54 protein-coding genes (1 of these 54 running past the window's edge) are annotated in these 56789 nt (G+C 67.9%); 35 read left to right on the forward strand and 19 right to left on the reverse strand.

Annotated elements, in window-relative coordinates:
- Positions 1-441: 441 nt before the first annotated feature.
- The gene (locus tag ACFWPH_RS25850) at positions 442-840 is read left to right on the forward strand and encodes a YciI family protein (protein WP_378754695.1); all 399 of its coding nucleotides are present in this window, start codon (positions 442-444) and stop codon (positions 838-840) included.
- Positions 837-2048 (forward strand): RNA polymerase sigma factor, encoded by a 1212-nt coding sequence (locus ACFWPH_RS25855; RefSeq protein ID WP_378754696.1) that lies wholly within the window; start codon positions 837-839, stop codon positions 2046-2048. The genes ACFWPH_RS25850 and ACFWPH_RS25855 overlap by 4 nt, the downstream gene beginning before the upstream one ends.
- Positions 2049-2102: 54 nt before the next feature.
- Here ACFWPH_RS25855 and ACFWPH_RS25860 read toward each other — a convergent pair whose 3' ends face one another.
- A complete protein-coding gene (locus ACFWPH_RS25860) occupies positions 2103-3368 on the reverse strand; it encodes a DUF2252 domain-containing protein (RefSeq protein ID WP_378754805.1) in 1266 nt (421 codons plus the stop codon).
- A 490-nt stretch (positions 3369-3858) separates the two neighbouring features.
- Between ACFWPH_RS25860 and ACFWPH_RS25865 the strand changes: the two genes are divergently transcribed.
- Positions 3859-4755 carry a LysR family transcriptional regulator gene (locus ACFWPH_RS25865; protein WP_378754697.1) on the forward strand — a complete coding sequence of 299 codons (897 nt, stop codon included), beginning with the start codon at positions 3859-3861 and terminating at the stop codon, positions 4753-4755.
- A gap of 41 nt (positions 4756-4796) precedes the next feature.
- On the opposite strand, the gene ACFWPH_RS25870 is transcribed toward ACFWPH_RS25865, so the two are convergent.
- From ACFWPH_RS25870 to ACFWPH_RS25900, 7 genes are all read right to left on the reverse strand, one after another.
- Entirely contained in the window at positions 4797-5570 is a 774-nt protein-coding gene (locus ACFWPH_RS25870) for an oxidoreductase (protein ID WP_378754698.1), read from the reverse strand.
- A gap of 254 nt (positions 5571-5824) precedes the next feature.
- Positions 5825-6682, reverse strand: coding sequence for a hypothetical protein (locus tag ACFWPH_RS25875; protein ID WP_378754699.1), 858 nt, complete (start codon positions 6680-6682; stop codon positions 5825-5827).
- 29 nt (positions 6683-6711) lie between these two features.
- Positions 6712-8856, reverse strand: a complete 2145-nt coding sequence (locus tag ACFWPH_RS25880; RefSeq protein WP_378754700.1) for a CapA family protein — start codon at positions 8854-8856, stop codon at positions 6712-6714.
- A gap of 26 nt (positions 8857-8882) precedes the next feature.
- Complete coding sequence (gene pgsB / locus ACFWPH_RS25885) at positions 8883-11231, reverse strand: poly-gamma-glutamate synthase PgsB (RefSeq protein ID WP_378754701.1); 2349 nt, start codon at positions 11229-11231, stop codon at positions 8883-8885.
- The gene (locus ACFWPH_RS25890) at positions 11228-12115 is read right to left on the reverse strand and encodes a hypothetical protein (RefSeq protein ID WP_378754702.1); all 888 of its coding nucleotides are present in this window, start codon (positions 12113-12115) and stop codon (positions 11228-11230) included. The genes pgsB and ACFWPH_RS25890 overlap by 4 nt, the downstream gene beginning before the upstream one ends.
- Positions 12116-12216: 101 nt before the next feature.
- Complete coding sequence (locus tag ACFWPH_RS25895; protein WP_378754703.1) at positions 12217-13344, reverse strand: GAF domain-containing protein; 1128 nt, start codon at positions 13342-13344, stop codon at positions 12217-12219.
- Between the two features lie 499 nt (positions 13345-13843).
- The gene (locus ACFWPH_RS25900; protein WP_378754704.1) at positions 13844-14458 is read right to left on the reverse strand and encodes a TetR/AcrR family transcriptional regulator; all 615 of its coding nucleotides are present in this window, start codon (positions 14456-14458) and stop codon (positions 13844-13846) included.
- A 327-nt stretch (positions 14459-14785) separates the two neighbouring features.
- Between ACFWPH_RS25900 and ACFWPH_RS25905 the strand changes: the two genes are divergently transcribed.
- The 7 genes from ACFWPH_RS25905 to ACFWPH_RS25935 all read left to right on the forward strand — a co-directional run bounded on the left by ACFWPH_RS25905 (position 14786) and on the right by ACFWPH_RS25935 (position 22045).
- Complete coding sequence (locus tag ACFWPH_RS25905; protein ID WP_378754705.1) at positions 14786-15778, forward strand: phosphotriesterase; 993 nt, start codon at positions 14786-14788, stop codon at positions 15776-15778.
- Positions 15779-15819: 41 nt separating this feature from the next.
- Positions 15820-16770, forward strand: a complete 951-nt coding sequence (locus ACFWPH_RS25910) for a phosphotriesterase (RefSeq protein WP_378754706.1) — start codon at positions 15820-15822, stop codon at positions 16768-16770.
- Positions 16771-16859: 89 nt separating this feature from the next.
- Positions 16860-17972 (forward strand): FAD-dependent oxidoreductase, encoded by a 1113-nt coding sequence (locus ACFWPH_RS25915; protein WP_378754707.1) that lies wholly within the window; start codon positions 16860-16862, stop codon positions 17970-17972.
- Positions 17973-17985: 13 nt separating this feature from the next.
- Positions 17986-18933: an alpha/beta hydrolase gene (locus ACFWPH_RS25920; protein WP_378754708.1), complete on the forward strand. Its 948-nt coding sequence runs from the start codon at positions 17986-17988 to the stop codon at positions 18931-18933.
- Positions 18930-19871 carry an MBL fold metallo-hydrolase gene (locus ACFWPH_RS25925; protein WP_378754709.1) on the forward strand — a complete coding sequence of 314 codons (942 nt, stop codon included), beginning with the start codon at positions 18930-18932 and terminating at the stop codon, positions 19869-19871. Before ACFWPH_RS25920 ends, ACFWPH_RS25925 begins: the two co-directional genes overlap by 4 nt.
- Before the next feature lie 23 nt (positions 19872-19894).
- Positions 19895-21616 (forward strand): CocE/NonD family hydrolase, encoded by a 1722-nt coding sequence (locus tag ACFWPH_RS25930; protein ID WP_378754710.1) that lies wholly within the window; start codon positions 19895-19897, stop codon positions 21614-21616.
- Between the two features lie 267 nt (positions 21617-21883).
- Positions 21884-22045: a hypothetical protein gene (locus ACFWPH_RS25935; RefSeq protein WP_280418343.1), complete on the forward strand. Its 162-nt coding sequence runs from the start codon at positions 21884-21886 to the stop codon at positions 22043-22045.
- Here the strand turns inward: ACFWPH_RS25935 and ACFWPH_RS25940 are convergent.
- Positions 22007-22282: a helix-turn-helix transcriptional regulator gene (locus ACFWPH_RS25940; RefSeq protein ID WP_280418344.1), complete on the reverse strand. Its 276-nt coding sequence runs from the start codon at positions 22280-22282 to the stop codon at positions 22007-22009. The genes ACFWPH_RS25935 and ACFWPH_RS25940 overlap by 39 nt on opposite strands.
- A gap of 258 nt (positions 22283-22540) precedes the next feature.
- Here ACFWPH_RS25940 and ACFWPH_RS25945 point away from each other — a divergent pair, with 258 nt between their 5' ends.
- Together ACFWPH_RS25945 and ACFWPH_RS25950 are read left to right on the forward strand one after the other, a co-directional pair.
- Complete coding sequence (locus ACFWPH_RS25945) at positions 22541-23344, forward strand: N-acetylmuramoyl-L-alanine amidase (RefSeq protein WP_378754711.1); 804 nt, start codon at positions 22541-22543, stop codon at positions 23342-23344.
- 35 nt (positions 23345-23379) lie between these two features.
- Positions 23380-23742: a hypothetical protein gene (locus ACFWPH_RS25950; protein ID WP_378754712.1), complete on the forward strand. Its 363-nt coding sequence runs from the start codon at positions 23380-23382 to the stop codon at positions 23740-23742.
- Positions 23743-23845: 103 nt separating this feature from the next.
- Here ACFWPH_RS25950 and ACFWPH_RS25955 read toward each other — a convergent pair whose 3' ends face one another.
- Positions 23846-24928: a fatty acid desaturase family protein gene (locus ACFWPH_RS25955; protein WP_378754713.1), complete on the reverse strand. Its 1083-nt coding sequence runs from the start codon at positions 24926-24928 to the stop codon at positions 23846-23848.
- Positions 24929-25164: 236 nt separating this feature from the next.
- Between ACFWPH_RS25955 and ACFWPH_RS25960 the strand changes: the two genes are divergently transcribed.
- The gene (locus ACFWPH_RS25960) at positions 25165-25905 is read left to right on the forward strand and encodes a hypothetical protein (RefSeq protein ID WP_378754714.1); all 741 of its coding nucleotides are present in this window, start codon (positions 25165-25167) and stop codon (positions 25903-25905) included.
- A 100-nt stretch (positions 25906-26005) separates the two neighbouring features.
- Here ACFWPH_RS25960 and ACFWPH_RS25965 read toward each other — a convergent pair whose 3' ends face one another.
- Positions 26006-27349 carry an NAD(P)/FAD-dependent oxidoreductase gene (locus ACFWPH_RS25965; RefSeq protein WP_378754715.1) on the reverse strand — a complete coding sequence of 448 codons (1344 nt, stop codon included), beginning with the start codon at positions 27347-27349 and terminating at the stop codon, positions 26006-26008.
- Between the two features lie 110 nt (positions 27350-27459).
- Positions 27460-28071 carry a TetR/AcrR family transcriptional regulator gene (locus tag ACFWPH_RS25970; protein WP_378754716.1) on the reverse strand — a complete coding sequence of 204 codons (612 nt, stop codon included), beginning with the start codon at positions 28069-28071 and terminating at the stop codon, positions 27460-27462.
- 100 nt (positions 28072-28171) lie between these two features.
- Between ACFWPH_RS25970 and ACFWPH_RS25975 the strand changes: the two genes are divergently transcribed.
- From ACFWPH_RS25975 to ACFWPH_RS26020, 10 genes are all read left to right on the forward strand, one after another.
- Positions 28172-29578 carry a cytochrome P450 gene (locus tag ACFWPH_RS25975; RefSeq protein WP_378754717.1) on the forward strand — a complete coding sequence of 469 codons (1407 nt, stop codon included), beginning with the start codon at positions 28172-28174 and terminating at the stop codon, positions 29576-29578.
- A gap of 111 nt (positions 29579-29689) precedes the next feature.
- Complete coding sequence (locus ACFWPH_RS25980) at positions 29690-30097, forward strand: Fur family transcriptional regulator (RefSeq protein WP_378754806.1); 408 nt, start codon at positions 29690-29692, stop codon at positions 30095-30097.
- Positions 30098-30128: 31 nt separating this feature from the next.
- Positions 30129-32360, forward strand: a complete 2232-nt coding sequence (gene katG, locus ACFWPH_RS25985) for a catalase/peroxidase HPI (RefSeq protein ID WP_378754718.1) — start codon at positions 30129-30131, stop codon at positions 32358-32360.
- A 225-nt stretch (positions 32361-32585) separates the two neighbouring features.
- On the forward strand, positions 32586-33452 hold the full coding sequence (locus tag ACFWPH_RS25990; protein WP_378754719.1) for a universal stress protein: 867 nt from the start codon (positions 32586-32588) through the stop codon (positions 33450-33452).
- A 294-nt stretch (positions 33453-33746) separates the two neighbouring features.
- Positions 33747-34772 carry an ABC transporter ATP-binding protein gene (locus ACFWPH_RS25995; protein WP_378754720.1) on the forward strand — a complete coding sequence of 342 codons (1026 nt, stop codon included), beginning with the start codon at positions 33747-33749 and terminating at the stop codon, positions 34770-34772.
- Positions 34769-35584 carry an ABC transporter permease gene (locus tag ACFWPH_RS26000; RefSeq protein WP_378754721.1) on the forward strand — a complete coding sequence of 272 codons (816 nt, stop codon included), beginning with the start codon at positions 34769-34771 and terminating at the stop codon, positions 35582-35584. The genes ACFWPH_RS25995 and ACFWPH_RS26000 overlap by 4 nt, the downstream gene beginning before the upstream one ends.
- 5 nt (positions 35585-35589) lie before the next feature.
- Positions 35590-36741: a sensor histidine kinase gene (locus ACFWPH_RS26005; protein WP_378754722.1), complete on the forward strand. Its 1152-nt coding sequence runs from the start codon at positions 35590-35592 to the stop codon at positions 36739-36741.
- Positions 36741-37361 (forward strand): DNA-binding response regulator, encoded by a 621-nt coding sequence (locus ACFWPH_RS26010; protein ID WP_378754723.1) that lies wholly within the window; start codon positions 36741-36743, stop codon positions 37359-37361. The genes ACFWPH_RS26005 and ACFWPH_RS26010 overlap by 1 nt, the downstream gene beginning before the upstream one ends.
- Before the next feature lie 101 nt (positions 37362-37462).
- The gene (locus ACFWPH_RS26015; RefSeq protein ID WP_378754724.1) at positions 37463-38407 is read left to right on the forward strand and encodes a zinc-binding dehydrogenase; all 945 of its coding nucleotides are present in this window, start codon (positions 37463-37465) and stop codon (positions 38405-38407) included.
- Positions 38400-39176 carry an SDR family NAD(P)-dependent oxidoreductase gene (locus ACFWPH_RS26020; protein ID WP_378754725.1) on the forward strand — a complete coding sequence of 259 codons (777 nt, stop codon included), beginning with the start codon at positions 38400-38402 and terminating at the stop codon, positions 39174-39176. Before ACFWPH_RS26015 ends, ACFWPH_RS26020 begins: the two co-directional genes overlap by 8 nt.
- Before the next feature lie 7 nt (positions 39177-39183).
- Here ACFWPH_RS26020 and ACFWPH_RS26025 read toward each other — a convergent pair whose 3' ends face one another.
- The 3 genes from ACFWPH_RS26025 to ACFWPH_RS26035 are packed head-to-tail and all read right to left on the reverse strand — an operon-like array spanning position 39184 to position 41532.
- Entirely contained in the window at positions 39184-40371 is a 1188-nt protein-coding gene (locus tag ACFWPH_RS26025) for a hypothetical protein (protein ID WP_378754726.1), read from the reverse strand.
- Positions 40372-40376: 5 nt separating this feature from the next.
- Positions 40377-40799, reverse strand: a complete 423-nt coding sequence (locus ACFWPH_RS26030; RefSeq protein WP_378754727.1) for a Zn-ribbon domain-containing OB-fold protein — start codon at positions 40797-40799, stop codon at positions 40377-40379.
- A 1-nt stretch (position 40800) separates the two neighbouring features.
- Positions 40801-41532 carry a FadR/GntR family transcriptional regulator gene (locus ACFWPH_RS26035; protein ID WP_378754728.1) on the reverse strand — a complete coding sequence of 244 codons (732 nt, stop codon included), beginning with the start codon at positions 41530-41532 and terminating at the stop codon, positions 40801-40803.
- A gap of 130 nt (positions 41533-41662) precedes the next feature.
- Here ACFWPH_RS26035 and ACFWPH_RS26040 point away from each other — a divergent pair, with 130 nt between their 5' ends.
- From ACFWPH_RS26040 to ACFWPH_RS26055, 4 genes are all read left to right on the forward strand, one after another.
- Positions 41663-42133: a nuclear transport factor 2 family protein gene (locus tag ACFWPH_RS26040; RefSeq protein ID WP_378754729.1), complete on the forward strand. Its 471-nt coding sequence runs from the start codon at positions 41663-41665 to the stop codon at positions 42131-42133.
- 240 nt (positions 42134-42373) lie between these two features.
- Positions 42374-43405, forward strand: coding sequence for an LLM class flavin-dependent oxidoreductase (locus ACFWPH_RS26045; protein WP_378754730.1), 1032 nt, complete (start codon positions 42374-42376; stop codon positions 43403-43405).
- Positions 43405-44841, forward strand: coding sequence for an MFS transporter (locus ACFWPH_RS26050; protein ID WP_378754731.1), 1437 nt, complete (start codon positions 43405-43407; stop codon positions 44839-44841). The genes ACFWPH_RS26045 and ACFWPH_RS26050 overlap by 1 nt, the downstream gene beginning before the upstream one ends.
- 126 nt (positions 44842-44967) lie before the next feature.
- Positions 44968-45168 (forward strand): ferredoxin, encoded by a 201-nt coding sequence (locus tag ACFWPH_RS26055; protein ID WP_378754732.1) that lies wholly within the window; start codon positions 44968-44970, stop codon positions 45166-45168.
- 67 nt (positions 45169-45235) lie between these two features.
- Here ACFWPH_RS26055 and ACFWPH_RS26060 read toward each other — a convergent pair whose 3' ends face one another.
- The gene (locus ACFWPH_RS26060; RefSeq protein WP_378754733.1) at positions 45236-46468 is read right to left on the reverse strand and encodes a cytochrome P450; all 1233 of its coding nucleotides are present in this window, start codon (positions 46466-46468) and stop codon (positions 45236-45238) included.
- A gap of 138 nt (positions 46469-46606) precedes the next feature.
- Between ACFWPH_RS26060 and ACFWPH_RS26065 the strand changes: the two genes are divergently transcribed.
- The 5 genes from ACFWPH_RS26065 (at position 46607) to ACFWPH_RS26085 (ending at position 50741) form a co-directional block, all read left to right on the forward strand.
- On the forward strand, positions 46607-47380 hold the full coding sequence (locus tag ACFWPH_RS26065; protein WP_378754734.1) for an SDR family NAD(P)-dependent oxidoreductase: 774 nt from the start codon (positions 46607-46609) through the stop codon (positions 47378-47380).
- Positions 47377-48258, forward strand: coding sequence for a DUF6282 family protein (locus tag ACFWPH_RS26070; protein ID WP_378754735.1), 882 nt, complete (start codon positions 47377-47379; stop codon positions 48256-48258). The genes ACFWPH_RS26065 and ACFWPH_RS26070 overlap by 4 nt, the downstream gene beginning before the upstream one ends.
- Before the next feature lie 19 nt (positions 48259-48277).
- A complete protein-coding gene (locus tag ACFWPH_RS26075) occupies positions 48278-49108 on the forward strand; it encodes a mycofactocin-coupled SDR family oxidoreductase (protein ID WP_378754736.1) in 831 nt (276 codons plus the stop codon).
- Between the two features lie 6 nt (positions 49109-49114).
- On the forward strand, positions 49115-49873 hold the full coding sequence (locus tag ACFWPH_RS26080) for an SDR family NAD(P)-dependent oxidoreductase (protein WP_378754737.1): 759 nt from the start codon (positions 49115-49117) through the stop codon (positions 49871-49873).
- Between the two features lie 103 nt (positions 49874-49976).
- Complete coding sequence (locus ACFWPH_RS26085) at positions 49977-50741, forward strand: crotonase/enoyl-CoA hydratase family protein (RefSeq protein ID WP_378754738.1); 765 nt, start codon at positions 49977-49979, stop codon at positions 50739-50741.
- 392 nt (positions 50742-51133) lie between these two features.
- Here ACFWPH_RS26085 and ACFWPH_RS26090 read toward each other — a convergent pair whose 3' ends face one another.
- The 3 genes from ACFWPH_RS26090 to ACFWPH_RS26100 form a co-directional block, all read right to left on the reverse strand.
- Complete coding sequence (locus ACFWPH_RS26090) at positions 51134-52090, reverse strand: ADP-ribosylglycohydrolase family protein (RefSeq protein WP_378754739.1); 957 nt, start codon at positions 52088-52090, stop codon at positions 51134-51136.
- Positions 52091-52259: 169 nt separating this feature from the next.
- Complete coding sequence (locus ACFWPH_RS26095) at positions 52260-52967, reverse strand: SDR family oxidoreductase (RefSeq protein WP_378754740.1); 708 nt, start codon at positions 52965-52967, stop codon at positions 52260-52262.
- Between the two features lie 238 nt (positions 52968-53205).
- Positions 53206-53826 carry a TetR/AcrR family transcriptional regulator gene (locus tag ACFWPH_RS26100; protein ID WP_378754741.1) on the reverse strand — a complete coding sequence of 207 codons (621 nt, stop codon included), beginning with the start codon at positions 53824-53826 and terminating at the stop codon, positions 53206-53208.
- A 49-nt stretch (positions 53827-53875) separates the two neighbouring features.
- On the opposite strand from ACFWPH_RS26100, the gene ACFWPH_RS26105 reads away from it, so the two are divergent.
- From ACFWPH_RS26105 to ACFWPH_RS26115, 3 genes are all read left to right on the forward strand, one after another.
- Positions 53876-55261: an oxygenase MpaB family protein gene (locus ACFWPH_RS26105; RefSeq protein ID WP_378754742.1), complete on the forward strand. Its 1386-nt coding sequence runs from the start codon at positions 53876-53878 to the stop codon at positions 55259-55261.
- A 41-nt stretch (positions 55262-55302) separates the two neighbouring features.
- Positions 55303-55554: a 2Fe-2S iron-sulfur cluster-binding protein gene (locus ACFWPH_RS26110; protein ID WP_378754807.1), complete on the forward strand. Its 252-nt coding sequence runs from the start codon at positions 55303-55305 to the stop codon at positions 55552-55554.
- A gap of 227 nt (positions 55555-55781) precedes the next feature.
- Positions 55782-56789, forward strand: partial view of a flavin-containing monooxygenase gene (locus ACFWPH_RS26115; protein ID WP_378754743.1) — the 5' portion only. Its footprint extends 510 nt past the window's final position; only the first 1008 of its 1518 coding nucleotides appear in the window; its start codon is at positions 55782-55784; its stop codon lies off the right edge, out of view.

Raw genomic sequence — 56789 nt, forward strand, 5'->3', positions numbered from 1 at the left:
GTCCCGAGCCGGCGTCGGGGGTGCGGATGCTCGGATAGCGCGGACTGCTCGAGCTGGGCGATGCTCGGTCGGTGGCCTGGCCGGCTTCTCCCGGATCATCGGGCCGAATCGAGCCGAACCCTATCGGGTTGGGCCGACCCGAACAGGGTGTGCCGGGGCGCCGGAAGCTCCGGCGGCACGGACGGTGTGAGCTGGTCGCGATGACCGGGGACGGAGCCGCGCCACCCGGGTCATTACGCGGATGAGGCTCCAGGCCGGTTCGGGTCGGGCCCGGGCCGGTCGCGGTTTGGGCCGGGTGCGGTTCGAGCGGTCGCGGGCGCGGATTACGGTCCGGCCGTCTTTTCCGCGCGGAAGTGTCGATTTGCCCGGCACTGGATCGTCATCTCTGCGCAAGGGTGAACGCACGGATACTGGATCCGGCCCCTGATGAAGGAGGAACCGATGCGATACGCGTTTCTGATCCACAACGAGGAGCCGGCCGAGGGCGAGATTCCCGCGGCGGCGATCGAGGAAATGCAGCGGGCATTCGATGCCTACGGGCGAGCATTGCAGGAGGCCGGGGTGCTCGTCGGCGGAGATATCCTGTTTCCGCAGGCGGCGACGACCACCGTGACCAGGCGCACGGGCACATTGCAGGTGCAGGACGGCCCGTTCGCCGCGACGAAGGAGGCGCTGGCCGGGGTGTTCGTCCTCGAAGTCCCCGATCTGGATGCCGCGCTCGGCTGGGCCGAGAAATGCCCGGCCGCGACCTACGGGACGCTGGAGGTGCGGCCCGTGGCCACTGCGTGTATCGCCGGAGAATGGACGGCGTCGTGTGTCGCCGGAGATTCGACGGCGTGAGTCGTACAGAGGCGATGGTGCGGGCCGCCGACGCGCCCCCCACCTCCTACGGCCGGTTGCTGGCGTTGCTCGCCGCCCGCTGCGGCGATGTGTCCATGGCGGAGGACGCTCTGGCCGATGCCTTCGAACGGGCGGTACGGCACTGGCCGGTCGAGGGTATCCCCGCCCACCCCGACGCCTGGTTGCTCACGGTGGCCCGCAACCGCATCCGTGATGTCGTCACCGGGGCACCCGTCCGCCGCACCGTCGCACTCGACCCGGTGTTCCACGATCCGGGCCTGCTGGACCGGATCGATCCGGACGCACTGGAGGACCGCCGGCTCGAGCTCATGTTCGTCTGCGCCCACCCGGCCATCGATGGGCCGACCCGGACCCCGCTGATGCTCAACACCGTGCTGGGTTGCACCGCCGAACAGATCGGCCGGGCGTTCACCGTGCCCACCGCGACGATGGCGGCGCGCCTGACCCGCGCAAAGAAGCGAATCAGGCAGGCGCGCATACCGTTCCGCGTGCCGGAGCGTGCCGAGCTACCGGCGCGGGTGGACGCGGTGCTGGAAACCGTCTACGGCGCATTCGCCATCGACTGGCACACCACCGGCCGCGAACGGAACGAGTCGCTGACCGGGGAGGCACTCCACCTGGCCGAAGTACTCACCCAGGTCCTGCCCGACGACCCCGAGGCACATGGCCTCGCCGCCCTCATCGACCTGTGCACGGCCCGCGCGGCCGCGCGCACCGATGCCACGGGTAACTACATTCCCTTGGAACGTCAGGACCGCGGTCGCTGGGACGCCGATCTCGTCGCGCGCGGCCACGCTCATCTCCGCCGCGCGTATTCGTTCGCGACCCTCGGCCGGTATCAGCTCGAGGCCGCGATCCAGGCGGCCGAAGGCGCCGGCGCCGATCCCGTCGTTCTCCTCGACGCCCATCGCGCGCTGCACCGTTTCGCCCCGACGCTCGGCAGCGCGACCTCACTCGCCGCGGCGGCTGCCCGGGTACACGGGCCCGCCGCCGGGCTGTCGATCCTCGACTCCGAGGTCGACGACCGGCGGTTCCAGCCCGCCTGGGCGGTCCGCGCCCACCTGTGCAGTCTGCTCGGCCGCATCGACCAGGCGTACGTCGCCTACACCAAGGCGATCGACCTGTCACACGATACTGCCGAACGCCAGTTCCTCATACGGGCACGCGATGCTCTGGGCGGGCAGTAGCAGCACTTCCGCTGCTCCCCGGCCTGGGTTCGCCCCACCGGGCGAGGTGGTAGGTCAGGTGTCCCGGGTCGCTCGTTCGAGGCCGGGGATCTCGCCGTTGCGGAAGGCATCGATGAACAGCTCGTGGTCCGCGCGGGTCCGGCGGGCGTAGCTCTGACCGAAATCGACCATATCGCGGACGAACTCCGTCTCGTGGGAGCCGATGGCCGCCATGATCGCTTCTTCGCTCTGGAAATCGACCAGGGTCTGCTCGGAGTCGGCGTCGGAGACACAGTGCATCCCCGCGGTGGCCTGGCCGAGATACTCGATGACCGGCCGCATCTCGGAGGGTTCGGTGAGGTCGGACCAGTCGAGGTCGCTCACATACGGGGAGAGTTCGGAGACGATATAGCCCTCCGCGCCGATCTCGGTGTAACCGAGCCACGGATCGGCGTGGGCCTGGAGCGCGCGCTGGGAGACGGCGGTGCGGTGCCCGTGGTGACGGAAATATTTCCGGATCCGCTCGTCGCGCACGATCCGGCTGGGTGCGGCCACATTTCCCTGTTTCATGGAAAGGATCACATCGTTCTCCAGGGCCTCGGTCTGCCCCTCCACGAGGATGTTGTAGGCGGGCAGTCCTGCCGACCCGATCCCGAAACCCTTGCGGCCCACAATATCTTTGACTTCGTAGGTGATGCTGCGGAAGCGTTTGTGCTCCGGGATGGTGTCGAGGTACCGGGTGAACGCGTCGAGTACCAGTGCGCGTTCGTCGTCGTCCAGAGTCCGGACCCCCTTGCCCGGCCGGAACCGGCGCTCGTAGTTCTCGACGACCGTGGTGCCGGCCAGCAGTGCGGTACGCGTATTCATCCGGGCATCCAGCAACACATCGTGCACCGGGCCCGTGGTATTCCGCAGGTGCAGTTTGAAATCCTGTTCGTCGCGGCTGCCGTCGTGGAAGGCGCGCACCATACGCACGTAGGAGCGTGCATAGGTCGCGATCAATTCCTCGATATCGGCATCGGATACCGCTTTCCGGCGGGCCAGCAGCGCCACACTGGCGCAGAACCGTTTGATATCCCAGGTGAACGCGCCGAGATAGGCCTCGTCGAAATCGTTGACATCGAAAACGAATTGGCCCGCGGAATCCATATAGGTACCGAAGTTCTCCGCATGCAGATCGGCCTGGATCCAGATCCGGCCCGTGCGTTCATCGGCCCACGGATCGTCGATGGCTGCCATATCGTGGTAGAAGAGGCACGCCGAACCGCGGTAGAACGCGAACGGGTTATCGGCCATCTTGCGGAATTTCTTGCGGAAGGCGTCCGGATCGGTGGCGATCATGTCACCGAAGGCGTCGGTGAAGACCTCGACGATCTCGGCTTTGCGATCGTGCGGGGTGTGCTCGCTCGTCCCGGAATGCGTATCCACGGTGTGGGCCGGTCCTCTCGTCGTGCCGTCGTTGCCGCCGCGGCGCCGGGCGGCGGTACCGGCTTCGATCGTGCCAGAACCGGATCTGCCACGCCCACTGCGCCGCGGACTCGAGCCGCCGCGATCTGTCGCCGTTGTCGCGGCAGGCGGCGGGTTCATCGGGCGATGCCCGGATACTGCGATCCCGTCGTGGTCGCGGTGCTGCTCCGAAAACACTGGATAGCTGATGCGTGCCGGTGTTCTCCGGCCGGGCCGCGGAATACGGCGGCCCGGAATCCGGTTCCGGTGAACTGGGGCATTGCCTGCGCAGGCGGGCAAGCCCCCGGGCGGGCGGCGGCCCGTCCCGGGTTACCGGACACACGGCGAAAACGGGTGAGCTGGGTTCACCTCGGGAGGATGACGGATGACGCTGCGCCAGTACGAGTACGCCCTCACCGTTGCCGAAGCGGGCTCGGTGACAGCGGCAGCGGAGTTGCTGCATGTAGCGCAGCCGTCGATATCGCAGCAGATCCGCGGCCTCGAACGTGACCTCGGCGTCCAGTTGTTCGCGCGTACCCCGGCCGGGCTGGTGCCGACGGTGGCCGGACGTGCGTTCCTGCGGGAGGCGGCGGTCGCCGTGAACGCGTCGCGGCGGGCGAAAGCCGCGGCCCGGGCCGATTCCGCCGAGCTGGCCGGCGAACTGGTGGTCGCGGTGCAACTGGGCTTCGGTGCGCGGCAGCTGCCGCGCGCACTGGACGCGCTGCGCCGCCGCTTTCCCCGGGTCGAGGCCACCGTCTTCGAGGAGCCGAGCGCCGCCGAACTCGACCAGCTGTGCCGCCGGGGTGCGCTCGACCTCGCCCTGATGGCGAAATGCGAGAAAACCCCCGAGAACGCGTATCCCCTCGGTGCCGAGGAATTCGTCGTGGTGCTGGGCGCCGGGCACCCGCAGCTCGCCGCGGACCGGGTCGAACTAGGCGAGCTGGGGGAGGAGTCGTGGATACGGTTCGGTAAAGACAGTGCGCTCGACGGCGTGCTGACGGCCGTGCTGGGCGATAACGCGCTCACCCCGGGCACGGTCGGCCGGGTATCGCAGACGGTGACGGCCGTGCGCTGGGCCGCCCACGGGCTGGGCGTGACGCTCGTGCCGGCCTCCGCGGTGCCCCACGGCTACGAACATCTCGCGCGGCCGGTGTTCCCGATCGTGTCGCAGCCTGTGGTCGCGGTGGTCCGGCGCGGCGCGGGCCCGGCGGAAGCGTCCCTGCTCGAGCTGTTGCGCCGGGAGAGCTGGGCCGATTCCGACCGCTTCGCGGCGGCGCCCTGACCGGGCCGGCGGGCTCGCACTGCCGGAACCGGCCGTACGTATCAGCCCCGGTGGAACTCGCCGCCGTCCACGACGAGACTGCCCCCGGTGAGCCAGCTCGCCTTGTCGGAGACCAGGAACATCACCGCGTGGGCGATATCGTCAGGCCGGCCTTCGCGTCCCAGCGGAACGGCCGGAGTGTCCACTCCGGCTGCCGCCCGGTCCAGGTCTGCCCATTGTGCCCGCGTCGTCTCGCCGCCGGGGGTCGCGGTCCGTCCGGGCGAAACGGTGTTGACCCGGATCCCGAACGGTGCCAGCTCCGTCGCCAGGCCCAGGCTGTAGTTCTCCAGTGCCGCCTTCGCCGCGGTGTAGTGCAGGAACTGTGCCACCGGGGCGGGGACGGCAGCCGAGGAGATATGGACGATCGCCCCCGAACCCCGGTCCAGCATCCCTGGTGTGAGCAGCGCGTCGAGCCGCACCGCGGCCAGCAGGTTGAGATTCAGCGCGTCCAGCCACTCAGCATCGGGAATGGCCGAACTACCCCGGTGTGGTCGTGCACCACCCGCATTGTGAACGACGATATCCACGCCACCGAGCGTTCCGTCGACGGCCGCGGCGAGTGCATCCGCCCCCGCCCTGGTCCGTACATCGGCGGCCACGAACGTGGCACCGTCCGGCACGGTATTCGGGGCCGTTCTGGCGGTTGCCAGTACCTCGGCGCCGGCGTCCAGGAATCGGCGCACGACGGCCGCCCCGATTCCACGGGAACCACCCGTCACAAGGGCCCGTTTCCCGGCGAGTTCTGCGGTTGCCGGCGCGTTTCCGACAGTGGTCATTGCCACCGTTCCTTTCGATCGAGTATCCCTACGCCCGACATGAATTAGACGAATATGCCTGAAGTGCAATTGTTTCGGGGATTCCGCTTTCGCTCCCCGTCGGGCTTTTCAACCGTAGGCCCGAAACGGGAACGGAAGCAAAGACGAAAAACCGGTGGACGCCATAGGGATTACCTATGCAGGGGGCCGATCTCATCGGTGACCGAGGGAACCGGCCGTGACACCATGGTTGTCCCGCCCGGGAACACAGTTCGCTAACCGACTCCGGCTGCCCGCAACGTTTCCCCGATGACCCGGACCAGTTCCCGGCTGTCCGACCGGCTGTCGCGGATATCGTGGTCGACCTCGATATGGATGAATTCCGCGCCTCGCGCGCGGGCCTGCACGGCCTGGACATTGGTTGTCGCGGCCAATTGCCGACAGCGTTTGCCGTTGTAGACGCAGGTGTCGAAACCGTTGTCCTCCAGATCGTCCGCCATTTGCCGCAGCAGCGGGGAGGGCTCGTCGACACTGCTGGACAGGACTACCTCGCCGTAGTCGTCGTCGTGTTTGTCCGCGGAGAAACCGTGCAACTGGACGACGACCGTATCCGCGCCGATCACCGCATCGTTGACGGCGGCGAAGGTGCTGTCGTCGCGGTGTGCGACGTCGGCGCTGTCGTCGCCGGCATTGCGGTGCGCTCCGGCGAGCATGAACAACTGCGCATCGGTTTCCGCGAAGAGCTGAGTGCCCATATCTTCGGTGTGTTTGTCCGCCACCGGGTGGGGGATCTGCACCACCACCGGTGAGCGCGTGGCGGACGGCGGCCGCGCGACGTAGAGGCCGTTGCCGGCGGTGGGCCGGCCCTGTTCGACCAGCCCCTCCAGCGTGTCGTCGTCGCCCGTGGTGATGTCCTCGAGCCGATAGGTATCGGGAACACGGTCGACGGTGCCCGATTCCAGCAGTTCGGTCACCGCGGCCGCGACGGCTGCGGCGGTCTCGGGCGACGGCGGCCGGTATTCGCCGGAATCGCGGTCGGGGCTGGTCTCCACGACCCGTGCCACCACCGACTCCAGCCGGGCGGGGGCAGATTCCTGTGGCCCGCATGCCGCGAGCCCGGTCACAACGACCATGCCCAGCAGTATGCGACGGCGAGTGGACCTCATTCGGCACTTCCTTCGACATCGGTGCGTACCGGGACGGTGATCGGGGTGGGGGCTTCGACGGTGTCGAACACCCGTCCGGCCGCGCCGGGGCCGGCCCAGGCGATCAGGCGGATATCGTCGGCCGCGAGCCGTGGCCCGCTCAGCGGATCATCGGGCGGCGCGAGCCGCAGGAAAGGGCGGGCGGCGACGACACCGGGCGGCACCACCGCATCCACCCGCACCTGCCGGCATCCGTCCGCCGGCCATTCGCCCTCGGGTATCGCGACCTCCACCGAACCCACGCTGTGCCCGGCGGGGGCGTTGTACCAGCGCAATTCCAGCTGTGAACCGGGTGAAGCCGACCGCACTTCGGCGACCAGCGACAACTGCTGCCCCGGTGCGACCGGAACCCGCTTGCCGGGCGCCACGTAGACATCGCGGGTACTCAACGGGCTGCGTACCAGATCGACGCCCTTGTCCGCGGAGTTGTCGTTCTCCCCCCATCCTGCATCGTCCGCGGATCGGCCGTCCACGGCTGGGGTTGCCGCCAGCGGGTCCACGCAGGATGCCGCGGCCGTTCTTCGCGCGGCCTGCCCGAACTCCCAGTCCGGGGCGGGCCCGCGCGGGTCCCCGGCCGGGCCGGTGTACATGTTCTCGAAGGCGCCGCGCCCCCACAGCAGGTCCGATCCGGCGCGGACGTTGCGCGCCGCACCGTCCACGTCCAGCCATCGGCCCGGGGGCAGTCGCCGGGGCGCACGGGCCGGTAGGGCGAGCTGGGCGCTGCCCGGAGCGGGTGGTGCCTGCACGCCGATCGCGACGCCGGGGTCGCGCATACGCGCGGTGCCCGGCACTGTTCCCGCCGCGACCCTGGCCACATGATCGGCGAGGGCCCCGACCACCGGTCGCGGGCGGTAGCCGTCGAGTATCAGCGGATCGATCCCGGTGTGCACCGGCACCCCGCCACGGATGTCGACGCGGGCCAGCGCCGCCAGTGCGGTACCGGAACTTTCCTGGTCGTAGAGCAGGTTACCCATCGATTCGAGCAACACCGACGGGCCCGCGGAGGTTATTCCCCCGAGCACATGGGGGTGTCCGGCGACTGCCACCCCGGCACCGGCCGCGGTGGCGGCGGCGAGCAACCGCCGCACGGTCGGTGACTGCTCGCGGCGGAATCCGTTACCGCCGTGGATCATGACGACCACCGTGCCGGCCTGGGCGCGCGCCGCGGCGACCGCCCGCTGCAGCCGCCCGGTCGAACATTCGGCCGCCCCGCCGCGGCCTTCGTCGGCGACATACGGGACAGGGGTCGTCTCGCCGTCCACGGTGGTACAGCCGAGGAAAGCGACCGAGCCGCGTTCGCGGTGGACGATCGCGGGGCGCCAGGCTTCGTCCTCGGTGTGTCCCGCACCGAAATGCGCCACGCCTGCCTTGTCCAGTGCCTCGACAGTGCTCTGTAGTCCCGGTCCCAGTGCGTCGTAACTGTGATCGTTGGCCAGCGAGACGATATCCACGCCCGATATGCGCAGTGCCTCGGCCGCTTCGGTACCGCTGGTCTGCACCCAGCGTTTGGTCGGATGGTAACCGGCGGGCCTGGGCACGCCGGGGTCGAGAGCGGGTTCCGGCACCAATGGTGTTTCCAGGTTCACCGCCGTGAGATCGGCGTCCTGCAACAGCGGTGCGACCGGAGCCAGCAGATCGGCGTGATCGGCGACGTTCGCCTCCGGCCCGAGAAGCGCCGGCCGGTTGTCCTGCGGTTCGAAGAAACCGCCGCCGAACATCACATCCCCGCCGAACCGGAGCGAGAGCGCCGCGGGTGCCTGCGAAGTGAGTGTGATCCGGGCGTGTTCGCCCGGGGCCACGGCCTGGGTACGCGGCAGATGCCCGGACGCCTCCGCCGCCGCGAGGGCCGGCCGGTCGAGTGGCATTGCGAAGCCCCCGTTCTCGTCGCTGCGGACCACCGAACCGGCCAGTCGCACGGTGGCATCGGGCACGGTCCTACCCGTTTCGTCGACCACGCTGCCGCGGAGAGTGCGGGCCGGGTCCGGGGCGGTGAAGTCCATGCGCACCGGCGCCTGCACGCCGACCGCGATCGCTGCCCCCACGGCCACCGCCGTCGCTGTCATCGGTAGCGCCCAGCGCCCGAACTTCCTCCGCGCACTCACAACAGGTCCTTCTCCTCGTTCCCGCCTCACAACACACCTGCCGCGATCGCGGCGGCCGCGATGAGGTTCGTCCCGGCGAAAACGCCCACCGCGGTCAGCGCGGAGCCCCACAGGGTGCGCTCCCACCCCTGCCGCTGGGCATCGTTGGCGAGCAGCGCGGGCACCATCAGGGTCGCGATGGTCAGGCCGCGCCAGGGGACGTAATCACCCTTCGTGAATTCCATGACGAGCAACTCCGCGCCCCACGCGACGATCGCGCCCACCAGCACCATCGTCGACAGTTTGCGCCGCCCGAAGATCAGCAGCCGTGGCATGAGAACCCGCACCACAAGGAACCAGGTGAGGACCGCGACGACAAGTGCGAAGACGATATCCGCCACCCGCGGGCCGACCAGGGCGAGGTAGGCGCCGGTGATGAAACCACCGGAACGCAACCCGACGGTGCCGAACACCAGCATGCCCACGAGGACGCTCAACGCGACCGCCAGCAACAGCAATTCGCGGGGATATCCGAGAACCGAGGCCAGCTGGGCACCTTCCGAGCTTTCCGCCCCGGGCGCGATGGACATCAGCGTGGCGACGAGCACCAGGAAGACCATCAGGATAACTGTGGTCGCGGCGATCGCCAGGGTGGTGCGCGCCGGTTGCTGCCGGGACATATCGTGCGCGATGATCCCGGGCACCAGGAATCCGATACCGGCCAGGGCGAACAGTGTGGGGTCGTAGTCACCCAGGATGCCGGCCAGTACGGTACAGATCAGGATGAGACCGAGCCCGACCAGCATCTCGCATTCGAACTTGCGGCGCCCGTACAGGATCAGACGCTTCGCCAGCAGCACACTGACCAGCAGATAGGTGACGTACCCGACCGCCACCGTCACCGCGATGGCCAGCGGAGCGGTGGCATTCAACGCCAGATAAGCCGGGACTATGGCACCCCCGGTGGTGAGCTGCATACGCTCGTAGAAGAGCATGCTCAGCACCACGCCCACCACCAGCGCGACACGGACGACCTCGGGCGCGAAGCCGTAATCAAACATACGGCCGCTCCGCCTGCGCGCCGTCCGGGCCCCGGCTGTGCCGCGCGGCCGCGCGACGGAGCCGGTCACGCCCAGCGACGCCCGTCGCGGATCGCGTGATTCGTCCATTTCGTCGCGGTGATCCGCGCCGCGAAGTTCTCGGAAATGGTCGATCAGCAGTTCGGCTTGATCGGTATGAATGTTGACCATTCCCACGAGCACACCGCTGTCGCCGTCGATGAGTCCGGCGACTGTATCGAGGATTTCGTCCAGGCTCGGCTGCACGGTCTCACCGAGCTGATGGATGCGTTCGGGGGCATATCCCCGTTCCGTCATCGTCTTGGTGACCGTCGTTTCGTAGGCGCCGAAGGTTACGACATGATCCAGGTACTGCGCCAGATCGTCGGGCACCAGATGCGCGAACAGTTCGGCCCGCCGGCCTCGGTCGCGGCGGTTGTTGAGAATGCCGACCACCGTGGCGCCGGGTGGGAACTGGGCCTGCAGTGTCGCGAAGGTCAGGACCACGCTTTCCCGGTCGTTGGCGGCGAACATCGGCACCCACAACACCGATTTGCCGCGGATATCGTAGGAGCGCAGGCGGACCACGCCGATATCGGGGACCGATTTCCACATGCCATCGAGTGCCGCCTGCCGGCCGACGCCTGCCAGCCGCGCGACCGCGAGGCCCACGGCGACGTTCGCCTTGAACTGCAGATAGTCGAAGCCGCGCATATCCTCGTCGTCGATGCCCGCCGGGTCGGCGTAGACGAGGGTGCTGCCCCGTTCCTCGGCTCGCTTGCGCAGCCGTTCCCGCAGATGAGGGCGATCCTCCGCGGTGATCAGCACACCGCCGCGGGGAATGGTCACCGACATGGAATCGGCGATCTGCTCCAGTGTTTCGCCCATCTCCTCCTGGTGATCCTCCCGGACATTGGTGATCACCGTGATATCGGAGCGGACCATATAGTCCTGCGAATACTCCTGGTACAGCGGCCGTACCGCCATACATTCGATGACCAGTGCCTCGACGTTCCGGTCGATGTGCTCGGCCACGACATCGATCTGCTCGTTGATATTCGCCGCACCGCGGCGAAAGATCGGCGTTTCCGTGCCGTACGGCCCGATCACCCGGGCGGCACTTCCGGTTGTCTTGGCGACGGTGACGTATCCGCCCTCCCGCAGGACGCCGGCGAGGAGCCGGGTGACGGTCGACTTCCCCCGGATTCCGTTGACGTGCAGGCGCAGGTCGAGCTGATGCAGGCGTTTGTGGTGCCGCCGCACCGAGATCCGCCAGTAGAACAGCAGCACCGCACCGATGACGAGAAGTAGGAGCAGACCGGCAACCGCGCGATTCACAGGATCACCCGGAGGCGGGTGGTTTCGGCCGGGTCCCGGTTTTCGGCGGGAGCCGTTTGCGTGGATTCGCGGGCCAGCGCGATCAAGGTGTCCGCATCCGGTGTCCGTTCGGTGTGGAATACCAGATTCGTCTGCAGCTCGGCGCATTCCGACAGTGGACGGCGCTGCTGGGTGGAACGGTCCGTGAAGGTGGCGCGACCGGCGGCATCGAGCAGTGGACCCACGACGTTCCAACCGGTCGTGGCACCAGTATCGGGGAGGATCGCCCCGAACTCCTGTTCCGACAGTGAGAACGGCACATCGCTTTCGCGTAGCAGGCTTTCCACCAGCCGCGCCACCGCACGTCCGGCCGACTGCCGGGCAGCCGGGGACAGGCCGGGATCGTCGAGATTCACCCGGATGATCAGAAGGCCGAGCGGACGGCGGTGTTCGCGGGCGCGCGCGATCTCCTCGTCGAGTCGTAACCGGGCATATTCGCCGGTGAGCAGACCGAGTGAGCCGTACACGGGTGCGGATATCCCGTTACCGGTGTCACCAGCCCGGGCCGCGCGCCGCGCCTGCGCTCCGGCCAGCCCGGCCGCCCAGCCCAGGGCGAGCAGACAGGCGGCGAGAGCGACCGCGGGCAGGAATTCGCCGGGATTCCAGATCCCGGTATACCGCTTCAGGGCGACCGCTGCCGTGGCGCAGACCAAACCGACGACCAATCCGATGAAGCCGTCGAAAACCAGCCCGGCCAGCGCGCACAACGCGGTGATCCCGAGCGCTGTCAGACCGAATGTCCCGGATTCGATTCCGGCCAGCAGCCCGCAGGCCGCCGCGAGAACCGCGCACAGGGCGATACCGGTCTGCTGTTCAGTCCAGCCCGGAGTCCTGCCCCCGCTCATCTGTTCCACCCCGCTTCCACCGAATCAGCGATATCGCATACGCGAGAAGGAAAATCCCCGTGCCGATTCCGCCGCGGATCGCCTCGTCCGCCCACGCCGTGTCAGGCACGGTCGCTCGGCCAGCGCGTGACGACCAGGGTCCCTGCTCGATTCGATCGCACCTCGGTGCCCGCGGCCGAGGCCACGATCTTCCCGTCGACAAACCTCAGATCCGATCGCCTGTCCGCCTCGGTCGACCCGTGCAGTGATTGGAAGCGTGCGAGGATCCGGGCTACGGCCGCGACCGGGAGCGCGCTTCCCACGGCAGTCACCGACAGGGTCGCGGCATCTCCTGTTCCGCCCTCCGGGCGGCCGGGCCGCAGGGTCACCCGCACCCGTCCGTCGGACGAGTGGTGCAGGACCACGGTGATCAACTGGGCGATCGCGCCCTCGGCCGCGAACCGATCACCGGATACCGGCAGGGGGACACTACCGAGATCGGCAGCGATCCGGCCGCGCCCCGAGATGAAAACAGCTTCGCGCACAGCGCGATTGACTGCCTGCCGCATCTCGAACCGCTGGACCACCGGTGTGCTCGCGTACTGTTCGGTCAGTGTTCCTGCCGATGCGGTCACGGAATCCAGCCGCTTACGGGACGCTGCTGCGAGACGGTGCAACCGGGGATCCTCGTGCTGTTCCGCGAGTTCGGCAAGCGATAGCACCGCATCGCTCAGGGCGGTGATCTCACCGGTCAGCCGACGGGTGACCGCGGGGGCCTCGGGGCCGCCTCCGCCGGGCTCGTCGATCGATCTCCGATGGACGAGCAGTCCGGCGATTTCGGCCAGCAGCCGCTTATCGGCGTCGCTCCACCGCCGCGGCCTGCGGTCCGCGACGCAGAGTGCGCCGGTGACCACCGCATCTGCCGTGTGCAGGGGATGTTCGAGGTAGGAGAGGATTCCGGGAATCGAGGCGTAGGGCTCACGGGTGCCGTCGGCACGCCGGCCGAGCGGTAACTGCCGCGCGATATCGTGGCCGTCGTGGTCCACCGCGCCACGTACCAGCCATCCGTTCGCCTCGAGACCGGAGACGAATGCCACCGGAACGTCGAGCGCAACTGTTGCGAGTCGGGCGATGCGTGCACAGAAGGGACTCGGCTCGCCGACGGCGCTCGGGATATCGAGGGGTTCTTTTCCGGGCAGCGGCACCGGGGTGGTCTCGGGGTGGGCCGGCGGCCGGGCGGTTGCCGTCATCATCCTTCTCTCGGAGTTTCCGGGTATATGCATTCGTTACCGATGAACCGAGGCAAACAAACGAAAGTGAACACGGGACAACACGAGAAACAATTGCGAAACAATCACCGGAATCGCAGGCCACACAGAAAAATAAGGCGTGAGGCGAAGGAGGAAAGGGTGGTATGCGAACATTTACCGAAGTGCGGGTTGTTCGCGGGTGAACGGTGGAGCTGGACGGTGGGAGAGCCGTCACAGGATTGCCCGGTAAACATGGCACCGGTCACCAACCGGATAGGCAGTGCATGACAGGCGGGAAAAGCGCCCGGAAACTGTGTCTACCGCCCGGTGGGTTCGATTGCGAAATTGCTTTCGTTATTTCGCCGGGCAGTTTCACGAGAAGTCGCAAACGGAACCGTGGTGTGCCGGTGTCCGACCGCGACGTCGTCGCTCGGTATTCCGGAAGGGTCGGCACACGGCTCGGCTGCGGCGCAACGATCGAAGCGGCGCCGAGCCGATCTCATGAGCGCCCGATGGTCCCGGTCCAGCTCTCGGTGAGGACGTCCAGCATCTCCGGGTACCCGGCCCCCCACTGTCCGGAAGTCCAGTTCCGGGCGATGTGGTCGAGTTCGGTGATCGCGAGGACGCTGCGCAACCGCCGGGTACCGGCGGGGAAGCGGTCCGCGCGGTTCAGCCCGTCCTCGATATCGCCGATGGCCTCGTTCAGCCAGGCGTCGAACAGTTCGCGGATCTCCGGATCTACAGCGGCGGCTTCGAATGCCGTGGTGGTGTAGGGGCGGATCGTCTCCCAGCGTTGTGCGCTGGCGGCGAGCCAGCCGCGGATCCGTTCGCGTGAACCGTCTTCGACCACGGCGACCAGTTCGCGTTCGGTCGTTCCGTGTTCGGCGGACGGTATCCGGTTGAGCGCCGCATTGAGCCGCTCGGTGATGAGGGCTTTCATCAGGTCGACCTTCGAGGGGAAATACGCGTAGAAGGTGACTCGCGTCGTCCCGGCGGCCGAGGCGATCTCGTCGACCTTGGTCGCCGTGTACCCCTTCGATACGAACAGCTCCACGCCGGCATCGAGCAGGAGCTTTCGCGTCATCTCCTTCTGTGCCTCCCGAAGCCTCGCCATGCAGGTCAGCCTAATGCACGGTGACTGTATTCCGTTCCCACCGGCTGCTGTGAGTACGGGTCGGTAGGACTCTTTGCGCTGCGTCAACCGACGCGCGTCCCGGCGTTCCCGGAAAAGCTGCCGGACACCTTACGTGGCTATAGGTGTACTTACGGGCAAGATGGTTACTTGACAGCATGTAAAGCAATGTGGCACCGTTCATGGAGACGGCGTGACCGCGGTCACCGGCCCCGACCGCGGGCCATCAGCCGGAGGCGCCATCGGAGCGCGAGGCAGCCGCTCGACAGAGAAAGACATCGACGTGATCCACGTCGGCATCGAAAGGACATGCCAGTGACCGGCGAACGGACTGCTGTGCGCAATACCGTGACCACCGTGCTCGGCCCCGTCCCCGCCTATGAGCTGGGCGTTGTGGCCGTGCACGAGGCCTTGCTCTCGGTGTTGCCGGGAGCGGAGTACGCCTTCGATATCACCCTCGACCGCGCCGAGATCTTCGAAACGCTGGCCGCGAAACTGCGGGAATTCCGTGCCCGGGGCGGCGGCACGATCGTCGACAGCACCGGGATGTTCCACGGCCGGGACGTGCGCCTGTACGAGGCACTGTCGCGGGCCACCGGTGTGCATATCGTCGCCTCGACCGGGATGGGTCCGGAGGAGATGCTGGGCGGCTATTTCCTCACCCCGCAGACCAACCCGCCGACACCGTGGCCGGCCGGAAAGTTCGCCGACCTGTTCACCAGGGAGATCACCGAGGGCATGGTGGTGCCCCGGGTGGAGCGCCGTGGCGCCGCGGGGCTCGTGGTGACCGCCTCGACGCGGACGGGAACGACGGCAACCGACGAAAGCCTGCTGCGCGGCGCGGCCAGGGCCGCTGTGGCCACCGGCGTCGCGGTTTCGCTGCGCTATGGCGCGGACGCGGTGCACGACCTCGAAATCGTCCTCGACGAGAACCTACCGGCCGGCCGTCTCGTGGTCGGCGGGCTCGACCGTGCGGACGCGGCGACCGCCGGGGCCGCGGGGGAGATCGTGCGACGCGGGGCGTATATCGCCGTGGACAACGTGGGGACGGCGGACGACGGATATATCCGGGACGAGGAGCGGGCCACCCTGGTGCTCGACCTCGTCGCCGCAGGATACGCGAACCGGATCCTGCTGTCGGGCAACGGGATCGGTGTCGCCAAAGGACATCCGGGGCGCGATATCCCGTTCGGCCACGTCCTTTCGTCGTTCGTGCCGCTGCTCACTGCGCAGGGCCTGAGCGAGGCGGACCGCCACCGAATCCTCGTGGACAACCCACGCGATCTGCTGTCGGTGCACTGAGCGCCGGACATCGAAATCCGTCTTTCCCGAAGGTGAGTGTTGTGTCGAGAGTCAATACCGTGCTGGGCCCGATCCCGGCCGAAGAACTGGGGATCGTGGCCGTCCACGAGCACATCGGATACGGCATGCCCGGCTCCGAGCTGGACACGCAATGGTGGAAAACCCCCGAACAGCGTTACGCCGAAACCGTGCCGAAGCTGCAGAAGTTCCACGAGTACGGCGGTGGAACCTTCGTCGATGTCACCGGTATCTGCAACGGCCGCGACGTCGACTACTACAAATCGCTGTCCGCGAAAACCGGCGTCCATATCGTGGCCTGCACCGGTTTCGTCGGCGGTGATACCGCGCTGCCGTTCTTCGCCCAGGCGAGCGTGGACTACCTGACCGACCATTTCGTGCACGAGATCACCGTCGGTATCGGTGATACCGGTAGCCGCGCCGGGGTCATCAAGGTCGGCGTGAGCCGCGGCGGCCGGATGACCGAACTGGACAAACGCATCTACCGTGCCGCCGCCCGCGCCGCACTACGCACCGGTGTTCCCATCCTGACCCATCTCGCCATCGACGCCGAGAACGCGATCGCGATCTTCCACGACGAGAAACTTCCGCTGGACCGCGTCCTGTTCGGCCACGCCGACGACGGTGTGAACGCCGAGAAGACCCGCGATACCTGGATCGCCGAACAGGGCGGCCGGGTCGGCTTCGACACCTTCGGCTACGAAACCGAACTCGAGGATCCGCCGTTCTGGGCCCGCCCTCGCAAGGAGCGCCTCGACCATTTCCTCCGCTTCATCGACCGCCACCTGGACAAAGCTCTCGCCTCCGCCGACGCGAACTGCAGCCCGCTCGGCTGGCCGGGCGTGCAGGGCCACACCGTGAACTACCTCTTCGAAGACCTCATGCCCGACCTGCGGGCCGCGGGGGTCGACGAGGCCACCCTCACCACGCTGTTCGTCGACAATCCCGCCGCGTTCCTGACCATCCAGGCGTGAACCGTGCGCGCGGAGGCAGCACGCCCGGTGTGCCGTCGCGCACGCGTATCCGTCCGGCGCACCGCCGCGCCCGTCCAGAGAGAAGGACCATGCAAGCCGCCGACCTGAAGAAACTGAAGATCGCCGTCGTCGGAGCCGGATACGGCGGCGCGGCCGCGGCCAAAGCATTGAGTGTGCTCGGGGCGCAGGTCGATGTGTACGAGCGGGCCACCGAGATCCGGGAAGTGGGCGCGGGAATCGGGTTGCGCCCCGGCACGATGCAACGCTTCCGGCAGTGGGGGATCTTCGATGCGATCGCGGCGGTGAGTTCGCGCAGCGACTACTTCGAAATCCGCACCGCCACCGGCGACGAGATCATGCGCGAAGAATGGCCGGGTCGTACCGAACAGACCACCACACATCTGATCCACCGCGGCGATTTCATCGATGCGCTGCTGGGTGTGCTGCCGCCGGGCATGGTGCATCTCGGACACAAGCTGGACACTGTGGTGGACCGCGGTGACCACTCGGTGCTCACCTTCGCCAACGGCGCGAGGGTCGAGGCCGACCTGGTGATCGGCGCGGACGGCATCAAATCCGTGGTGCGGCAGCAGCTGTTCAGCGATAATGACCCGGTGTTCTCGGGGGAGCACGCCTATCGGGCGGTGATCTCCGCCGACGACGCCTACGGAATGGTCGTCGACGACAACCTCCGGATGTACATCGGTAAGGGGACGAAGGTCTATCTGCTGCCGCTGCGGCATCGCCACCAGGTGTCCTTCGATATCACCGCCCTGTGCGACGACGGAACCTGGGCGCCGCGGGTCACCCGGGACGATATCGTCGCGACCGTCGAGGGATTCGACGAGCGGATCGTGAATATCGCGCGCGCACTGGATTTGGACACCGTGAACGTGCGCGCCGTCTACGATATCGACCCCGTCGATACCTGGCATTCGGAGTCGGTCGTCCTGGTGGGCGATGCGGCCCATTCGATGCTGCACCACCAGGGCCAGGGCGCGAATTCGGCGATCCTGGACGGCAGTGCACTCGCCGATGCCCTGTCCACAGCGGATTCGGTCGCGGCGGCGCTGGCCTCCTATCAGGCGACCCGCAAACCGGTAACCGATGAACTGCAGCGTATTTCGCGCCGCGGCTGGACCGAGGACGAGGTCGACGACGTGTTCCCCGGCCAGAAGACCCCCGCCCAGGCCGCGGAATAAGGAGAACACTGCTATGCCACTGCATCCCGAAATCGCCCGGGTGATCGCCGACCTGCCCGCCCCGCCGGAGGGTCCACTGGACCCGGCGGCCATGCGCGCGGGGGAGGAGGCCCAGGCCGTACCGCTCGACCGGCGCCTCCCGTTGTCGGCCGTCGAAGATATGACCGCGGCGACCCCGGCCGGGGAGGTGCCCGTGCGCATCTACACGCCGGTCGAACCGCCCGGAGCCCCCGCGGGCTACGGCGTGCTCGTGTACTTCCACGGCGGCGCCTATTTCCTCGGCAGTCTCGAAACCCACGACCACATCGCGCGGCATCTGGCGCGGGCGACCGGGTACAAGGTCGTCTCCGCCGGTTACCGGCGCGCACCCGAAAACGCCTATCCCGCCGGACTCCAGGACTGCTACGGCGTGGTCCGCTGGGTCGCCGGGGACGGTGCGCACCACCTGGGCTGGGACGGCACCACCCTGGCCCTGGCGGGCGACAGCTCGGGGGGCGGGATGGTCGCCGCAGTCACCGCGCTGGCCCACGACGACGGTTTCGACCGCGTCACCCGTCAAGTGCTGTTCTATCCCTCCCTCGACCTGGACTTCGACCTCGGTCGCTATCCCTCCCTGCGGGAGAACGCGCAAGGCTACGGCCTCGAAACCGCCGCGCTGAAACCCTTCAACGCCTTCTACACCGGCAGCAGCGCCGACCCCGCCGACCCGCTCGTCTCACCGATCAAACGTGCCGGCCTCTCCGGGCTCCCACCCGCGCTGATCGTCACCGCCGAATACGATCCGATGCGCGACGAAGGCGAACGCTACGGTGAGCGACTCGAACAGGCCGGGGTCGCGGTGCAGGTGACGCGCTACCCGGGCGCCAACCACGGTTTCGTGCAGCACTTCTCGTGGCTTCCCGAGTATCGGCGAGTGTTCGAGGAGACCGCCGCGTTCCTGACCGGCCGGAGCGCCTCGTGACCCGGGAAGTCGCAGTCCATCCGCTCTTCTCGCCGTGGGGGCGGTTCGGCCTTTACAGCTTCTTCGTCGACGCACCCGAACCGGCCATCATCGACACCGGTATCGCGACCTCACCGGCCGAGGCCATGGCCCCGGCACTGGCGGAACTCGGCCGCGATATCGCCGATGTGCGCTGGATCCTGCTGACCCACGGGCATATCGACCATATCGGCGGGGCATATGCCCTGTGGGAACTCACCGGGCGTCGCGCCCGGGTGGTGATCCACGCGGCCGATGCGCCACTGCTGCGGTCACGGCAGGCGCATATCGACGAGTACTCGGCCGGCCGGGGCCGGTACCTGAACGACCCCGCGGGCGTGGCGAAACAGGCCCAGGTCACGAATGCGGTCATCTCCGGTGAGATGGAGCCCGCGGTACTGGTCGAGGGCGGTGAGACCCTGTCGCTGGGTGGGAAGGTCACGGTGTCGGTGCATCCCCTCCCGGGACATACACCGGGCTCGGTCGCCTACGTCCTCGACGGGCAGAACGATGTATTCGCCGGTGACGCCGTGCAGGTCCACGGCGCCGCCAACGGTTTCCCCGGCTACGCGGACCCGGACGCCTACCGCGCGAGTCTGCGCTGTCTTCGCGACGAAATCCGACCGCGGCGCCTGTACCTCGGGCATCCGTACCGCCGCGCGAACGGCGAACCCTACGAGGTCGAGCTGGACAGCGACCAGGCGCGCGAGGCCCTCGACCAGAGTCTCGATATCGAGCACCGCGTCCACGAATCCACTCATCGGTGCCTCTGTGCGGGGTTGCCGGCCACCGGCTCGGTGTACTCGCCGTTCGCCGCGGTCGCCGACGACCTCGGATACCACGGCGACCCCACCCTCGAACCCTCGCCGTTCTTCACCTCGATGCACGGCTATCGTCTGCGGTTCGACCAGTTGTCCTGACACAGAAGAGGAGTCACCGACTCATGGCCGAGTTCCACACTTTCGACGCCGGCGGGCAGACCATCCACATCCGGAAGGATCTGCGGGTGCCGATGCGCGACGGGGTCGAGCTGGTCGCCGACACCTACCAGGGTGTCACCGATACGCCGCGGCCCGCGCTGGTCGCGCTGAGTCCGTACGGCAAGGAGTTGCAGGCGCTCGCACTCACCACGCCGCCGCAGCGACGCCCCAGCCCGATGTGGGACGGCTGTATCGAGGCCGGTGATATCGCCCGCGTCGTCGGCGAGGGCTACGTGCACGTGATCGGTGATCTGCGCGGGTCCGGCGGGTCCGGGGGCGAACATATCGGCAACTACAACGCCGGCGGGGTACCGCTGGGACAGGACGCCTACGATTTCATCGAATGGGTCGCCGAACAGCCCTGGTGCGACGGCAATGTCGGCATGATCGGTATCTCCTACTTCGGTTCCATGCAGATCCTCGCCGCCGCCGAACGCCCACCGCATCTGAAGGCGATCTTCGTTTCCGGTGGCCACTACGATTTCTACGAAACCACCTACCACGGCGGCATCATGTGGTTCATGCCGCGCGCCGCGCGCGAGGGACGCGGCGGCGACTCGGGCTGGGCCTTCACCGACACCACCAGATCGCGCATGCTGGAAACGTATTCGCCGGAGGAGATCCGCGCCCGGGTCGCCGCCCGGCTCGCGGACCCGGATGTGGCCGCCTGGCCGAACCTGGTCCACGTACTGAACTATCCGAAGCACCACGAAGCCTGGTTCGACATCGTCATGAACGAGCTGGACGGCGAATGGTACGAGGAGCGCAACCCGGTCAACCTCGCCGCGAATATCGACATTCCCGTCTACCTGCAGATCGATCAGGGGCGCGGTTGGACGATGGACGCCACCGTCGAGTTGTTCCACCGGCTGAGCGGCCCGAAGAAGCTCGATATCGGCCCGTATCCGCCGATGCAGTCGCGCCCCTTCGTCGAGGAACACGACAAGATGTTCCGCTGGTACGACTACTGGCTCAAAGGCATCGACAACGGAGTGATGGACGAGCCCGCCGTCACGGTCTTCGTGGAGGGCTCACGCGAGCGGGTCACCGCTGACAGCTGGCCGCCGAAGGATATCGGCCACACGTCGCTGTACCTGCGCCCGCGGGGCAAACTCACGCCCGAACCCGAACCGATGGGCGCGCGTTACGCGGCGCCCGAAGGTTTCTATCAGGCGCCGCTCACGGTCACCGACAGTGTGGAGATGCTGCGCTGGCACACCGCACCTTTCGCGGAAGCCACCGAGTTCATCGGTACCGGCGCCGCGCATATCTTCGCCGAAATCGACCAGGACGATACGAATTTCATCCTACGGCTGTGGGATGAGGCTCCCGGCGGTACACGTCAACTCCTCACCACCGGCTACCTGAAGGCCTCACACCGCGAACTGGACGAGCGCACCACCGAAGGCGATCCGTACCACCCGCATACCCGCGCGGTACCGGTCGAGCCGGGAGCGATCGAGGAGTATGTGCTGCGCCTGTACCCGTTCGCGGCCACGCTGCTCCCGGGTCATCGACTCGTGACGGAACTGTCCTGCGACGAACCACTGGCCGACGACCACAATGCGCTGTTACCGCCGGATGCGTTCCACCTACCCGTCGGCCGCCCGGTCACCCACAAGATCTATCGCGACGCTACCCACCCGTCGCGACTGGTCCTGCCGCTGACGAAAGGCAACAGTTAACCGGCACCGAGGCGGTCGCGTTGCCGTTGTGCCGGCATGTTGCACGGCGGTTCGCCGTGTGGGCGAAACGTGTTGCTGTGATATTCCTTCCGGACCTGGGCGGATCGCGCGAGAGAAATTACACTCGGCGTCGGGTTCGGGTGAAGAGCCTGTGCCCGGCTCCATGCGTTTGCCCTCGTGGAGGGTATCGAGTAGGAACTGTCGGGCTCGATGGGGAATGCGGGATCGGCCTCGCGAGCGTGGATCGGTAGGAACTGGAAAACGCTCATGGGCAAGGAAGCTCGGGACCCCACCGCGGCGCTGGCGGACCGTCTGGACAACGACCCCGCCACGACAACGGTTTCGTCGTTCGTCGTCGAGGCGCGTCGCCGCGGCGTGGACCCGTCGCAATTACTGGATGCCGACTTCTTTCTCCGCGGCACCGACTAGTTCGCTGGGCCGGATCCCGAACGCCCGGCAGATCTTGTACAGCTGCGTCACGGTCATCGCTCGTTCGCCGTGTTCGAGGCGGGCAATGGTCTTCTTGTTGTAGCCGGTTGCCTCGGCCAGCGCCTCCTGGGTCCAGCCGCGGCGGGCGCGCATCGCACGCACCTCCGCGCCCAGCGCCGCGTCCAGCCTCGCCTCCTCGGCGGTCGCGTCCTCCGACTCGGCGGGCGTCGCATTCATGTCGACCATTCTGGGAGGGGGCAGGGTCTTAATCAAGTGCCCGATAGCTTCGGCACGGCGCCCAGGGCGTAGCCTACCGAAGGGACCGTACGGGGGTATTTAGAGACTGAAATAGGTTGAAAAGTGACCGTTGCGGGCATACCCTGAAGTAGAGCGGATGACTATCACCGCAGTTCAGAACCTCGAACTGTGATGGTTACAGCCGGCAACGGGAATCGCGCGGTGCATGCGCAATGCGAGCGAGGACAGGAGGGTGCAATGAGCTGGAGCGGCGACCCGATCTGGCTGGCCGATGTACTCCGCGACGCCGGCCTCGCCGTTATCGAACACGACGGCTGGCGCGAACGCGGCCACGGCGATTTCCTCGATATCCGCGGCGTCCTGTGCCATCACACGGCCGGAGGCGGGCCGGACGACTGGCGCGTCGTACAGAACGGACGCCCCGGGCTACCGGGGCCACTCGCACAACTGGTGCTCGAAAAGGACGGCAGCTACCGGGTGATCGCCGTCGGTGTCTGCTGGCACGCCGGCCGCGGCGGTTGGCCGGGCTGGCCCACCGACAACGCGAACTATCACACGATCGGGATCGAAGCCGTCTCCCGCGGCACCCCGCCCTGGGACTGGACCCCGGCCCAGCTCGATGCCTACGAACGCGGCTGCGCCGCGATCCTGCGCCGCCTCGGCCGCGACTCCCGCGATTGCGTGGCGCACCACGAGTACTCCAGCGAGGGAAAGATCGACCCGGCGGGTATCGACATGAACGCCTTCCGCCGGGATGTACAGGCACTACTGGACGGAAGGGGCGAAGAAATGGCCTTCCTCGACGAGAAGATCACGAACCACCACGGTGACGAGGTCACCGTCCGGACCATGCTGCATTACCTCGACAAACATGTCGGGCTCGCGCTGGACCAGCTCGCCGGATCGGGCACCGCCCGCGGCGCGGATTTCCCGGGCTGGGATTTCCTGGGCGACCGGACGACCGCCGAAGCGCTCGGAGTGATCGGCGCGGCCCTGAAGATCCCCGGCTTCCGCGACCCCACCGGCGACCGGCGCGCCTGAGGGAGTGCGCCGATCCGGCCGGAGAGGAGGACAGCATGCTCACCGAACTGGCTTCTGTCCTCGGCGGCCTGGTCACCGGCGTCGGTGGTGTCTGCGCGGCCGGGTTGCTCAGCAGGCGTAAACGCCGGGCCGATGCGGTTCAGGTACTGACGCAGGCGGCGGCGCAGATGGTCGAACCGCTGTCCCGGCAGATCGCGGCCATGACCGCCGAACTGGAGGCACACCGGCGGGTGGTCGCAGATTCCGAACAGCGCTGCCGCCTCGCCGCGACCCAGCACACATCCTGGGACGTCGTGGTCCGCTCGTCGCTGCTGAATCTGGGTGTCGATGTGCCGCCCCCGCCACCTATGCCCGACGACCGGTCCGGCCCGCAGCATCAGGTGGACCCGCGACCGTAACCGGACCACCCGGCCGGTATCGGCACGGCCGTCGTCGCTCTCCGTGTGGCGCGGCTGCGAGAAGGCACGTCGCCCGCGTGGAATGCGGTGACCGCCGGGAGTTCTACAGCGCGCTGCCCGCCGCGACCGCTGTGCGGGTGGATCGTCCGACCGTGTTCAGATGGCCGATGGACTGGGCGTAGGAGGCGATGACACCGGTTTCGCAGTAGGGCACCCCGAGATCGGCGCAGTACGCGGCGACGATCGGCTGGGCGCGGCGCAGGTTGGGGCGGGGCATGGACGGGAACAGGTGGTGCTCGATCTGGTAGTTGAGGCCGCCGAAAGCGGTATCGACGACGAATCCGCCGCGGACATTGCGTGCGGTGAGCACCTGGCGGCGTAGATAGTCGGTGTTGTCACCGGCCGGGAGAACCTCCATACCCTTGTGGTTGGGCGCGAAGGTGGAACCCATGTACAGGCCGAACAGGCCCTGCTGCACCACGGTGAAAACGAGGGCCTGCAGCGGCGGCAGGACCAGGAAGACGACGGTCAGATAGCCGGCGGCGTGCGCGAACAGCGTCGCGCCTTCCAGTCCGCGCCGGGGGATATCGCGGCGCACGATGGCGCGGACACTGGAGAAGTGCAGGCTCCAGCCTTCCAGCAGCAGCATCGGGAAGAACAGCCAGCCCTGGTACCGGAAGATCACCCGGCGCAGCCCTTGGCCCGTGCGGGCGCGCAGACTCGAATGCGCGAGTACCCCCATGATGTCCGGGTCCGCGTCCTCGGTGTTGGGGTGCGCGTGGTGGCGGTTGTGGTTACTGGTCCACCAGCCGATACCGACCCCGATCGCGAGGTTCCCGAAAAGGATCCCCAGCAGGTAGTCGCGGTTGCGGCGGCCGGTGATCTGCCGATGCCCGGCATCGTGGCCGAGGAAGGCCAGCTGCGCGAACACCGCGGCCAGGAATGCCGCGGTACCGAGCTGCCACCACGATTCGCCGATCAGGACGAAAGCAGTCCACCCGGCGACCAGGGCGAGCAGAACGGCCGCGGCCTTCCAGATGTAGTACCGCGGCCGGCGGTCCAGCAGCCCGGCGTCGCGTACCTGCCGCAACAACCCGGAATAGTCGCTGCTCCGGGTGGTGCGGGCGCGTCGCGGTTCGTCGATCCGGTCGGCGGGAACAGCGTATTCGGCGGCTTTTGCCGTCATGTGGTAACCGATCTCTGCACAGGTGTCGTTTCGCCGGTGGATCATCCGTGACCGCCGCCGGCCGACCGTCGCGGTCGACTGTGCGCTCACCCTACCGTCGCCGCTGCGCATCCCCGGTCCCGGTCGCACGAATCGGCGGGTGACCGCGGCGCCGGGCGGAACAGGCCGGTTCGTTTCCCGGCGAAGCGGGTATGCGCGATCCGCCGGCAGTGTCCCGAACCGGAACGAGGCGAGTGATGAGCTATCGCACCCTGATCCTGGCGACCCTGATCGCCGCCGCCTGTTCCGGCCCGGCGCCGGCAGTCGCGCAACCGTTACCGCCACCGGATGCTCCGGCCGAGAGCGTGCCGGCGCGGAGCGCGGTCTCGGTGCGCGGGCCGAACGGGTTGCGCTGGGGGACGCCGAACGAATTCGACACCCGCAGCGCGCTGTCGATGGCCAAGCTCTACCTGGCCGATTACGCCCTACGGCACGGCGACGGTTCCCCGGCGGACCGGATGCACGCCGAACGTATGATCCGGCTCTCCGACGATGCGGCCGCCGATCTCGTGGCCGCCAAATATCCGCAGGCCATCGGCGCGGTCGCCGTGGAGTACGGCCTGGCGCAGACCACGGCGGGCGCGGGCTGGAACACCGCCACGACCAGTACGGCCGACCTCGCCGATTTCCTCGCCGCGAAACAGGCGACCGATCCCGCCTCGCCGATTCTCGGCTGGATGGCGAGTGCACCGCCCACCGCCGCCGACGGTACCCAGCAGAACTGGGGTACCGCGCGGCTGCCCGGCGTCCAGGGCAGTAAATGGGGCTGGTCGGATCTTCCGCCGCCGGAGGTCGCGTCGGCATCCTTCGGACCGGGTTTCACTGTCGCGGCCCACACCCGCGGCAGCCCGCAAGACCAGACCGCCGATGTCGAACAGGCGCTCGCCGAAATTCTCGGCCGGCTCGCCGGTGGTCCGGCTGCGGTCGCGGTGCGGTAGGAAATCACCCGTTCGGCGGCCACCGAACGCCACCGTCGACAACCCCGATGCCGGTCGCATCGTCCGATCTCGTGGGCGGCTTCGGTAGTGGTCACCCGGCCTATACCTGGTGCCGGATACCTTCGCTGGCGTGGAAGCTGGCCTCCTCGGGGCTGACCAGGCCGAGCAGGGTGAGAGGTCGCGGGGTGACGGCGTTGGTCAGGTAGGTCAGGGTGATCGCCCACCGGTTGAGCCCGCGCGGCACCGCATACGTGTGGTAGGCGCGGGTGACCGCTTTGGCGGGCAGCCCCGAGAGGCGAAGCCCGAGCGGGTTGGCGACGGCGAAACGCGGACCCAGGTCCACCACCAGTCCCATATCGCGGTGTTTGTACGGCACCGGTGCCCCGATACCCAGGCTCGCGGCCACATTGCGGGCCAGGATTTTGCCCTGGCGGGTCGCGTGCTGGGCGGTGGGTGGCGTGACCTTTCCCGGCTGCGTCAGATCCGGGACGGCGGCCGCGTCACCGCCGGCGAATACGTCGGGATGGCCGGGGACCCGGAGATCGGCGTTCACCGTCAACCGGCCGCGTTCCATCGGCAGATCGAGGGTGCTCAGCACCGGCGCCCCGGTCACACCGGTGACCCAGGCGACCGTGTAGGTTGGGACGGTGGTGCCATCCGTGAGCACCACGCGGTCACCGGTGAGCTCCTTCAGCGACATCCCGAGACGGATATCGATCCCGCGGCCGCGCAGCACGGACAGCACCTGATCGCTCAGTTTCTCGCCGACCTCCGGCATCACCCGGTCGGCCATATCGAGCAGTAGGAAGCGGATCTCGGAAGGGTCGAAACCGCGGCGCGTGGCGTAGGTGTCGGCGAGCGCGCGCAGCTGGGCGACCAGTTCGGTCCCGGCATAGGACGCGCCGACCACGACGACAGTGCGCCGGGCCTGCCGGATATCCGGATCCTCCTCGTGGTCGGCGAGTTCGAGTTGCCGGATCAGCTGCTCGCGTAGGTACAGCGCTTCGGCGACGGTTTTCAGGCCGCGGCCGTGTTCGGGCAGCCCGGGCACATCGAACAGCCGGGTCACCGATCCCGGGGTGAGCACCAGCCGGTCCCAGGTCAGGTCGCGGGTGCCGTGGTGTTCGCCGGCCACGGTGAGCGTCTTGTTGTCCAGGTCGATCGATTCCGCGGTGGCGACGATCAACCGGACCCGGGGTAGCGCGTCGGTCAGCGAGACGGCGACGAACCGGGGGTCGATGAGCCCACCGGCGACATCCGGCAGCAGCGGCGTGTACAGCATGTAGTCGGTGGGCGAGACCAGGACGACCTCGGTATCGTCACCCGCCGCGGCCAGGGTGCGGCAGAGTTTACGAGCGCAGGTGAACCCGGCGAATCCGCTGCCGACGATGACCACCCGCTGTGGTCGCGGCCCGCTGTCGGCGCTCTTCTGATGGTCCGGCACGGCCACCCTCCTTCTCCGTTCGGTTTCCGGCGCGGTTCCCGGAACCCGGCGGTCGAAACGTGCACAGCGGTGGATCCCTCGGATACGGGGGCCGGTGGAGGCGGGACTCGTCAGCGATAGAGGCCGAGCAGTACGCGGACCGCGGCGTCGACGATCTCGTCGGCGGATACCGGCAGGCTGCCGTCCAGCCAGGCGGTGACGAGTTCGGCCATACCGCCGATGAAGAACAGCCCGGCGGTTTCGTCGGCGGTATCGCCGCGGCGGGAGCCGCCGAAATGTTCCCGCGCCTCGAGCGCCGATTCGTGGGCCAGATGGCGGAGCAGCTGGGTGCGGCGCTGCCGCAGTTCGGGGACGGCGACGGCCTCGATGATGGCGACCCGGCCCTTACGGGGGTCGTCCTGCAGGAGCTGGACGAACGCGCGGACCGAGGCGCGGACCCGGGCTTCCGGATCCTGGCCGGCCTCATCGGCGGCGCGGCGGCTGATCTCCTCGATCTCGGCGGCGATATGGTTCAGCACCGCCTCGAGCACCGCGTCCAGGCCGGGGAAACTCTCGTAGAAATAGCGCTCGCTCAGGCCGGCCTCGGCGCATACGGCGGTCATCGTGGTCCGGGTTTCCGGGTCCGCCCAGACGGTCAGCGCGGCCTCGAGCAGTCGGCTGCGCCGTTCGGCGGCGCGATCGGCGGCGCTGACGCCCCGATACACCCCAGATTGCACAGCCACGTTTTTCAGCATGCCACAGGCCCGTCGGATCAAAGGTTGACAGGACGCCCTTCCTGAATCAGGCTGGACGTGACAGAGACCACACGACACGAGGTGAACCATGACGGCCGAGGCCCTGGGACCACGCGAGGAAACGGCGCCGGCGCAGACCGCGGCACCGCGGCCGATTCCGGTTCAGCACCGCGACGACCGGGGCCTGCCCGTGCTCGGCCAGGTTTTCGAATACGCCAAGGATCCGGTGGCGCTGTGCCGCAGCCGCTGGGAGCGCTACGGCCCGGTCGCGCCGTTCCGTGCACTCGGGAAATCGGCGGTCATGCTCCTCGGGGCGGACGCCTGCGGCGAAGCCTTCCAGAACAAGGACAAAGCACTGGCCAACGGGCCGGCATGGTCGGAACTGGTGGGCCCCTTCTTCCATCGCGGCCTCATGCTGATCGACTTCGAAGAGCATCACGGGCACCGGCGGATCATGCAGCAGGCCTTCACCCGGCCGCGCCTCGACGCCTACACCCGCCGCCTGCACCCCGCCATCGAACAGGGTGTGGCAGGCTGGGAGCCCGGCAAGGAGTTCCCGTCGTACTGGAAGCTCAAGCAGCTCACCCTCGATATCGCGGCCGATCTGTTCATGGGCGGCGCCCAGGACACCAGCCAGGCCGAAATGGACCGCATCAACAAGGCATTCATCGCCTGCGTCCAGGCGGCCGCCGGAATCGTGCGCGCCAACGTCCCTTTCACCCGGTGGGGCCGGGCCTATCGCGGCCGCAAGGTGCTGGAGGATTTCCTGCGCCACTATCTGCCCGCCAAACGCGCCGAGCAGACCGACGATATCTTCTCGGTGCTCTGCCACGTCGAAACCGAGGACGGTGAACGGTTCTCCGACGACGACGTGGTGAACCATATGATCTTCCTGATGATGGCGGCGCACGACACCTCCACCATCACCACCTCCACGATCCTGCAATACCTCGGCCAGCATCCGGAATGGCAGCAGCGGTGCCGCGAGGAGTCGCTCGCGCTCGGTCCCGAGCCGACCATGGCCGAACTCGAGGGGCTGGTCTCGATCGACCTGGTGATGCGCGAAGCGCTGCGCCTGCGTGCCCCGGTGCCGGTCCTGGTGCGGTACGCGGTGAAGGACACGGTGATCCAGGGCGTCCGTATCCCGGCCGGAACCGATGTCATCGTGGGTGTCCAGTTCACCCACATGATGGAGGACTACTGGACCGACCCGGCGGCCTTCGACCCCGCCCGCTTCGGCCCGGACCGCCGCGAGGACAAATCGCATCGCTTCGCGTGGGAGCCGTTCGGCGGTGGTGTGCACAAATGTATCGGCCTGTACTTCGGCGGCCTCGAGGTCAAGGCGATCATGCATCGCCTGCTGCGCGACTACCACTGGACGCTCGACCCCGCGTATGTACCGCCGATGGACTACCACTCCCTGCCGTTCCCCAAGGACGGTCTGCCGATCACCCTGCTGGAGAACCGGACGGCGAGTTCGGCGTCCGCGGGGTGATCCGGCGCGGCCGGGATGAACGCCACAACGCCACCAGGCCGTCTATCCTTGACCGATTCCAGAAAACGGACGAGACTTTCCGGTGTGCAAACGGCCGAGGATTTCCAGCAGATGCTGCGGGGGGTGTCGCTACGCGTCACCGCACCGCGGGTCGCGGTGCTGAACGCTGTGCACGACAACCCGCACGCCGATACGGATTCGATCATCCGCGTCGTGCGCTCCCGCCTGTCGGCCGTATCCCACCAGGCGGTGTACGACTCGTTGCGTACGCTCACCGCGGCCGGCCTTCTCCGCTGTATCCAGCCGTCCGGTTCCGTGGCCAGGTATGAGACCCGCGTCGGCGACAACCACCACCACGTCGTCTGCCGGGGATGTGGGTCGATCGCCGATGTCGATTGTTCTGTCGGTGCCTCCCCATGCCTGACGGCGTCCGACGATCACGGTTTCGCGATCGACGAGGCCGAGGTCATCTACTGGGGCTTGTGCCCCGAATGCGCGAAAGAGAACCGTTTTCGATAGCAGTCCGCACCACTCGTCAGGAAGGAATATCGTGACCTCCGATAGCCGTCCACCTGCTCCCGACACCGGGACTTCGAGTAACAGCGAAAGCGAAAATCCGGCGATTCCGTCCCCGACCGCCGCAACCGACAACCGCCCGCGCACCAACAAGGACTGGTGGCCGAACCAGGTCGACGTCTCGGTTCTGCACGCCCATTCCTCCAAATCCAACCCGCTCGGCGAGGATTTCGACTATGCGAAGGAATTCGCGAAACTCGATGTCGAGGCATTGAAGGCCGATGTCGCGGCGGTCCTGACCGATTCGCAGGACTGGTGGCCCGCCGACTTCGGCAATTACGGCGGCCTGTTCATCCGGATGAGCTGGCATGCCGCGGGCACCTACCGGATCGCCGACGGACGTGGCGGCGGCGGCCAGGGCGCGCAGCGGTTCGCGCCGCTCAACAGCTGGCCCGACAATGCGAGCCTGGACAAGGCGCGCCGGCTGCTGTGGCCGGTCAAGCAGAAGTACGGCACGCAGATCTCCTGGGCCGACCTGCTGGTGTTCGCCGGCAACGTCGCGCTGGACTCGATGGGTTTCCAGACCTTCGGTTTCGGCTTCGGCCGCCCCGATATCTGGGAACCGGAGGAGATCTACTGGGGTCCGGAGGACACCTGGCTCGGCGACGAACGCTACAGCGGCGACCGGGAACTCTCCGGCCCGCTCGCCAATGTTCAGATGGGCCTGATCTATGTGAACCCGGAGGGGCCCAACGGCCGGCCCGACCCGGTGGCGGCGGCCCGCGATATCCGCGAAACCTTCGGCCGGATGGCCATGAACGATGTGGAAACCGCCGCGCTCATCGTCGGCGGCCACAGCTTCGGCAAAACCCACGGCGCCGGCGATCCGGACCTGGTCGGCCCAGAACCCGAAGCCGCGCCGATCGAACAGCAGGGCCTGGGCTGGAAGAGTGCCCACGGCACGGGCACCGGCCGCGATGCGATCACCGGCGGCCCGGAGGTCATCTGGACCTCGACCCCCACGCAGTGGAGCAACGGTTTCTTGCAGAACCTGTACGGCTACGAATGGGAGCTGAGCAAGAGCCCGGCGGGTGCCTGGCAGTGGAAACCGAAGGACGGAGCGGGCGAAGGCACCATCCCGGACCCCTTCGACGGCCCGGCCCGCGCCCCCAGCATGCTCACCACCGATATCGCCCTGCGCGAGGACCCGATCTACCGGGAGATCACCAGCCGCTGGCTGGAACATCCCGAGGAACTCGCCGAGCAGTTCGCCAAGGCCTGGTACAAGCTGCTGCACCGCGATATGGGCCCGGTCAGCCGCTATCTCGGGCCCTGGGTGCCCGAACCGCAGCTGTGGCAGGACCCGGTACCGCCGGTGGACCACGAGCTGATCGACGAAGCCGATATCGCGGCGTTGAAGAGCAAGGTCCTCGATTCCGGTCTGTCGGTCGCGCAGCTGGTCAAGACCGCCTGGGCCGCGGCGGCGAGTTTCCGCAGCACCGATAAGCGCGGCGGCGCCAACGGTGCCCGGATCCGGCTCGAACCGCAGAAGAACTGGGAGGTCAACGAACCCGCCGAGCTCGCGCGGGTCCTGCCCGTCCTCGAACGGATCCAGCAGGACTTCAACAGTTCCGCCACCGGTGGTAAGCGGGTCTCGCTGGCCGATCTGATCGTTCTCGCCGGTGCGGCGGCCGTCCAGCAGGCGGCAAAGGAGGCCGGATACGACATCACGGTGCCGTTCTCGCCCGGACGCACGGACGCCACCCAGGAGAACACCGATGTGGAATCGGCCGCGGTACTCGAACCGCGGGCCGACGGCTTCCGCAACTATGTGCGGACGGGGGAGAAGGCCCCACTGGAAACCCTGCTGGTCGATCGCGCCTACATGCTGGACCTGACGGCTCCGGAACTGACGGTCCTGCTCGGTGGCCTGCGGGCCCTCGGCATCAATCACGGCGGCAGCACGCACGGCGTGTTCACCGATCGCCCCGGCGTGCTGACCACCGATTTCTTCGTCAACCTCCTCGATCAGGGCACCGAGTGGAAGGCCTCGGAATCGGCGGAGAACGTCTACGAGGGGTTCGACCGGCGAACGGGTGAGCGCAAGTGGACCGCTACCGCCAACGATCTGGTGTTCGGATCCCATTCCGTACTGCGTTCGGTGGCCGAGGTCTACGCCCAGCGCGATGCCGGACCGCGGTTCGTCCGGGATTTCGTTTCGGCATGGGTCAAGGTCGCCGAGAACGATCGGTTCGATCTGCGCTGATCATGCAGTCCTGAACCGGGCCGGTCCGTGACGGACCGGCCCGGTCGTGGGGTTTCCGGCCGTGGGCTCACGGCGCAGCCGGTGCGGTCGCGATTGCAACACAACCCGGACACGGGTCCGGTGCATGCGTGCCGGGGTCACGCCGGCGCCCATATCCTCGACGGAGGACGACGCGGCCCCGCGATTCCGCCGCACCGAGCACGGCGAGGCGAGAGGCAATCCGATATGGCCACACATTCCGAACCGCCGATCATCGTCGGTATCGATGGTTCGCCCACCTCCCTGGACGCGCTGCGCTGGGCGGCCGGTCGCGCGGCGCTGCATCGCTGCCCACTCCACCTCGTCCATGCGATCGGCGCACCGGTCACGTTCGGCCCGGAGGTCAGCGTCGTCGGTCTGGACAACCAGGCGCTGCGGGCCGACGGGGAGACGATCCTCGCCGCCGCCGAGGAGACCGCCCGCGAAACTGCGGCCGATCTGGAGATCACCACCACCGTCGCCGACCTCGGTGCCACCACGGTCCTGCTCGACCTGTCCGCGGACGCCCGCATTGTCGTCGTGGGCACCCGCGGCCTCGGCACCCTCGGCCGGCTCCTGCTCGGCTCCGTGAGTACCTCACTCGCCCGCCACGCCCACTGCCCGGTCGCGGTGATCCCCGATACCGAGGAACCGGCCCGCGACCTCGGGCAGCGCCCGGTGGTGGTCGGCGTGGACGGCTCCCCGCGCGGCCAGGAAGCCGTCGATATCGCGTTCGAGGAAGCGTCTCGCGGGTACGTCGGCGTGATCGCGGTGACCACCTGGTCGGAATCGTTCCGCTATATCTCCCGCGACGATATGCAGGAACAGGCCCGAGTGATGCAGGCCGAGAGCCTGGCCGGCCGCGCCGAGCGGTACCCCGACGTGGCGGTCACCTCGGTCGTCGCCGAGGATCGCCCCGCCCGCCGCATCCTGGCCGAATCCGAGAATGCGCAGCTCATCGTCGTCGGAAGTCACGGCCGCGGCGGTTTCGCCGGTATGACGCTCGGGTCGGTCGGCCAAGCAGTCCTGCACAGCGCCCGGGTCCCCCTCCTCATAGCCCGCGCCCGAGACTGATCGCCCGCGCCCGCGACTTACAGTCGGGGAAGCCACCCGCACGGCGTCGGAGCCGCGGCCTCGCCTTCGACTGGAGCGCGGTTCTCCAGGCCTGGCCGTGCACCCGCCCGGGCGGCCGACAGCGCTCGCGGTCACCGCAAGCCGGCATCCCGGCCGCCACCGGATCGCCGGCCGTCGCGCGGTGTCCGTGCGGCCGGTCATGACATTTGTCATTGCCTGCCCGTGAACTATTCATCGTGGATCGATGACTGGTCGTACTACTGGTGACCGGCCGTCTCCGTGAGGGTGGGAGGTATGAACAGAACCGAGTACGGATCGCCGGATCCGGGCACTGAGCGGTCGTATGAAGCCTCTGCGGCCACCCGGTCACCGGCACCGGTGAACGATGTCATCAGCGCGCGTGGTCTGCGCCGGACCTACGGCCAGGGAAAGGACGCGTTCGAGGCGGTTCGCGGCGTGGATATCGACGTCGCGGAGGGGGAGGTTTTCGCGCTGCTGGGCACCAACGGCGCCGGGAAGACCTCGACCCTGGACATTCTCGAGGGGCTTACCGCACCGTCCGCCGGGGACGTGCGGGTATTCGGGCTGGATCCGCGGCGCGATCGCGCGCAGGTCCGCGCGCAGGTCGGGATCATGCTGCAATCCGGCGGGCTACCGGCCGAACTGACGGTCGGTGAAACACTCGAGATGTGGCGTGGGACATGCACCGCCCCCACCACCGCCGAGGTGGTGCTCGCGCAGGTCGGGCTCACCGGCCGCACCGATGTGCGGGTCGGCTCACTGTCCGGCGGTGAGCGCCGCCGCGTCGATATGGCTTGTGCACTGCTGGGGCAGCCGCGTTTGCTGTTTCTCGACGAACCGACCACCGGACTCGACCCCGAGAGCCGCCGCGCCACCTGGCAATTGCTCGCCGACCTGAAGGCGGCCGGCGTGACGATGGTGCTCACGACGCACTACCTGGACGAGGCCGAGGCGCTGGCCGACCGTATCGCGATCATGCACAAGGGCACGATCGCGCGCCGCGGAACCCTGCGCGATATCGTCGACGGCCATCCCGCCCGGATCGTCTTCGACCACCCCGGGCTACCGCTACCCCCACTGCCCACCGCCGTCGTCGACGCCGGAGAACGGGTCACCGTCAGCACCCACGATCTCCAGGGGCATCTGCTCGAACTTCTCGGCTGGGCCAGTGGGCACGGTATCCGCCTGGCCGGTCTGGACGCCCGGGCCGCCTCACTCGAATCGGTCTTCCTCGATATCGCCGCCGAATCCGCCGGCGAATCGGTGGACGAGCCGCAACTGATCGGAGCTACCCGATGACCACCACCGCGACTCCGCCTGCCGGTTTTCGCCGCCGCCCGTTGAAGGCACTCGCGAAGGCCGAATATCTGCAGTTCCGCCGGAACAAGACGCTGGTCTACACGGCAACCGTGTTCCCGATCGGGCTGCCGCTGGCCCTTTACTTCATTGCCCGCAGGGATGCAGACCCCACCGCAGCGATGGCGGCGACAGCGTTCGAGATGTTCGCTCTGCTGGCGCTGCTGTTCATGCAGTACTACTCCGTGCTGTCCATGGTGACGACTCGCCGCGGCGAGGGGGTACTGAAACGGCTACGGACAGGTGAGGCCGCCGACTGGCAGATCCAGACCGCACCGGGCGTTCCCGGTGCCGTGGTGACACTGTTCTGTACGGTCGTCATCGCCGCGGTGATCTACGGTACCGGCGCGCCCGCGCCGGTGAATCCGTTCGCGATCGTCCTCGCGCTGGTGGGCGGGATCGTCCTGTTCACGCTGCTCGCGCTGGCCACCAGTGCCGTGACCAAGAACGCCGAGGCGGCCCAGATCACCTCGCTGCCGGTGATGACGGTCGCGATGCTCGGTCTCGGCTCGATCCGCGGGATACTGCCGGACCGGCTGGCCGACCTGGCCGAGTGGACACCGTTCGCCGCCGTATCCGATCTGGTGTTCCTCGGTGCCGCGGGCCGGACGGCCATCGGTTCCGCCGACGATCCGGCACTCGACTTCGCGGGTACCTTCTCCGCACTCGGCCGGCCGTTTGCGACACTGGCGATATGGACGGTCCTGGCGCTCATGCTGACTCGCCGGAGTTTCCGCTGGGACGACCGCGGGTGAACCGGGTGGCCGCATGGTGGCGCGCGCTGCCGGGGCCGGCCAAGTTCAGGCTGTACATGCGGCTGTCGCTACAGGGATCGATCCTGGGGATCGTCCTGGCGATAGTCGTCGTCGCGCCGCAACCGTTGCCGGCGGCCGGTATCGCGGTCGCCGGTATCGCGGCGGCCGCGGCGATCGAGGCACGCCCCGAATTCGCCACGTGGGCAACGGCCGCCACCCGACAGTGGATATTCCGCACAGCGACAGTGGTGCTGGCAGCGGTGTGGGCGATCTATGCCCTGGCGCCTGCGCCGGATGCGGCCGAGACGGCACCCTTCGCGGGCGCGCGGGTGGTATGCCTCGTCACCGTATTCCTGGCAGCCTTCGCTGTGATCCCGTACTTCCGGTACAGATGGTTGATTCTGGCGGCACTGGCCTTGGCCACCGGTGTGACGTTGCGTTCCGGTATGAGTGTGCGCCCGGACCTCGCCTTCGTTGCCTCGATCAGCGCGGTGACCTTTTTCGGCGGCGCTTTCATCCTCGGCACGATGCTGATCAGCATCTGGGGGATCCGGATGGTCGACGAGCTGGAGCGGACGAAGGATATCGAGGCCGAACTGCAGGTGGCGCAGGAGCGATTGCGGTTCGCCCGTGATCTGCACGATGTCGTCGGCCGTGGGTTTTCCGCGATCGCGGTGAAAAGCGAGTTGGCGGTGGCGCTTTCGAAGGCCGGTGACACCGGCCGGGCGGCCGGTGAAATGGACAGTGTGCGGTCCCTGGCCGTCGAGTCGATGGGGCAGATGCGGGCGCTGGTGCGTGGCTACCGGGATATCGACCTGCGCGAGGAGGTGGCGGGTGCGCGGTCACTGCTGTCCGCCGTGGAGTGTGTACTGGTCGTCGAAGGCGATCCCGCCGGTGTTCCCGCGCGCTACCACGAAGTCGCCGCCTGGGTGGTACGCGAGGGTACGACGAATATCGTCGAGCATTCCGCCGCGACCTCGGCGACGCTGATTCTCGGGACGGCGGGAATGTCGTTGCGTAACAACCGGCCTCACGCCATGCTGGGTGAGCGGTCGGGTTTGCGAGGCCTGGCCGAACGGCTGGAACTGGTCGGCGCAACTCTGGAGGCCGGCCTGGACTCCGGGGAGTTCGTTCTCGAAATCCATTGGGAGAAGTAGTGATCCCTGTGTTCCTGGCCGACGATGAAACGTTGATCCGCGCGGCGCTGGCGACGATGCTGGATCTGGAGACCGATCTCGAGGTCGTCGGCCACGTCGGCTCCGGTGCGGAACTCATCGCCGCGTGGCGGCAGCGCTGCGAGAGCGGGGACCCGGCCGGGGTGGCTGTGATCGATCTGCAGATGCCCGGTTTGGACGGTATCGCGACCGCCGGGGAAATTCAGCGACTCACTCCGGGAGCGGGCACGGTGATCGTCACCAGCCACGGCCGGCCCGGATATCTCAAGCGGGCACTGGCCGGCGGTGTGCGTGGTTTCCTGCCCAAGACGACGTCGGCGGGCACCCTCGCGGAAGTTATCCGCACCGTCCACGGCGGCGGCCGATACGTGGATCCGGAATTGGCTGCGGAGGCCATCAGCGCCGGCGATACGGTGCTGACCGCGCGTGAGGCGGATGTTCTCGAATACGCTGTCGACGGTGCCTCCGTCGACGAAATCGCCCGCCGCGCGCACCTGTCGCCGGGCACCACCCGCAATTATCTCTCCGCCGCCATGGCCAAACTCGGGGTGTCCAACCGCTACGAAGCGGCCTTGAAGGCGCGTGAGAAGGGCTGGATCTGAGCCGATTCCTTGCCCCATCCCCGCAACCTCCTTATATTGAAGATAATTATGCACATAGATATGTGCCTGTGGAGCGGACCACGGGGAATCGGGAGACGGGTATGAGGGCTTGGCAGTTCGAACGCGCGGGAACTCCGCTCGCGCTCCGGGAGGTACCGGAGCCGCGGCCGGCGGCGGGGGAGGTACTGATCGAGATCAAGGCGGCCGGGCTCTGTCATACCGATGTCGGGATCCTGCACGAGCCGAAGTGGACGGAGCGGATCGGACCCTTCCCGCTGACACTCGGGCACGAGGTTGCCGGGGTGATCACCGAGGTCGGTGCAGGGGCCGAGGGGTACGAGCCCGGTGACCGGGTGGGCGTATTTGCGGCCGGGCGGACCCGGCCCGGACAGGGACGCGACGGCGGCTACTCCTTCCAATGCACAGCGCTACCCGAAGACCTGGTGCGGATACCCGAGGGAGTCGGGTTCGAACAGGCCGCACTCGGCACCGACGCCGGCTGCGCGGCCTACCATGCCCTGGTGCGCCGGGGCGGTGTGCGGGCGGGCGATAAGGTCGGGATCATCGGCCTCGGCGGGCTCGGCCAGGTGGCGGCCCGGGTCGCGGCGGTGAAAGGGGCCACCGTATTCGTCGCGGAGAAAAAGCAATCCTTGTGGCCGCTGGCGATAGAGCTCGGTGCGCAGGCGGTATCCGGTGATATCACCGAGTTCGCCGGGGAGAACCTCGATCTGATCGTCGATTTCGCCGGGTTCGGCACCACCACGGCCGCCGCCATCGAGACCGTACGTGAGTTCGGCACCGTCGTGCAGGTCGGTATGGGCGAACTGACCGCGGAGATATCCACCGGCACCTTGATTTTCAAGCAGATCACGCTCATCGGGTCGCGCGGCGGTTCGGTGGCCGATATCGCGGCCGTCTACGACCTGGTCGCCGCGGGGGAGCTGAAACCCCAGGTTGTGCCGATCACCTTCGACGAGATCCCCGCGGGCCTGGAACGGCTGCGCCGCGGCGAGGTCGACGGCCGGCTGGTGGCCGTCTATGACTGAGCCGGTGGCGATCGTCACCGGCGGTGCGAGCGGGATCGGCGCGGCCTGCGCCGAACGCTTGGCCGCCGACGGGTTCCGTGTCCTGGTCGCCGATGTACAGGAGGAACCGGGCCGGGCGCTCGCGCGGCGGCTCGGCGGTGAGTTCGTGCGCACCGATGTGACCCGGGAAGCCGATATCGAGGCACTGGTGGACGGGGCCGGGGCCCTGGACGTGTTCTTTGCCAACGCCGGGATCTTCGGTGCGCTCGGGCCCATCGAGCAGACCGATACCGTGGAAGCGGACCGGACGATCGCGGTCAACCTGCGCGGCACCCTGCTGTGCCTCAAGCACGCGGTCCGGGTGATGCGGCCACGCCGGCGCGGTTCGATCATCGTCACCGCCAGCCCGGGCGGGGTCGTCGGCGGTGTGGGCCCGCATGTCTACAGCGCGACCAAGGCCGGTGTCGCCGGGCTGGTGCGTGCGGTCGCCGCCGAAGTGCGCGATTATGGGATCCGGGTCAATTGCGTTGTGCCGGGCGCGATCGTCTCCCCGATGACCGCCGCCGTCCTCGCCGATGATCCCGCCGATCTCGCCGCGGCCACGCAGGCGATGGCGCCCAGTCCGCTCGTCGGCCGCCCGGGTGCGCCCGGGGATGTGGCCGGGGCGGTGTCGTTCCTGGCCGGCGCGGACTCCGCATTCGTCACCGGTACGGAGCTGTTCGCGGACGCCGGATACACCCACGCCCCGGGCCCGGCGAGCTTCGCGAAGGGGAGGTTCGCCGGGCCCTGAGGGAAGTTCAGCGGTCCCGGCTGAAAACGAACGCGGTCGACTTGGCCAGTCCGTTCGAGACCGTGACCAGCGCCCGCGACGCGTCCGGCACTTGGCGTTCCCCGCCCCGCCCGGTCACCTGTAGTACCGCTTCGGCGAGGTGTGTCATCCCGTGCAGGCGGCCTTCGCCGAGCGCACCACCGCCGGTATTGACGGGCAGCTTCCCGGTCAGGGCTGTATGCCCGTCCCGCGCGAACGGCACGGCCTCGCCGCGGCCGACGAAACCCATCCCCTCGAGCCAGGTGTAGACGAAAACGCTGAAACCGTCGTACAACTGGGCATTGTCGATATCGGACGGCCCGAGTCCGCTGGTGCGCCACAGCGTCCGCGCGATCTGCTCGGAGCCCTCGACAAGATCTTCGAGGGTCATCACCGCACCCGTCGGCGCGGTGTGAGTACCGGCGGCGAACCCGGTGAGCAGGGCCGGCGGCTGCCGTAGATCCCGCGCGCGTTCCGTCGAGGTGAGCAGGAGGGCCACCGCGCCGTCGACGGGAATATCGCAGTCCAGGATGGACATCGGGTCGGCGATCATCCGGGCGTTCAGATAATCCGCGGCCGACAGGGTGGCACCCCGCCAGTACGCATGGGGGTTCTTCTGCGCGTTGTCCCGGTTGGTGACCAGGAACGGCGCCAGATCCGCCCGGGTGTATCCGTTCAGGTCGAGGTACCGGCGCAGCACAGTCGCCGCCCAGGCCGGCGGGTTGCTGAAGCCGAACGGCGCCTGGAACTGATCCGGCCCGGCGGCGATCGTGCTGTCGTAGTTCACATACTTACCCTTGGGCACGTGCAGCGACCGGTAGACCAGCGCATGCGTGCACACCCCGGAGTGGATCGCCATCGCCGCATCCATCAGGCTCTGTGTCACCATGCCGTTGGTGGATCCGGTCCAGGTGATCTGCGGTCTGATCCCCAGCAGTTGCGGCAGGTGATACGGCGTGACGACGTCGATACCTTCGCCGGTGCCTTTCGTTCCGCCGTAGCGCGGCATGGAGGGCGAGGTCGCGACACCGTCCACATCCGAACGCTCGAGGCCGGCATCGGCCAGCGCGCGATCACACGCCTCCACCGTGAGCGCCGCCAAGGTGCGCGGCAACCGCCGCCCGAGCTCGCTGTACCCGACGCCCGCGACAGCGACCTTGTCCCGCAGTTCCCACATATCCCTCACGCTCCCGCCGGCCGGAACTGCGGTAGCACGCAGTCCTCGGAGATCTTTTCGAACGTCACCTCGACCTCGGCACCGATCCGCACCGCGGCCGGTTCGGTCCCGAGCAGGTTGGCCACCATGAGCAGCCCAGGCTGTTCCACCAGTTCCACGACGACCACCACCAGCGGCACCAGCGTCGCGAAACCAGGGCCCGGCGGATCTTCCAGAACGGTGTAGCTGTGCACTGTTCCGCGGCCGGAGACCGCCTCGTAGCGGAGAGCCTCGCTACCGCAGGCCGGACACGTCAGGCTCGGGGCGTGGTTGAATCGCGAACACCGGGCGCACCGCTGAATGCTGAGCCTCTGTGCGCGGAGGCTGTCCCAGAAGCCCTCGGTCACATCGTCGGGGAAGGGCGCCGGGCGGGTGCTTGCTGTTGTCATCTCACATCTTCCAGGTCACGGTCGCCGCCAGCGCCTCGGCGTAGTTCTTCTTGGTGTAGCCGGCCAGCGCCTGCATATGTGTGGTCATCAGTTCCTCGGCGCGTCCGGGATCGCGTTCGGAGATCGCGGTGGCGATGGCCGTGTGGATCTCGACGGTCAGTTTCCGCTGCCGGGCCGGATATTCGACGCCGACCGCGGCCCCGTCGAGGATGTCGAACAGCGCGATGAACAGCGAGGCGAAGACGAGATTCCCGGATCCCTGGGCCACGGTGGTGTGGAAGCGCCGGGTCTGGCTGAGGAATGCCGTGTGGTCGTTCAGGTTCTCCTGTTCGAGCTCGACGATCTCGAACAGCGTCGCGATATCCGTCTCGTCCATGCGCTCGGCGGCGAGCCGGGCCATATGGGGTTCGAGTGCGGCGCGGGTCTCGATCACCGTCTGGAACGGGGCCTGCTGGAACTGCAGCAGCAAGCTCAGCGAGGTGGCCAGTGCCGAGCTGTCGGGCTGCTGCAGAATGGGGCCGCCGCTGGGGCCGGGTTTGAGTGTGATGACGCCCTGGAGTTCGAGGAATCGCAGTGATTCGCGCAGGGTCCCGCGGCCGACGTCGTAGGCCTCCAGCATGGCTTTCTCCGGAGGTAGACGATCCCCGACCTGGTTACCCCGGCGGTTGATGTCATCGACGATGCGCTGTGCCACGAGCAGCGCTGTCTTCTTCGGTCGTTCGGTAGCGGTCATCTGTTCTCCCCTGATGTGGCTGTTGTGCTTGTTGTTCCCACACCCTACATTCAATGCTATTCATGTGCAGGGATTAGTGCTGAAGGTTCGTGGCGAGCCAGTGCGACCGGGTGATCACGAGGAGGCGGTCATGAGCGACGGTGAACTTGCCGAATTGCGCGACCATGTGCGCAGACTGCAGGCGATCGAGAATGCCCGCGACCACGTGCACGCCTATGCGCGAACCCTCGACGATCCGGACCCCGAAACCGTGACGGCGCTGTTCGCGTCCGACGCCGTGCTCACCACGCTGTCGCGGACCGTCCGTGGAGCCGAGGAGATCCGCAATTTCTTCGAATCGGCGTTCGCCGCCGACCCCTCGGTGAAACGCCATTTCATTGCCAATGTGCGCACCGTCTGGCTCGGCGATTCCCGGGTGCGTGTGCAATCCCAGTTTTTCTTCACCGGCAGTGGGGCCGGGCGTTCGGTCCTCGGCTGGGGTAGCTATGACGATGTTGTGGACACCGGCGGTGACCGGCCGTGCTTCGCGGAGAAGGGCGTGGTCGTCGAGGTGAGTACTGACCTGGCGAGCGGATGGCCGGAGGGTGTCCCGGTTCGCTGATCTGCCGAAGTCGTCGGTATGACGCGGGTCGGAAGGGTCGGTATCGCTCGTTGCGCGGCGGGGCGACCGGGATTTGCCGATTTCCTTCATAACCATGCGCATGGTTGCTATGGTTCTCCTGGATCTGCCGAGTCTGGGTGGACCCGAGGGGGCGAGGAAGAGTGCAGGCCGGTTCATCACCGGCCCCCGAGGCGGTGATCGCGAAAACCTTTGCCGCCCTGCGATCGAACGGAGTGCGACGTGAAGCTGGCCCTACGCTATGACATGCGGGCGCCCGATATCGGGGTGGGCAGTCCCGAGCAGTACACCGCGGCGCTCGAACATGCCGCCTGGGCGGACGACCTCGGATTCGAGACGGTGTACCTCGCCGAACATCACGGCGCCGACGACGGCTACTGTGCGGCGCCGATGATCCTCGGCTCGGCGATACTCGGCCGGACCCAACGGCTGCGGGTACACCTGTCGGCGCTCGTCGCGGTGCTGCATCACCCGCTGCGGCTGGCCGAAGACCTCGCCGGGCTGGACCTGGCCGGCGGCGGGCGGCTCGAGGTGACGCTCGGGCTCGGCTACCGCGACAGCGAATACCGGATGTTCGGTGTCGACCGCCGCCGGCGCGTGCAGATCCTCGAGGAAACCGTCGAGGTGCTGCGCCGGGCGTGGACCGGTGAGGAATTCGAATTCCGTGGTGAACGGGTGCAGGTCCGGCCCCGGCCCGCGCGTCCCGGGGGACCGGAACTCTATATCGGTGGTTCGGCCGAGGCCTCGGCGCTCCGTGCGGCCCGGATCGGCGACGGGTACCGCCCGGCCGGTGCCGAAAAGGACCGGCTGTACGAAATCTATGCCACCGAGCGCAGGCGTCTCGGTAAACCGGTGCCCCCGCGCGGGCCGGTGAGCGGTCCGCTGTTCCTGTTCGTCTCCGACGATCCGGCCCGCGACTGGGAAATCGTCGCACCACATGTGCTCTACACGACCAACGCCAACGCGCACTGGGCGCGGGAGCGCGGCGTGGGCACCACGGCCTACCGCCCCGCCGCGGGGTTGGCCGATCTGCAGACGGACCCGAATATCCGCGTCGTCACCCCTGAGGAATGCGTGGCGCTCTGCGAGAAGCTGGGCCCGGACGCGGAATTGGTGTTCCAGCCGCTGATGGGTGGGCTGCCGCTGGAAGCGGGGTGGCGCAGTCTGCGCCTGTTCGAATCCGAGGTCCTGCCGCGACTCGTCACGCTCGGATATCGTCCGTCGGCCCGGGAACGCACCGGAGAGGCGGCGTGATGACCACAACCGTCGAAGATTCGCACAACAGCGAAATGCCCGCCGTGATGCCACGCGCCCTGGTCGTGATGATCGGTTACTGCGTCATTCTGGCGACGCTCGTCACGACCATCCCCCTCAAGTTGCTCAACCCGATCGGGGAATTCGGGGCAACCGGCGGCCTGCTCAACTGGGTCGTCATCATCGGTTCGCTCAGCGGGGCGATCGGCACCGCTCTGCTCCCGCCGGTCGCGTCCCTGTTCGGGCAGCGGCGGACGACGGTGGTGACGATGAGCCTGCTGACTGCGGGCAGCGTTCTCGGCGCCGTTGCACCGAATATGACCGTGCTGCTGGTCGGCAGGTTCATCGGCGGGTTCACCCTCGGCGCGATCGCACTCGCGCTGGCGATCGCCCGCACCAACCTGTCCGGCCGGACGCTGAGCGTCGTCCTGTCCTGGATCGCGGCCGCGGAAGGTGTCGCGGCCGGGCTCTCGTTCGCCGTCGGCGGCCTGCTGACCGATACCGTCCAGGTCGACTGGCGGGTGGTGTTCTGGGTGCTGGCCGTGCTCGGCGCCCTCGGGATCGCCGGCGCGCTCGCCACCATTCCGCGCCAGGACGGACCGGGCCGCGGGCAGGTCGATTGGTTCGGCGGGCTGTTGCTGACCGCGGCCCTCGCACTGATCCTGGTACCGCTCAGCATGGGCTCGCACTGGGGCTGGACATCACCGGCGGTCCTCGTCCCATTGCTGTGCGGCATTGTGGCGGTGGCGGTCTGGTGGATCGTCGAATCGCGGATTCCCGCTCCGCTCGTGAATACCCGCGCACTGCGGAATATGAACTTCCTGCGCGGCTGGCTGGTGTTCTTCCTGGCCGGAATGCTCGCCTGGATCATGAATTTCACCCTGCCGAAATTCACCGAAACCCCGGCGTCGGCCGGTTTCGGTTTCGGTTACAGCGCATTGACCAGTGGCCTGCTGATGCTGATGTTCTGCGTCGGCATCGTGGTGGGCAGCGCGTCGGCCGGGCGGCTGAGCCGGTTCGTCCCGGCGCGGGTGATGTGCCTGCTGGCGTTCACCGGGTGCACGATCGGGATGCTGCTGCTTGCGTTCGTGCATGATTCGGCATGGCAGCTGTGGGTGTGGCCGGTCATCATCGGGCTCTCCTACGGGCTGGCGTCGGCCAGCGCCTACCTGACCTTCATCACGGCCCTGCGCGCCGACGAGGTCGCCACGGCGGCGAGTATCGGCCAGATCAGCGCGCCGCTCGGCGGTGCCATCGGCAGTGCGGCGATCAGCGGCGTGCTCACGGCCGAGGTGGTCCGGATCGGCCAGACCGAGGTCCCGGCCGAGCAGAGCTTCCAGCTCGGCTGGCTGATCGGCGCGGGGGTCTCGGTGGTCGGCCTGCTCCTCGTGGCGCTCATCCGCGCTCCCAAAACCGCTGCCGAAGAGACGATCTGAGTCCGGCACCAGGTGCCGCGGGTGCGTTGCGCGGGTGTTTCCGTCCGCCTTGTATTTCGAAGCCGCGACTGTCCCGGCCCGGCCGGATGGGCGCGGGACAGATCCGGAGGAAGAGTGAGGATGTCGATGTTCATATCAATCGAAGCGGGCCGGTGTATGGGGCACGGCCGGTGTTATGCGGTGGCGGAGCGGCTGCTGACCGATGACGACGAAGGTTTCGTGGTCGAACGCGGGCGAACCTGGAAAGTCCCCGGCGAGTTGACCGCAGAGGCGGAGGCCGCGGCGCAGGCATGTCCGGAGACGGCCATCGCCGTCGCCGAGTCGTAACCCCACCGAAAACTGCGGCCCGGCATCCTGCGAGAGGATGCCGGGCCGCTGGGCTGTGGTCCCGGGGTCAGTCCCAGACCAGCGGGACCTGCTGTAGTCGCAGCTGGCTACCGCGCTCGCGGAGGTCGACGCCCTCGGCGAGCCGGTAGTGCGGGATCCGGCGATGCCATTCGGTGAGCGCGACCACCAGTTCCGCGCGCGCCAGATGCATGCCGAGGCAGCGGTGGTGGCCGGCGCCGAACCCGAGATGGTGTGCGAGATTGGGCCGCTCCGGGTCGAAGACGTCCGGATCCTCGAAGATACGGGGGTCGTGGTTGGCCGCGGCCAGGCCGAGCCACACCAGATCGCCCTTGCGGATCGGCAGTCCGTGGAAGTCCAGGTCGCGGGCGGCCTCGCGGCCGTCCTGGATGATCAGGCTGTAGAGACGCAGGATCTCCTCGATCGCCTTCGGCCACAGTTCGGGTTCGTCGAGCAGCCGCTGCCGGTCCCCGGGGTGGGTGGCCATGTGCAGGAATGTGTAGCCGAGCGCGCTGCGAGTGGTGTCGAGCCCGGCCGCCATGATGCTCATGCACAGGGCCAGGATCGTTTCGTCCGGGATCGGGGCGCCCTGGTATTCCGCGGTGACCAGCCGGGTCACGAGGTCGGTGGCCGGATCACCGGGGGCCGCGCGGCGTTCGGCGATCGCGGCGGCGAAGTAGGCGTCGAGTTCCTGTCGCGTCTGTGCGGCGATCCGTTTGGACTCCGGATCGCTGTTGAAGAAGCCGAGGAACTGGCCTTCCACCCAGGGCAGCAGCTTCGCGCTGTCCTCGACCGGCAGCCCGAGCAGGGTCAGGAACAAATCGGTCGGATAGACCATGCCGAAACCGGTCGCGATATCTTCGGCGCCCCGCGGCGCGATCTCGTCGACGAGCGCGACGGCACGCTCCTGTGCCTGATCGGAGATGCGCCGGACGAGTTTGGGGGCGAAGAACGGGTTCAGGATCCGCCGCAGCTCGGCATGGTCGGGCTGGTTGAGGTTCTGCGGCAGCAACTGTCGCGGCGGGGAGCGGTGGAAGGCGCTGACCTGGTCGTTGGTGAAGTCGGTATCGCGCTGGAGGGCTTCGCGCACATCGTCGAAGCGGTTCAGTACCCAGAACCCCTCCTCGGTGGAGTCGTTCCAGGCGAACCGGGCGGCTTCCCGGTCGGCGTCGAGCAGCCGCTGGGTTTCCAGCGCGGGCCGTTCGACGCGGTAGTCGGTATGGAAGACCGGGCAGCCGCCGAGGTCGCGGGCCGTACCGGAATCGTCGCTCACCTGGGTCATCGGCATCTCCTGTCGAATAGCGCAACTACCAATGCGAAATACGGGGTGGCTATGGCGTGCGTCACGGGTTGACATTTGCTCGTAATGATATGCATGATTCGAGTAATTACAAGGGTGATCGACCGCAGGAGGCCGCAGGTGCACAGGCTCGAAGACCACACGGCAGTGGTGACCGGCGGAGGTTCCGGCATCGGCGCGGCCTCCGCCCGGAGGCTGGCGGCCGAGGGCGCGGCGGTCGCCGTTGTCGATCTGCACCAGGCGGCCGCGGAGGAGACCGCCGCGGCGATCCGGGAGGCCGGGGGGCGCGCCGCCGCGTTCGGCGCCGATGTGCGGGACCGGGAACGGATGTGTGCGGTGACGGTCGAAATCGTCGCGCAGTTCGGGCAAATCGGTGTCGTGTTCACCGGCGCCGGGGTGTCCGGCGCGCGGATCGACAGTCACGAACTCTCCGAAGAAGACTGGCGCGGAGTGCTCGATATCAACCTGAGCGGCACCTTCTTCACGATCCAGGCGGCGCTGCCGTCCATGCTGCGGCGCGGCGGTGGATCGATCGTGACGTGCGGCTCGACCTCGTCGTTCATCGCCACACAGGGCGGTCTCGCGCCGTACCGTGCGTCGAAGGGCGGGGTCAAAATGCTCACCCAGACCCTCGCGATCGAGTACGCGCCGCACGGTATCCGGGTCAACAGCGTATGCCCGGGCGCGGTGAAAACGAACCTGGGCGCCAATACCGCGGCGATCGTGCCGACCACCGCCACGGTGCGCAACCCGTCGAAACCGCTGAACGTGCCGCTCGGCCGATACGGCGAACCCGACGAGATCGCCGCGGTGGTCGCGTTCCTCGCCTCGCCGGACGCCTCGTACGTGACCGGGCAGGCAATCCTCGCCGACGGAGGTGTTACCGCCGAATGACGCGCAACTCCGGTACCGCACCGATCCTGCTGGACGGGGCGATCGATATGCACTGCCATTTCGGCCCGGAGCCGCTGGTCGAAAAACTCGCGAAACACCCGCACGCCGTCGACCCGATCGAGGCCGCCGGCGAAGCCAGGGCCGGTGGTATGCGGGCAATCGTGCTGAAAGCACACGAATTCCCGTCCACCGCGGTCGCCGATCTGGCCAACAAGGCGGTGCCGGACGTCTTGTCGATCGCCGGGATGTGCTGCGATCACCCGGTCGGCGGGCTCAACCCGCAGGCCGTCGACACCGCGCTGCGGGCCGGTGCGCAGGTGGTGTGGTTGCCGACGTTGTCGTCGGTATCGAATACTCCGCAGGCTGTCGAGGCGGCGTTCGGTGTGCGGGAAGGGATTGCGGTCCTCGGCCCGGACGGCGAGCTGGTGCCGGAGGTACGCCAGATCATGGATCTCGTCGCGGCGAGCGGCGCGGTACTGGCGACCGGGCATATCACCGTCGACGAGCATTATGCGGTGGCCCGCGCGTTCGCCGGTCGCGGGAACCTGGTCGTCACCCACGCAATGCATGCCAGTGCCGGGCCGGGGCTTTCGGTGGACCAGGTCGTGGAGCTGGCCGACCTGGGGGCCGTGATCGAATTCGCCGCCCACACCTGTATGGGGAAACCCTCGACGTTCGAGCAGGTGATCACCGCCATCGGCCGGATCGGGCCGCAACGCGCGATCGTATCCACCGATTACGGCTGGACCGACACCCTGCCGCATCCGGCGGCGGGCCTGCGCGGCTACGTAAACGCGCTGTGGGACGAAGGTGTCGCCGAAAACGAACTCCGGCTGATGGCCGGCGCGGTCCCGGCGCGACTACTGGGTTTGGACTGAAACCATGGAGGTTCTTGGAATGGGACGAGTATCCGGCAAGGTCGCGTTCATCACGGGCGCGGCGCGCGGACAGGGACGTTCGCATGCGGTGCGGCTCGCGCAGGAAGGCGCAGATATCGTCGCGGTGGACTCCTGCGCGGATGTGCCGTCGCTCGAATACCCGATGGCCACGATCGAGGATCTGCGCGAAACCGAGAAACTGGTCCGCGATCTCGGCCGCCGGGTGCTGGCCCGCCAGGTCGATGTGCGGGATCAGGCCGGTCTCGATCAGGTGGCCGCCGAGGCAGTCGACAGCCTGGGGTGTATCGATATCGTGAGCGCCAACGCCGGTGTGGTCGGTTGCCGCCCGACCTTCGACCTCACCGACACCGAGTGGCAGGATATGGTCGACATCAATATGACCGGTGTCTGGCGCACCGTGAAAGCCGCTGTCCCGCATATGATCACGACGGGCCGCGGTGGTTCGGTGATTCTGACCAGTTCGGTGGTCACCCTCGTCGGCGCCGCGAATGTAGCGCACTACAACGCTTCCAAGAGCGGCGTCGTGGGATTGATGCAGACCCTGTCCGCAGAACTGGGCCGCCACGGTATCCGGGTCAACGCCGTTCACCCGGGCAATGTGGCGACGGACATGCTGTTCAGCAAGTCCACCCTGCGCGTGTTCTGCCCGGACCTGGAGAACCCGACCCCCGAGGACCTGCGTGAACGCGCCCGCGGTTCGGATGTGCTGGGGCAGGGCTGGGTCGAACCCGAGGACATCAGCAACGCCGTGCTGTACCTGGCATCCGACGAAGCGCGGTTCGTGACCGGCGTATCCCTGCCGGTCGATGCCGGCCGGCGGATCGGCTGAACGGAGATGACCGTGGACTACGGACAACGATTGACCGGCCGGCGGATCCTCATCACCGGGGGAGCAGGCGGGATCGGTGCCGCGGCCGCGCGGCGACTGACCGCCGAAGGTGCCGCGGTGGCGATCCTCGACCTGGACACCGGCGCGGCCGAACGCCTGGCCGCCGAACTGGGCAACGCCGCGGCAGTCGAATGCGATGTCACGCGCGAAGAGTCGGTCGGCGCCGCGGTGACCGCAGCCGCCCGGGGCCTGGGCGGGCTGGACGGCGTGCTCACCTGCGCGGGTATCGCCCGCTCCGGCCTACCGCACGAAATGTCCTTCGAGGACTGGAATTCGGTGATCACGGTCAACCTCACCGGCACATTCCTCACGATCCGCGCCGCGGTACCGTATCTGCTCGAGGCGGAGGCCGCGAGTGTGGTCACCATCGGTTCGGTGGCCTCGCTGGTCTCCGCGAATACCAACACCTGCAGCTACGACGCGTCGAAGAGCGGTGTGCTCGGGCTGACGCGGTCGATCGCCGTCGGGTACGCCGACCGCGGTATCCGGGCGAACTGCCTGTGCCCGGGTGTGGTGGACACGCCGCTCGCCCGCCGAGCCCGCGAGGTGGAGGGCGTGACGAGCAATGCGGTCGCGGCCACCCCGCTCGGCCGCCGGGCCGAACCGGACGAGATGGCGGCCGTGATCGCCTTCCTGCTATCCGCGGAGTCGTCCTATCTCACCGGTTCGGTCGTCACCGCCGACGGTGGGCTCACCGCCCGATGACCCGGAACGGAACTACTCGATCGAAGAAGGCGGATATGGACGTCCGAGGAGACAGCGTGGTCGACGGCCCGGTGATCACCAACCGATCCGGCAGGGAGCCGCAATGAGCGAGGAAGTACTGGTCGACGCGCAGGACGGCGTTCTCGTCATCACGCTCAACCGTCCCGCGGCGCGTAATGCGGTGAACCTCGCGGTATCCGAGGCGGTCGCCGCGGCGATGACCGAACTCGACAGCAGCCCGGACCTCACGGTCGGCGTACTCACCGGAGCCGGCGGCACATTCTGCGCCGGGATGGACCTGAAGGCGTTCCTGCGCGGCGAATCCCCCGTGATCCCCGGGCGTGGGTTCCTCGGCCTGGTGGAGGCACCGCCGGAGAAACCGCTGATCGCCGCGGTCGAGGGATACGCGCTGGCGGGCGGCTGCGAAGCCGTCCTGGCCGCGGATCTGGTAGTGGCTTCGCGAACCGCGAAATTCGGTATCCCCGAGGTCAAACGCGGGCTGGCGGCCGCGGCGGGCGGGCTGATGCGGCTGCCGCGCCGGATTCCGCCCGCCGTGGCGCTCGAGCTGGCACTCACGGGCGATCTGTTCGACGCCGAACGCGCCTTTGCGCTGGGGCTGGTGAATCGTCTCGCCGACGAGGGGCAGGCACTGGACGTGGCACTCGATCTGGCCCGGTCCATCGCGGCCAACGGTCCGCTCGCCGTGCGGGCGTCCAAGAAGGTGATTCGCGAGAGCGTGGACTGGTCGCAGGACGAGATGTTCGAACGGCAACGGGCGATCACCGGCCCGGTATTCGCCTCCGCCGATGCGCAGGAAGGTGCCCGGGCCTTCGCGGAGAAGCGACCGCCGCGCTGGCGCGGGGAGTAGGCCCCGGGCAACCGGGTCGCCTGGTTCGGTGGACCATCAGGGATCACCGACGCAATGGCTCGCCGGCACCGATGTTCGCGATGGCCGGACGCACGGGTACCGAGGGGACAGTCGGCCCGGCTGGAGGTATCGGTACCGCCGGCATCCGTTGTCGTCCTGACCATCGGTGATCCCTCGGCGATTGCGTGGCCTGCCGTCGTGGCAGGCCCGGATCCGGTCCTTGTGAGAGGGCCCGCACCTGTACCGCGCCGATCCCGATCGCCGTCATGGCTGTCCTCCTGTTCGGGCCGAGCAGCCACACCTCGGGCAGCGACAACTGTTCACCCCCGGGCGGAGCCGCCGGTCGCCGCAGATCGGTAGGGGACCAGGCGACGGACGGCTGCCGGTCGACGCTAACGGGTTCCGGTGAGCCAGCGGCCGAACCGGGACTTGGGGCGCCCGTATGTGAGGTTCGCCGGGTCCAGCCAGCGGGGCAGGGGTTCGCGCGCGGCGAGCCAGGCCGCGGGCACACCGGCGGGGGAGTCCTTGCCGGTGTATGCGGCGACGATTCCGCCGACGATGGCGCTGGTCGTGTCGATATCGCCGTCGGCCTCGATGCAGGCCGTGATCGCGGCGGGATAGTTGTCGAGATAGGTTGCCGCGGCCCACATTGTGAACGGCACCGTGTTCTGCGCGGTGACGCGGGAACCGTTGCCCAGCTCCGCCGCGGCCCGCTCCACGGACGCGCCGAGCAGCGTGCGCGCCCGGCCGATCGACCGGGTCGTTTCCCCCTCGGCGAGGTGGCCGAGGACCGCGGTGAGGAACTCGCCCGGGGCGGGACGAACCGCGGTCGACCGGGCCCGGGCGCCCTCACCTGCCGCCAGCGCCACCGCGACCGCGCCGGCCACTCCCTCCGGATGCATATGTGTCACCTGTGCCGAGCGGGTTGCTTCGGCCACGATCCGGTCCGGATCCCCGGCGTAGAACGCGCCCAGCGGTGCCACGCGCATGGCGGCGCCGTTACCGCAGGACCCCTGACCTTCGTACACGGATCCGGACGCCTCCGGCCACGGCGCCCCCTCGCGGATCCGGCGCAGGATGCCCACCGAGTAGAAGCCGTAGTCGCGGGCCGGATCGCAGCGCCGGGCGAAGGCGGCGGCGAGCCGATCCGGGTCGATGGCACCGTGGGTGCCCAGTTCGGCGACCACGCTGCAGGCCATTTCGGTATCGTCGGTCCACCCCCACGGCCCCGCGGTGAGGTTTCCGGTCCGGAGATCGGCGAGTGAACGGCGCATCACCGGGAATTGTTGTCCCAGCGCATCCCCCACGGACAGGCCGTCCAGTGAATCGAGCATCAAGTCGACAGACATCGCGCCCGATCGTAGCCACGCCGGCTGCGTGGCGGCAATGAACGCCGCGCTTGTCCGGCCCCGGCGATGTCGGCTTGCTGATTCGTCTCGACCGGCGACTCACACCGCCCCGCTCTTCCGCGCCGACCGGCAGTTTGCGCGGATCGACGATATGCGCGGACCCCGCGAATCAGGGCAGTGGTGCCGCGGTATATCGGACAGCCGGCTTACCGGGACCGACGACCAGTTCGGTGCCCGGTTCCCCGTCGCGGAGCAACTGCTCCACCGCGGCGGCCACCTCGTCCGCCTCCAGCATGGGAACCCCGGCCGCGCGGAAGCGTTCCGGTCCACCCGCCGTGAGCGGAGTGTCCACGAGGCCGGGGCATACTGCGCTCAGCCGGATACCCTCGCGTGCAAGGGATCCGTGCAGTGCACGCACCAGGCCGATGACCGCATGTTTGGTCATGGTGTAGATCGGGTCCTGGGGTACGCCTTTGATCGCCGCGTACGAGGCGGTGACGACGATGGACCCGCCGCCTTGCCGGCGCATCACCGGCAGCGCGGCGCGCAGTCCCCACACGACGGCATGCTGGTTTACGCCCACGACCGCGTGATAGCGGTCCAGATCGAGGTCCGCCGGATCCTTGTCCACCGAATTCGTTCCGGCGTTGAGGACGAGCAGATCGAGCCGCTCACCGGCGGCGGCCACGGCGGCGGCGGAGATGGCGGGATCGGTGAGATCGCCGACGATCGCCTCGCCACCGAGTTCCGTGGCGATCTGCCGGACGAGCGGGTCACGATCCACCAGCACACAGTGGACGCCGTCGGCGGCCAGCCGGCGGGCGGTGTGCTCGCCGATTCCGCCCGCCGCCCCGGTGATCACTGCGGTCTCTGCCATGTCCACTCCCTCGGCGCACCCCTTGATCGTCGAGTGAGAATATCCTTCCTGAAAGTGAGAATGCAATTCTGAAGCGGCCGGGAGGTCCACATCTAGGGTATTTCGCGAGCGGGAGTTCGCGTATGTATCTCCCCACTCAGCCTGACCGGGGGGTGGCCTGGGTCGACCGGCGGCGACGGGCGGAGGGTGGCGACGGTATTCGCGTACTACTCGGCTTTCCTCTTCCCGGCGCCGGGATTCAAGGACCGCGGAAGTAGTTGAGGACCATTCGGGTGAGGTTGGTGAGGAAAGCGTCGCGCGGAATATCGGGCCGGTCGAGGATGTAGCGCACGGTCAGATGCTCCACGGTGCGGACGAGCATCCAGGCGGCGGCCGCAATGTTCGTATCCTGCGGCGGCCGGTACCCGCGCAGTGTCAGCGCTGCGCGGGTGAGTTCGGCGATCTGGTCCTCGAAGGTGACGACGGTATGCTCGACACTGAGCCTCGGCGTCTGCTCGACCACGGCGCGCAGCAGTTCTGGTTTGTCACCCAGAGCATCCAGCAGCGCCGAAACGGACTGTCGTAGCGCGATCTCCGGCGGTTCGGTCATGCTCTGCAGCACCTGTGCGCGGACCCGGCCGGAGACCTCGCTGTTGAAGCGGTCGATCGCGGCGCCGATCACCGCGTCCTTGTTCGGAAAATACTGGTACAGCGACCCCGGACTGATTCCGGCGGCCGCCGCTATCCGGTTTGTCGACGCTCCCTCATAGCCGTGCGCGATGAGCACGGCCTGCCCGGCGTCGACGATGCGCTCCACCATCTCCCGTGAACGCTGTTGCCGCGGGGTCCGGCGGAGACTGGCGCGGGATACGGGCGGCATATCAGAATGCGAATTGAACGCGAGTATTTATTCGTGTCAGCATCCGCTCATGCTGCCACAGGAGCCGACCACGAGCCCTCCGGGCCGGGAATCCGATCCCGTCGACAACGGGACACGCCACCGGTTCGACTACTACTACCGCCCGGGTATGCCGTTGCGACCGCCGCCACCCCGGATCTCGCCGTCCGGGCTGTGGTTCGAATCCCGGAAACAGATGCTGTCGCCGTGGATCGATGTGCGGCGAGTCCCGGTGGAGACGGCGCAGGCCCGGATGATGGCCGACCATCTCTGGCAGGGCGACGAACTGATGGACGGCGTCGTGGCTGCCTTCGCCCGGGTGGGCACCGCGGTGGGGCGGCAGATGCTCGACCAGGCGCTCGCACACGGTATCGATACCGTCGGCGATCCACCCGCCGAACTCGTCGCGCTGTTCGCCCACCTCGACAATCCACCCGGCTGGTTCGACCCACAGCGCTGGGAACGGGGTCGCCGGCTGTGGCTCAACGCCTCGATATCGGGGAAGACGGCCATGCTGATCCAGGACTTCATGGGCACCTTCGTGGGCGCCGAGGTCGCGTCGGCGACCGGTGCGACGGGTCGTTACGTCAACGACCCCTATCGACGGAACTTGGAGACCGCGAACTGGTTTCGCAGTATGACCGTGGCGGGCGCGCTGGATCGCTGGTCGCGAACGTTCCAGGACACGGTGCGCGTACGGCTCATGCACGCACAGGTGCGGGCCGGACTGAAGAAAGCCTGGGGGGCCGATCATTTCGCGCGGCACGGCAACCCGATCTCCAATTCCACGATGATGGGTGCCGCGGTGACCTTCGGGCTGACACCGCTGTGCTTCGACCATGTGCACGGCCGGCGCGCCGGCACGGAACAACTGGACGATGTGATGCACTACTGGGCGGGTATCGCCCATGTGTTCGGTGTCGCCCCGGAACTGATCCCGGCGACAGCCGTGGACGGGATGCAACTGGTCGACTATATGGTCGCCACCGCGGGAACGGCGCCGGCCTGGACGGCCCGGATGGCCGGCGCGGCAACCAGGGGATTCGCCGGAGACGGAGCCGTGGCGCGGGCAAAGGTGTCCGCCGCCTCGCCGATCGCGGGAATGATGGCCTACTACAGCAGCGACGTGCTGGTCCGGGAACTGCTGGCGGAAACCCCGCTGCGAAACGTGCCGTTACAACCGTGGAAGGCGGCGACCGGCCTGGTGTCGACCGTGGAGGTCCGGGCGCGAGCGCTGGGCGATCGGCTACCGGGCGCGCACGGCCGGCGTGCTCGTCGAGCACGCCGGGACGATCCGATGTGGCGGTGGCAGTCGCGGATCGCGCGGGCCGCCGCGGTGCGGGCCGGGATCCGTGATACGCCCTACGATCACCACGATGGATCTGCGGACGGGCAATTACGCCGCATCCGGCAGTGAAGTGGAAGCGACGTCGCGGCCGTCCCGAGCCGCCACGGGCAGTGGTCGTCGAATTGCGCCGGTCCGGTGTCGAACTCGTGGTGCCGCCTACATCGACCGTGCTCGAAGCTCTGGAGCGCAACGGATTCGCGGTCCCCTCGATGTGCCGTGCCGGAGTGTGCGGGGCATGCGAGCATCGGCCGCTCGCTATCGAAACCACGCCCGTGGCACGCGGCAACCGGCCGGCGACCGAACCGGTACGTCTGTGCGTGACGACTGCAGGTACCGTCACACGGCTGGTACTGGACCTCTAGTAGTCCGTGGGCCGATATCGCACCGCCGGTGAACCTTTCGGTGGGGGCGATTGGAGAAAGTCACCAATCTGTCAGTGGTCCGTTCCGGCGGCTGTACCGCTGAGTTAGGTTGGTGCGCGCGGGCCCGTTTTCCCTCTCGGTTTCCGAATTCCGGTGCCACCGGAAAATCCTTCTCCTGCCATTGCGGGCGAACAAGCGGAGCCGTTTCAGCGCCGACAGGAGCGGTAGTGAGCATCGAAGACCCGAACCATCCGGCCATCGCCGTCATCGGCAGTGGATTCAGTGGAATAGGCGTGGCGATAAGCCTCGTACGCGCCGGATTCACCGCGGTGACCGTGTACGAACGGGCCGGCGATATCGGTGGAGTCTGGCGTGACAACACCTATCCGGGCGCGGCCTGCGATGCACCGTCGCATCTGTACTCGTATTCGTTCGCACCGAACCCCGCGTGGTCGCGCCGCTTCGCGCCACAGCCGGAAATATTGGATTATCTGCGCCGGTGCGCGGCCGAATACGGGATCACCGAGCATGTGCGCACCGGCACCGAGGTCGTGGCGGCGGTATTCGACGAACACCGGTATCGGTGGGAGCTCACATTGTCCACGGGCGAGACCGCCCACGCCGATGTACTGATTTCGGCGTGCGGACAGTTGAGCCGGCCCGCATATCCCTTGCTACCCGGTACGGCGGATTTCGCCGGGACGGCATTCCACTCCGCGTGCTGGGATCACGACTTCGACCCGGCCGGCCGCGATATCGCGGTGATCGGTAACGGCGCCAGCGCGATACAGTTCGTTCCACACCTGGTGGAGAAGGCGCACAGCGTCACCGTTTTCCAGCGGCAACCCCATTGGATCAGCCCCAAACCCGATGGTGAATACGGACCCCTGCGCCGCCGGGCGAACAGGTGGCTGCCGCTGCTGCAGAAAATTCCGCGGTTGGCAGTGTTCTGCTGGTTCGAGGGAATTCTCAATCCGATGCTGATCTCCCGGCGCGGCCGGCGCCTCCTCGCCGCGCCTATCCGGTTGTGGTGCCGGTGGAATCTCCGGCGGATCACCGACCCCGAGCTGCGCCGCGCCCTGCTGCCCGGATACGAATTGGGCTGTAACCGCATTCTCACCTCGAACGATTACTACGCGGCACTGGACCGGGACACGGCGCGGGTGGTGACGAATCCGATCGCAACGGTGCGGCCCACCGGAATAACGACCGAGGACGGACAGCAGTTCGATGTG

It is taken from the genome of Nocardia sp. NPDC058499 (assembly GCF_042719915.1).
Lineage (GTDB): Bacteria > Actinomycetota > Actinomycetes > Mycobacteriales > Mycobacteriaceae > Nocardia.

Excerpts from the sequence above, each read along its gene's own strand:
- ACFWPH_RS25850 (WP_378754695.1), top strand. The coding sequence starts at position 442 with ATGCGATACGCGTTTCTGATCCACAACGAGGAGCCGGCCGAGGGCGAG.
- ACFWPH_RS25860 (WP_378754805.1), bottom strand. The coding sequence starts at position 3,368 with ATGATCGCCACCGATCCGGACGCCTTCCGCAAGAAATTCCGCAAGATG.
- ACFWPH_RS25865 (WP_378754697.1), top strand. The coding sequence starts at position 3,859 with ATGACGCTGCGCCAGTACGAGTACGCCCTCACCGTTGCCGAAGCGGGC.
- ACFWPH_RS25870 (WP_378754698.1), bottom strand. The coding sequence starts at position 5,570 with ATGACCACTGTCGGAAACGCGCCGGCAACCGCAGAACTCGCCGGGAAA.
- ACFWPH_RS25875 (WP_378754699.1), bottom strand. The coding sequence starts at position 6,682 with ATGGTCGTTGTGACCGGGCTCGCGGCATGCGGGCCACAGGAATCTGCC.
- ACFWPH_RS25890 (WP_378754702.1), bottom strand. The coding sequence starts at position 12,115 with ATGAGCGGGGGCAGGACTCCGGGCTGGACTGAACAGCAGACCGGTATC.
- ACFWPH_RS25895 (WP_378754703.1), bottom strand. The coding sequence starts at position 13,344 with ATGACGGCAACCGCCCGGCCGCCGGCCCACCCCGAGACCACCCCGGTG.
- ACFWPH_RS25900 (WP_378754704.1), bottom strand. The coding sequence starts at position 14,458 with ATGGCGAGGCTTCGGGAGGCACAGAAGGAGATGACGCGAAAGCTCCTG.
- ACFWPH_RS25905 (WP_378754705.1), top strand. The coding sequence starts at position 14,786 with ATGCCAGTGACCGGCGAACGGACTGCTGTGCGCAATACCGTGACCACC.
- ACFWPH_RS25915 (WP_378754707.1), top strand. The coding sequence starts at position 16,860 with ATGCAAGCCGCCGACCTGAAGAAACTGAAGATCGCCGTCGTCGGAGCC.
- ACFWPH_RS25920 (WP_378754708.1), top strand. The coding sequence starts at position 17,986 with ATGCCACTGCATCCCGAAATCGCCCGGGTGATCGCCGACCTGCCCGCC.
- ACFWPH_RS25930 (WP_378754710.1), top strand. The coding sequence starts at position 19,895 with ATGGCCGAGTTCCACACTTTCGACGCCGGCGGGCAGACCATCCACATC.
- ACFWPH_RS25935 (WP_280418343.1), top strand. The coding sequence starts at position 21,884 with ATGGGCAAGGAAGCTCGGGACCCCACCGCGGCGCTGGCGGACCGTCTG.
- ACFWPH_RS25940 (WP_280418344.1), bottom strand. The coding sequence starts at position 22,282 with ATGAATGCGACGCCCGCCGAGTCGGAGGACGCGACCGCCGAGGAGGCG.
- ACFWPH_RS25945 (WP_378754711.1), top strand. The coding sequence starts at position 22,541 with ATGAGCTGGAGCGGCGACCCGATCTGGCTGGCCGATGTACTCCGCGAC.
- ACFWPH_RS25950 (WP_378754712.1), top strand. The coding sequence starts at position 23,380 with ATGCTCACCGAACTGGCTTCTGTCCTCGGCGGCCTGGTCACCGGCGTC.
- ACFWPH_RS25955 (WP_378754713.1), bottom strand. The coding sequence starts at position 24,928 with ATGACGGCAAAAGCCGCCGAATACGCTGTTCCCGCCGACCGGATCGAC.
- ACFWPH_RS25960 (WP_378754714.1), top strand. The coding sequence starts at position 25,165 with ATGAGCTATCGCACCCTGATCCTGGCGACCCTGATCGCCGCCGCCTGT.
- ACFWPH_RS25975 (WP_378754717.1), top strand. The coding sequence starts at position 28,172 with ATGACGGCCGAGGCCCTGGGACCACGCGAGGAAACGGCGCCGGCGCAG.
- ACFWPH_RS25980 (WP_378754806.1), top strand. The coding sequence starts at position 29,690 with ATGCTGCGGGGGGTGTCGCTACGCGTCACCGCACCGCGGGTCGCGGTG.
- ACFWPH_RS25990 (WP_378754719.1), top strand. The coding sequence starts at position 32,586 with ATGGCCACACATTCCGAACCGCCGATCATCGTCGGTATCGATGGTTCG.
- ACFWPH_RS25995 (WP_378754720.1), top strand. The coding sequence starts at position 33,747 with ATGAACAGAACCGAGTACGGATCGCCGGATCCGGGCACTGAGCGGTCG.
- ACFWPH_RS26000 (WP_378754721.1), top strand. The coding sequence starts at position 34,769 with ATGACCACCACCGCGACTCCGCCTGCCGGTTTTCGCCGCCGCCCGTTG.
- ACFWPH_RS26015 (WP_378754724.1), top strand. The coding sequence starts at position 37,463 with ATGAGGGCTTGGCAGTTCGAACGCGCGGGAACTCCGCTCGCGCTCCGG.
- ACFWPH_RS26020 (WP_378754725.1), top strand. The coding sequence starts at position 38,400 with ATGACTGAGCCGGTGGCGATCGTCACCGGCGGTGCGAGCGGGATCGGC.
- ACFWPH_RS26025 (WP_378754726.1), bottom strand. The coding sequence starts at position 40,371 with ATGTGGGAACTGCGGGACAAGGTCGCTGTCGCGGGCGTCGGGTACAGC.
- ACFWPH_RS26030 (WP_378754727.1), bottom strand. The coding sequence starts at position 40,799 with ATGACAACAGCAAGCACCCGCCCGGCGCCCTTCCCCGACGATGTGACC.
- ACFWPH_RS26035 (WP_378754728.1), bottom strand. The coding sequence starts at position 41,532 with ATGACCGCTACCGAACGACCGAAGAAGACAGCGCTGCTCGTGGCACAG.
- ACFWPH_RS26040 (WP_378754729.1), top strand. The coding sequence starts at position 41,663 with ATGAGCGACGGTGAACTTGCCGAATTGCGCGACCATGTGCGCAGACTG.
- ACFWPH_RS26050 (WP_378754731.1), top strand. The coding sequence starts at position 43,405 with ATGACCACAACCGTCGAAGATTCGCACAACAGCGAAATGCCCGCCGTG.
- ACFWPH_RS26055 (WP_378754732.1), top strand. The coding sequence starts at position 44,968 with ATGTTCATATCAATCGAAGCGGGCCGGTGTATGGGGCACGGCCGGTGT.
- ACFWPH_RS26060 (WP_378754733.1), bottom strand. The coding sequence starts at position 46,468 with ATGACCCAGGTGAGCGACGATTCCGGTACGGCCCGCGACCTCGGCGGC.
- ACFWPH_RS26070 (WP_378754735.1), top strand. The coding sequence starts at position 47,377 with ATGACGCGCAACTCCGGTACCGCACCGATCCTGCTGGACGGGGCGATC.
- ACFWPH_RS26075 (WP_378754736.1), top strand. The coding sequence starts at position 48,278 with ATGGGACGAGTATCCGGCAAGGTCGCGTTCATCACGGGCGCGGCGCGC.
- ACFWPH_RS26080 (WP_378754737.1), top strand. The coding sequence starts at position 49,115 with ATGACCGTGGACTACGGACAACGATTGACCGGCCGGCGGATCCTCATC.
- ACFWPH_RS26085 (WP_378754738.1), top strand. The coding sequence starts at position 49,977 with ATGAGCGAGGAAGTACTGGTCGACGCGCAGGACGGCGTTCTCGTCATC.
- ACFWPH_RS26090 (WP_378754739.1), bottom strand. The coding sequence starts at position 52,090 with ATGTCTGTCGACTTGATGCTCGATTCACTGGACGGCCTGTCCGTGGGG.
- ACFWPH_RS26095 (WP_378754740.1), bottom strand. The coding sequence starts at position 52,967 with ATGGCAGAGACCGCAGTGATCACCGGGGCGGCGGGCGGAATCGGCGAG.
- ACFWPH_RS26100 (WP_378754741.1), bottom strand. The coding sequence starts at position 53,826 with ATGCCGCCCGTATCCCGCGCCAGTCTCCGCCGGACCCCGCGGCAACAG.
- ACFWPH_RS26105 (WP_378754742.1), top strand. The coding sequence starts at position 53,876 with ATGCTGCCACAGGAGCCGACCACGAGCCCTCCGGGCCGGGAATCCGAT.